42 protein-coding genes and 2 tRNA genes (1 of these 44 cut by a window edge) are annotated in these 57,671 nt (G+C 46.8%); 18 read left to right on the forward strand and 26 right to left on the reverse strand.

Annotated features, from left to right (window positions below):
* Window positions 1-7 precede the first annotated feature (7 nt).
* The 8 genes from SAPGRDRAFT_RS05160 to SAPGRDRAFT_RS05200 all read right to left on the reverse strand — a co-directional run bounded on the left by SAPGRDRAFT_RS05160 (window position 8) and on the right by SAPGRDRAFT_RS05200 (window position 12,715).
* Complete coding sequence (locus tag SAPGRDRAFT_RS05160) at window positions 8-1,501, reverse strand: phage tail sheath family protein (RefSeq protein ID WP_002657743.1); 1,494 nt, start codon at window positions 1,499-1,501, stop codon at window positions 8-10.
* A gap of 55 nt (window positions 1,502-1,556) precedes the next feature.
* The gene (locus SAPGRDRAFT_RS05165) at window positions 1,557-2,684 is read right to left on the reverse strand and encodes a hypothetical protein (protein WP_002657745.1); all 1,128 of its coding nucleotides are present in this window, start codon (window positions 2,682-2,684) and stop codon (window positions 1,557-1,559) included.
* A gap of 310 nt (window positions 2,685-2,994) precedes the next feature.
* Window positions 2,995-3,555, reverse strand: a complete 561-nt coding sequence (locus SAPGRDRAFT_RS05170) for a DUF4255 domain-containing protein (RefSeq protein ID WP_002657746.1) — start codon at window positions 3,553-3,555, stop codon at window positions 2,995-2,997.
* Window positions 3,556-3,560: 5 nt separating this feature from the next.
* Window positions 3,561-3,818: a hypothetical protein gene (locus SAPGRDRAFT_RS05175; RefSeq protein WP_002657748.1), complete on the reverse strand. Its 258-nt coding sequence runs from the start codon at window positions 3,816-3,818 to the stop codon at window positions 3,561-3,563.
* Between the two features lie 220 nt (window positions 3,819-4,038).
* The gene (locus SAPGRDRAFT_RS05180; RefSeq protein ID WP_002657749.1) at window positions 4,039-6,216 is read right to left on the reverse strand and encodes a glycosyl hydrolase family 18 protein; all 2,178 of its coding nucleotides are present in this window, start codon (window positions 6,214-6,216) and stop codon (window positions 4,039-4,041) included.
* 45 nt (window positions 6,217-6,261) lie between these two features.
* The gene (locus tag SAPGRDRAFT_RS05185; protein WP_002657750.1) at window positions 6,262-8,148 is read right to left on the reverse strand and encodes a glycoside hydrolase family 18 protein; all 1,887 of its coding nucleotides are present in this window, start codon (window positions 8,146-8,148) and stop codon (window positions 6,262-6,264) included.
* A 43-nt stretch (window positions 8,149-8,191) separates the two neighbouring features.
* Window positions 8,192-9,226, reverse strand: a complete 1,035-nt coding sequence (locus tag SAPGRDRAFT_RS05190; protein WP_002657751.1) for a hypothetical protein — start codon at window positions 9,224-9,226, stop codon at window positions 8,192-8,194.
* An 804-nt stretch (window positions 9,227-10,030) separates the two neighbouring features.
* Complete coding sequence (locus tag SAPGRDRAFT_RS05200; protein ID WP_002657755.1) at window positions 10,031-12,715, reverse strand: T9SS type A sorting domain-containing protein; 2,685 nt, start codon at window positions 12,713-12,715, stop codon at window positions 10,031-10,033.
* Between the two features lie 198 nt (window positions 12,716-12,913).
* Here SAPGRDRAFT_RS05200 and SAPGRDRAFT_RS05205 point away from each other — a divergent pair, with 198 nt between their 5' ends.
* The 3 genes from SAPGRDRAFT_RS05205 (at window position 12,914) to SAPGRDRAFT_RS05215 (ending at window position 14,778) form a co-directional block, all read left to right on the forward strand.
* Window positions 12,914-13,354 (forward strand): hypothetical protein, encoded by a 441-nt coding sequence (locus SAPGRDRAFT_RS05205; protein ID WP_002657757.1) that lies wholly within the window; start codon window positions 12,914-12,916, stop codon window positions 13,352-13,354.
* 138 nt (window positions 13,355-13,492) lie between these two features.
* Window positions 13,493-14,476, forward strand: a complete 984-nt coding sequence (locus SAPGRDRAFT_RS05210; RefSeq protein WP_002657759.1) for a sodium-dependent bicarbonate transport family permease — start codon at window positions 13,493-13,495, stop codon at window positions 14,474-14,476.
* A gap of 2 nt (window positions 14,477-14,478) precedes the next feature.
* Window positions 14,479-14,778, forward strand: coding sequence for a P-II family nitrogen regulator (locus tag SAPGRDRAFT_RS05215; RefSeq protein WP_002657761.1), 300 nt, complete (start codon window positions 14,479-14,481; stop codon window positions 14,776-14,778).
* Between the two features lie 679 nt (window positions 14,779-15,457).
* On the opposite strand, the gene ftsH is transcribed toward SAPGRDRAFT_RS05215, so the two are convergent.
* Complete coding sequence (ftsH, locus tag SAPGRDRAFT_RS05230; protein WP_002657763.1) at window positions 15,458-17,485, reverse strand: ATP-dependent zinc metalloprotease FtsH; 2,028 nt, start codon at window positions 17,483-17,485, stop codon at window positions 15,458-15,460.
* Window positions 17,486-17,605: 120 nt separating this feature from the next.
* On the reverse strand, window positions 17,606-17,998 hold the full coding sequence (gene rsfS, locus SAPGRDRAFT_RS05235) for a ribosome silencing factor (RefSeq protein WP_156001842.1): 393 nt from the start codon (window positions 17,996-17,998) through the stop codon (window positions 17,606-17,608).
* Window positions 17,999-18,090: 92 nt separating this feature from the next.
* On the opposite strand from rsfS, the gene SAPGRDRAFT_RS05240 reads away from it, so the two are divergent.
* Complete coding sequence (locus SAPGRDRAFT_RS05240; protein WP_002657766.1) at window positions 18,091-18,861, forward strand: biotin--[acetyl-CoA-carboxylase] ligase; 771 nt, start codon at window positions 18,091-18,093, stop codon at window positions 18,859-18,861.
* A gap of 107 nt (window positions 18,862-18,968) precedes the next feature.
* Here the strand turns inward: SAPGRDRAFT_RS05240 and SAPGRDRAFT_RS05245 are convergent, their stop codons facing one another.
* Entirely contained in the window at window positions 18,969-19,394 is a 426-nt protein-coding gene (locus SAPGRDRAFT_RS05245) for a hypothetical protein (protein ID WP_002657768.1), read from the reverse strand.
* A gap of 276 nt (window positions 19,395-19,670) precedes the next feature.
* Between SAPGRDRAFT_RS05245 and uvrC the strand changes: the two genes are divergently transcribed.
* Complete coding sequence (gene uvrC, locus SAPGRDRAFT_RS05250; RefSeq protein WP_002657770.1) at window positions 19,671-21,482, forward strand: excinuclease ABC subunit UvrC; 1,812 nt, start codon at window positions 19,671-19,673, stop codon at window positions 21,480-21,482.
* On the opposite strand, the gene SAPGRDRAFT_RS05255 is transcribed toward uvrC, so the two are convergent.
* Window positions 21,461-21,961, reverse strand: coding sequence for a TrmH family RNA methyltransferase (locus tag SAPGRDRAFT_RS05255; RefSeq protein WP_071530111.1), 501 nt, complete (start codon window positions 21,959-21,961; stop codon window positions 21,461-21,463). The two genes, uvrC and SAPGRDRAFT_RS05255, sit on opposite strands and share 22 nt — an antisense overlap.
* A 190-nt stretch (window positions 21,962-22,151) precedes the next feature.
* Window positions 22,152-23,066 (reverse strand): PfkB family carbohydrate kinase, encoded by a 915-nt coding sequence (locus SAPGRDRAFT_RS05260; protein WP_002657772.1) that lies wholly within the window; start codon window positions 23,064-23,066, stop codon window positions 22,152-22,154.
* A 197-nt stretch (window positions 23,067-23,263) separates the two neighbouring features.
* On the opposite strand from SAPGRDRAFT_RS05260, the gene SAPGRDRAFT_RS05265 reads away from it, so the two are divergent.
* Window positions 23,264-23,337, forward strand: a tRNA-Asn gene (locus SAPGRDRAFT_RS05265).
* Between the two features lie 25 nt (window positions 23,338-23,362).
* A tRNA-Asn gene (locus tag SAPGRDRAFT_RS05270) sits at window positions 23,363-23,436 on the forward strand.
* 34 nt (window positions 23,437-23,470) lie between these two features.
* Here the strand turns inward: SAPGRDRAFT_RS05270 and SAPGRDRAFT_RS05275 are convergent.
* From SAPGRDRAFT_RS05275 to SAPGRDRAFT_RS05300, 5 genes are all read right to left on the reverse strand, one after another.
* Complete coding sequence (locus SAPGRDRAFT_RS05275) at window positions 23,471-24,310, reverse strand: hypothetical protein (protein WP_002657774.1); 840 nt, start codon at window positions 24,308-24,310, stop codon at window positions 23,471-23,473.
* Window positions 24,311-24,607: 297 nt separating this feature from the next.
* Window positions 24,608-25,750: a cyclic dehypoxanthinyl futalosine synthase gene (mqnC, locus tag SAPGRDRAFT_RS05280; protein WP_002657776.1), complete on the reverse strand. Its 1,143-nt coding sequence runs from the start codon at window positions 25,748-25,750 to the stop codon at window positions 24,608-24,610.
* 452 nt (window positions 25,751-26,202) lie between these two features.
* Window positions 26,203-29,361: a hypothetical protein gene (locus SAPGRDRAFT_RS05290; RefSeq protein ID WP_002657778.1), complete on the reverse strand. Its 3,159-nt coding sequence runs from the start codon at window positions 29,359-29,361 to the stop codon at window positions 26,203-26,205.
* Window positions 29,362-29,443: 82 nt separating this feature from the next.
* Window positions 29,444-29,626: a hypothetical protein gene (locus tag SAPGRDRAFT_RS05295; RefSeq protein WP_002657780.1), complete on the reverse strand. Its 183-nt coding sequence runs from the start codon at window positions 29,624-29,626 to the stop codon at window positions 29,444-29,446.
* A 328-nt stretch (window positions 29,627-29,954) separates the two neighbouring features.
* Window positions 29,955-31,328, reverse strand: coding sequence for a (Fe-S)-binding protein (locus SAPGRDRAFT_RS05300; RefSeq protein ID WP_002657782.1), 1,374 nt, complete (start codon window positions 31,326-31,328; stop codon window positions 29,955-29,957).
* A 406-nt stretch (window positions 31,329-31,734) separates the two neighbouring features.
* Between SAPGRDRAFT_RS05300 and SAPGRDRAFT_RS05305 the strand changes: the two genes are divergently transcribed.
* Complete coding sequence (locus SAPGRDRAFT_RS05305) at window positions 31,735-33,921, forward strand: S8 family serine peptidase (RefSeq protein WP_002657784.1); 2,187 nt, start codon at window positions 31,735-31,737, stop codon at window positions 33,919-33,921.
* A gap of 75 nt (window positions 33,922-33,996) precedes the next feature.
* Here SAPGRDRAFT_RS05305 and SAPGRDRAFT_RS05310 read toward each other — a convergent pair whose 3' ends face one another.
* A complete protein-coding gene (locus tag SAPGRDRAFT_RS05310; protein WP_002657785.1) occupies window positions 33,997-35,073 on the reverse strand; it encodes an alanine racemase in 1,077 nt (358 codons plus the stop codon).
* Between the two features lie 207 nt (window positions 35,074-35,280).
* Window positions 35,281-35,724: a GNAT family N-acetyltransferase gene (locus SAPGRDRAFT_RS05315; protein ID WP_002657787.1), complete on the reverse strand. Its 444-nt coding sequence runs from the start codon at window positions 35,722-35,724 to the stop codon at window positions 35,281-35,283.
* 419 nt (window positions 35,725-36,143) lie between these two features.
* Here SAPGRDRAFT_RS05315 and SAPGRDRAFT_RS05320 point away from each other — a divergent pair, with 419 nt between their 5' ends.
* The 3 genes from SAPGRDRAFT_RS05320 to rplT all read left to right on the forward strand — a co-directional run bounded on the left by SAPGRDRAFT_RS05320 (window position 36,144) and on the right by rplT (window position 37,998).
* Window positions 36,144-37,241: a Smr/MutS family protein gene (locus SAPGRDRAFT_RS05320; protein WP_002657788.1), complete on the forward strand. Its 1,098-nt coding sequence runs from the start codon at window positions 36,144-36,146 to the stop codon at window positions 37,239-37,241.
* A gap of 105 nt (window positions 37,242-37,346) precedes the next feature.
* Entirely contained in the window at window positions 37,347-37,541 is a 195-nt protein-coding gene (gene rpmI / locus SAPGRDRAFT_RS05325) for a 50S ribosomal protein L35 (RefSeq protein ID WP_002657790.1), read from the forward strand.
* A gap of 109 nt (window positions 37,542-37,650) precedes the next feature.
* Entirely contained in the window at window positions 37,651-37,998 is a 348-nt protein-coding gene (gene rplT, locus SAPGRDRAFT_RS05330) for a 50S ribosomal protein L20 (protein WP_002657792.1), read from the forward strand.
* Window positions 37,999-38,097: 99 nt separating this feature from the next.
* On the opposite strand, the gene SAPGRDRAFT_RS05335 is transcribed toward rplT, so the two are convergent.
* Entirely contained in the window at window positions 38,098-39,030 is a 933-nt protein-coding gene (locus SAPGRDRAFT_RS05335) for a GYDIA family GHMP kinase (RefSeq protein ID WP_002657794.1), read from the reverse strand.
* A 22-nt stretch (window positions 39,031-39,052) separates the two neighbouring features.
* Window positions 39,053-39,862, reverse strand: a complete 810-nt coding sequence (locus SAPGRDRAFT_RS05340) for a hypothetical protein (RefSeq protein ID WP_002657795.1) — start codon at window positions 39,860-39,862, stop codon at window positions 39,053-39,055.
* 118 nt (window positions 39,863-39,980) lie between these two features.
* Here SAPGRDRAFT_RS05340 and SAPGRDRAFT_RS05345 point away from each other — a divergent pair, with 118 nt between their 5' ends.
* From SAPGRDRAFT_RS05345 to SAPGRDRAFT_RS05360, 4 genes are all read left to right on the forward strand, one after another.
* The gene (locus SAPGRDRAFT_RS05345; protein WP_002657797.1) at window positions 39,981-40,511 is read left to right on the forward strand and encodes a hypothetical protein; all 531 of its coding nucleotides are present in this window, start codon (window positions 39,981-39,983) and stop codon (window positions 40,509-40,511) included.
* 1 nt (window position 40,512) lies between these two features.
* A complete protein-coding gene (locus SAPGRDRAFT_RS05350; protein ID WP_253271272.1) occupies window positions 40,513-41,328 on the forward strand; it encodes a hypothetical protein in 816 nt (271 codons plus the stop codon).
* 251 nt (window positions 41,329-41,579) lie between these two features.
* On the forward strand, window positions 41,580-42,647 hold the full coding sequence (locus SAPGRDRAFT_RS05355) for a hypothetical protein (RefSeq protein ID WP_037350737.1): 1,068 nt from the start codon (window positions 41,580-41,582) through the stop codon (window positions 42,645-42,647).
* Between the two features lie 181 nt (window positions 42,648-42,828).
* Complete coding sequence (locus tag SAPGRDRAFT_RS05360; protein ID WP_002657802.1) at window positions 42,829-46,212, forward strand: AAA domain-containing protein; 3,384 nt, start codon at window positions 42,829-42,831, stop codon at window positions 46,210-46,212.
* 770 nt (window positions 46,213-46,982) lie between these two features.
* Here the strand turns inward: SAPGRDRAFT_RS05360 and SAPGRDRAFT_RS05365 are convergent.
* From SAPGRDRAFT_RS05365 to SAPGRDRAFT_RS05380, 4 genes are all read right to left on the reverse strand, one after another.
* Window positions 46,983-52,001 (reverse strand): T9SS type A sorting domain-containing protein, encoded by a 5,019-nt coding sequence (locus SAPGRDRAFT_RS05365; RefSeq protein ID WP_002657804.1) that lies wholly within the window; start codon window positions 51,999-52,001, stop codon window positions 46,983-46,985.
* 709 nt (window positions 52,002-52,710) lie between these two features.
* A complete protein-coding gene (locus tag SAPGRDRAFT_RS05370; protein ID WP_253271273.1) occupies window positions 52,711-54,651 on the reverse strand; it encodes an OmpA family protein in 1,941 nt (646 codons plus the stop codon).
* A gap of 290 nt (window positions 54,652-54,941) precedes the next feature.
* On the reverse strand, window positions 54,942-55,499 hold the full coding sequence (locus SAPGRDRAFT_RS05375; RefSeq protein WP_002657809.1) for a cob(I)yrinic acid a,c-diamide adenosyltransferase: 558 nt from the start codon (window positions 55,497-55,499) through the stop codon (window positions 54,942-54,944).
* 6 nt (window positions 55,500-55,505) lie between these two features.
* On the reverse strand, window positions 55,506-56,072 hold the full coding sequence (locus tag SAPGRDRAFT_RS05380; RefSeq protein WP_002657810.1) for a CopD family protein: 567 nt from the start codon (window positions 56,070-56,072) through the stop codon (window positions 55,506-55,508).
* A 67-nt stretch (window positions 56,073-56,139) separates the two neighbouring features.
* Here SAPGRDRAFT_RS05380 and SAPGRDRAFT_RS05385 point away from each other — a divergent pair, with 67 nt between their 5' ends.
* The 3 genes from SAPGRDRAFT_RS05385 to SAPGRDRAFT_RS05395 form a co-directional block, all read left to right on the forward strand.
* Window positions 56,140-56,553 (forward strand): secondary thiamine-phosphate synthase enzyme YjbQ, encoded by a 414-nt coding sequence (locus SAPGRDRAFT_RS05385; protein WP_002657812.1) that lies wholly within the window; start codon window positions 56,140-56,142, stop codon window positions 56,551-56,553.
* Between the two features lie 277 nt (window positions 56,554-56,830).
* Window positions 56,831-57,403: an RNA polymerase sigma factor gene (locus tag SAPGRDRAFT_RS05390; protein ID WP_002657814.1), complete on the forward strand. Its 573-nt coding sequence runs from the start codon at window positions 56,831-56,833 to the stop codon at window positions 57,401-57,403.
* Window positions 57,404-57,407: 4 nt separating this feature from the next.
* A protein-coding gene (locus SAPGRDRAFT_RS05395) for a hypothetical protein (protein WP_002657816.1) crosses the window boundary here: on the forward strand, window positions 57,408-57,671 show its 5' end (the start). The gene runs 627 nt beyond the window's last position; only the first 264 of its 891 coding nucleotides appear in the window; the start codon lies at window positions 57,408-57,410; its stop codon lies beyond the right edge, outside the window.

Raw genomic sequence — 57,671 nt, forward strand, 5'->3', positions numbered from 1 at the left:
ACAAAGCTTACTCAGCACCACCGGGCATTTTCTGCTGGAAAGTGATAACGATGAATTCAGCAGGACGAGAGATAGCTACTTTTACAGAAACCTTCATGTAACCATCTAGGATATCCTGAGGAGTCATAGTTGTACCCAAACCAACCTCAACTTGGAAAGCCTGATCTTCAGTAGCACCTACCAAAGCACCTGCTTGCCACTGGCTACGCAAGAAAGAACCAATCATTGATTTAACTGCGATCCAAGTGTTAGCGTCATTGGGACGGAATACGAAAGGCTCACAAGCGAACTTCACAGACTGCTCCAACATGATCATAGTACGACGTACGTTGATGTAGCGCCAGTCTTGGCTGTTACCGTCTAGCGTACGAGCACCCCATACCAAAGTACCTTTTCCTACGAAAGGACGGATGGCATTGATTGCTTTACCGCTCAAGGGCAAGTTCAAGTCTTCTTGCTCAGTAGCAGAAATGTTTACAGTAGGTCCAGTTACAGAAGAAACTGATACGTTAGCAGGCGCTTTGAATACACCTACAGTGCTATCTACCAAAGAGTAAAGACCAGCTACAGCTCCAGAAGGAGGCAATACGTTCAACATATCGCGCATTTGACCCAATACATCATTGTATACGGGGCTTACCGCCTTCATGATGTTGTGTACAGCAGTTACGTTAGCATCAGCGTCAGCCATCTTAGCGATTTCAGCTTTGATCAACTCACCTTTTTCAGCTTTAACGAAACCAGCAGCTACGTTGTCATCTACTTCTTTGTTAAGCAACTCAACGAAACCTTCTAGGTTAGCAACATTAGTATAGTCAAACTCATCAGCTTGAACAACAGTAGCTTTCAACCAAGGGTAGTAAGCTGCACCGAAGTCTAGGAAGTTGTTGCCATAAGCCTCACGAGCGCAAGTTACAACATCATCATCTAGCATGCTGCGAGATTCGTTACCGTTCCATACGTCTAGGATAGCGAAGCGGCTACGAGTGTCAGCACCACAATGCTTCAACATTGCTTGTTGTACTGTACCACAGTCACCTTCTTCCAAAGAGATAGCATCGGGAACTACAAGCAAAGTAGGCTCTTGCTCCTTCAACAAAGCAGTGATACCACCACCGTTCTCAGTACCCACTAGGGTCTTGGGAGAAACGTCGTCGTTGTATCCACCAACAGAAACGATGTAGCAAGTTCCACCGCCGTTAGCGTAGAACATTTGAAGGCTACGGAACAACATGTAGTTACCGGCATCAACAGAAACGGTATAGTTGTCACCTTCAGCATCAACGTTGAAAGTAGTTTTGGGAGCACCACCAAAGTAAGATAGGTACTCAACCAATGAAGTAATGCGCATTGGCGTGTTGGTCAAGTCGCGCTTACCAGCAGCGGCTCTCTCTGTGTGGCCAATGAAAGCAGGGATAGCAGTTCCTACTGCTACAACAGAATTCGAAAAGGCGCTTTTTTCTTCGATATAAACGCCTGGTGTTGCATACTGTTTTGCCATGATTTAATTTATTTTGAAAAGTTTAATTGATTTACAAATTTATTTTGTCATCTGATTACAAATATACAATTATTTCGGAAAACACAGCATTCTCAACGTTAAAATCTGTTTTTAATATTGATTTTGCTGAATGGTTAGGTAAATCTGTAATCCATTCGATTCCATTTTTGCCTCTTTTGGTCCGAAGCTTAAAGCGGCTCAGCTGTTTTTCCTTAAAAGGAATGGGCGCTGAAGTTTTGACCAAAACGGCCAGTTCGCCAGAAGGCATAAGCACCTCCTCGGCCTCTTCAAAGTCTACTGTTTCGCCAGCTCGGCCATTATCGTAGGCCTCATGTCCTTTGTGCTGCCTATCCTCATTCATTTCTACTATATAGTAGTGCCAAGGTAAAGCCCTAGCAGGGAAATGGATGTTATACTCTCTTTTAGACAACAACTTTCCCTGCTCATCAAAAAAGCGGTAAGGGCTGTCATCCTCCTTATCGATATAAATATCCACCACGCCCCAAATTCCGGCAGTTCCCTCAGGAGCCAAATAAAAAGTATACTCTTCCAAGCCGTCTAGCTGCAAAATATACTTTCCGGCTGGGGCATCAGGCATAACCACATCTACATGGGCATTTTCGCCTTCCTGCTCCAAAAAGAAATAAGACTGGCCCAACTCATCTACCACCTCGATTTCCGCATCCTCCTCTTCATCATCAAATTCGTAGCGGAAAACAGGGCCTTCAAGTGCTAAGCGATCCATTTCAGAAACCAACTCATCATTAGACAAATTGCCCTCCTCATCTTCAATCTTATCTTCGGCCCGATTTGTAAAGTGATAAATATAATCACCAAACTCATAAGGGAGGCCCGTATAGTTAAGGAAGAAAGCATCTTCTACCTTCATCCAAAAACTTAACTTTAAAGGTTTTTCCAAACTTTCTAAAGCCGGCCCTCCAGAAACTGTCTCGCCATAACCAATCAGCAAATTATTGCCCTCAAAGGCCGTTTTAAGCTGATTTTGCTTTAGGCGAAAAACCGTATCGGAAGTAGGACTAAGAACTACATCTTTACAGATCTGCTCATCAAAGTAATCGTGCAGGATCGCTATGTTTAATAGCTGATTATAGCGAGTTTGGATGTTCAGCAACATATGATGCTCCATCGGATTTCCTCGCCTGCTAAATTTACGTCTCTTCATTAAGCTCTTCTGCTTTAAGTCCCTTAAAATTAGAGAATTTAATTTTGGTCTGCAAAGTTTATTCGCAGTTTTTTTTCTTTTTTTTTAATAAAAGCTAAAATTTAGGCCCAGTTGGCATTTTTCGTAGACCTAGCTAATATCACACTGTCATTAGTTAAGCGACAAAGCCCAACTACAGCCGCCCCATTTGGCCTAGCGATGTGCAGGGGGGGCCGCAGGCCAGACCGAGCAGGCAAAGCCTGCGCAGGGCCGAGCGAACAGCGAGCCCCGAAACGTAGCGCCTGCCGAAGGCAGGAGGCCCCAAACCTTCCTAAATCTTGCGAATAGAAGGAATTTCTGGCTCGGGCTTTTTATGCTCAATCGGAATTGTTTTGAAGCGATAGAGCACCGAAGGCAAATACTTGGCCCCTACCCCATTCCAAACATTAGAAATATCGCGAAAATCTGGCGATACCATTTCGGCCACCAAACGACTGAGGCTGCCCGAAAGTGCGGGCGTATTTTGCTCATTAAAAACGCCTTGGCGGCTTTGGAAAAAAGCGATCACCGAGCTAACAAACTTAAGGCCCTCCAAATAATTTTCATTGGTAAAATAGGCCGAGAACAACATATATATATTGACTTCAACTGGGGGGGTCACCTTAGTAAAATTCCCTCGCTTATTGGGCTGATAAGTCGCCGTGCTGCTCTTATTGCGCTCGGCCTCAATGTTAATGATCGTCATCACGATCTTATCGGCCTCTTGCACCGCCATCGAGCCATCGGCATTAACCAAATGAGAAATGATGACTTTCTCTTCTAAAATATTGTGTTTAGACTGCAAAAAGCGGTTGAGCTCGCCCACCACCGCCGTGACAACTTTATCAATCATAATCCTTATTCTTCTTCCTCCTCAGCTTCTGGCTGAGTTAGTGTTTTGATAGAAAGCGCAATAAAACGCATAATATAGATGCCCAAAAAGGAGGTGAAATAACCAATCAAGTACATCCAGAACACCCAGTTGCGCTCAATTTCACTCATATTCACCACCTCTCTGGTATAACCAAAGAACCAAAGGAACACCACCGCCATAGGCAGCGAGACGATCAGGGCCACAATTAGCCAAATGAACTCTCTTGCGATTATTTTAAACATGCTCTATTTTTGTTAGCCTCGATATCGTACAAGGTTGTTTTTGATTTTTATTTTTTGGGGCTGCCCCTCCTTTCAGTCGGGTCGGGCTGTGTCGCAGCTCGCAGGTCTGCTCGGCCCTGCGCTTTTTTCGCTTCGCTCAAAAAGCTGGGTCTGGCCTTCGGCCACTGCTATCCATCCCTCAGCCTGCGGCGGCTTTGCCGCCTGCTCGCCGCAAAAGGACCTAAGGCAATCGTTTTTGTTGGCGCTTGAGGAGCATGCTCGCCACCCAAGTTAAGAGCCCGCCCAAAATGGTCCCTACTAAAAAGGTGGCCACCCAATTATTGAACAAGCCCAAATTATTGCCAATTAACAAAACAATTGTGGCAAAAAGGACCAAGTAAAAAATCCGGAAAGCGCCACTGTAAAACATCACATCTCGCACCTTCCAATCTAATAAAGAGAAGCCAAAACCTAGGGCCATAAAAAACAGCATGGCCAAAAGGGTGGAGAAGACTACGCCATTTGTTTTTTTAATTTGGTAGGCAATCGTATAATGGATTTTATTGCTCTTGGCCACCTTATAGCGTTCAATTCGCTCTAGCTTAGTATTCCAGATCTCTCTAGCGGCAAATTTTTCTTCTAAAGTTCGCCAAAGCTCGGTATAACCATGATCATAGCTGAGGGCCCAAACGGCCACACCGCCCATTTTCTTTTCTAGTGCGAGGTCCATTTTCAGGCCCAAACTCGTCGAGTTATCAAAGTAAATTTCTTTCAAGGGATTGCCTAGGGTATCTACCAAAACGCCAATCATACTATTGTGCATTTTATCGTAGCGCACCTTAAGGCGGTTGGCCCGGGCCAAATTCCGAATTTCAGAATAGGCCATATAGCCTTCAAAGCTCACGCCCTTATCGCCTTCTAGTGCCCAAACCGCACCGTGGTAAGGCAAGCCAAGGACCAAGCTAGTGCTGTGCTTGGCTCCAATTTCCTGAACATAGCGGTCAATGGTTTCCTCCAGACTTTCTTCCAGGCTATCCGATTCGGAGATAATGCCTTCTAGGCCAGAGAAAAGGTCAAATTCATGAATTTGAATGGTGTCCTGCTCTGGCTCAAACAAAAACATATTGACGGGATTGCGGGCTGCATAATATTTGGCCAGTTCTGCCCGGCAGGCGGTTGCTTTTAGGGCTCGGCGCAAATAAGGGTCATCTCTTAGATCTTGAGTTGCTCGGATAATGCCCAAAACGGTCCCCAAATCATAGGTATTATACTCTAGGTTGGTAATTCCAGCTCTGAGGATATACATATTCAAGGTATCGAGCAACTGCTTTTTATAGCTATCGGTATGTAGTAGATCAATGCTTTTAATGGCAGAAGAAGTGCGGAGCACCGAATCGAGGCTAATATTTTTTGAGTAGCTCATATAGCTACGCTTCCATTTGGCTTCTGGCTTGAGCAAGGGCGTTAGGGGCACCTTACTTACCCCTGTGGGGCGGAGGTGGAAATTATAGGCAGAGACGATAAAAACGTCTACCCAATTTTGCAAAAAGCCTAAGTCATAGACCTTTTCGGGATCGCGTAGCGGCAAGCTCATTGCGATAGTAAAATTGGGATTTTCTTCTCTTAGGGCAAAAGAAAGCTCTCGGACAAAGTCTTGAAAATCGGCTTTATACTCAATAGGGAGTTCTTCAAAGTTAATTTCTATGCCATCGCCACCTGCATAATTGAGCACCGAAATAAGGCTATCAATCAGGTTGCGTTGGACCACCTTGGCCGAAGTGAAGAAGATTTCGCTACGTTCGCCTCTATGGCAAGAAAGCGTAAGCATGGCTTTACAGCTATCTTTATGGGCTGTTTTTACAAAATCGCCATTTTTAAACTGATCAATGGCTTCAAAATCTTCATAGCCTCCGGTAAAGGGGTTAAGTTTATAGGCATAAAAAGCGGCATGAGTAAGTAGACCGAAATTATAGTTATGAAACTTATCGCCGGCCCAGGCGGGGTGCCAGCCCCAAACCACTAAATTTTGTTTACTGTTAATCTGAGTAGACTGTACATATACGGCAGGTTCTTGCTCATACATTTCATCAGCGCCCAAAGGTTTTTCGTATCGAGAGTAGCGGCCCTTAGCCATTACCTTTCGGTCAGTTTCCGTAGGCATACCCCACCAGTGGCGGGCTAGCGTTCTGAAGCGGGTTTGGCTCAGCTCCAAGACCACCTTATTTTCAATAATGGTATCTTTCTCGCGCAGCTTTTCGAGTCGTTGCAAGCGCAACTCCGAAGAGTCTTCGGCTGTAGGTCTTAGGATTTGGGTACCGTTGAGCTCACTACCATCTAGCTGTGCCAAGAGCGTAGTAGTTGCCCAGGCAGAACAGAAAAGGAGGAGGAACAGGGTCCGTATATGAGTCCAGATCAACATAAGTCTTAGGAATAAAATCGTCTGAATAAGAAATTGGGGTCTACATTAAGGGGCTTTAGCTTGCTGCTTATCCACCAGATAGATGACGCCATAAGTAAAGAAGCCGCCAATCACGAGGCCGAGCAACAAAATAGAAGCGCCACCACGGAATAGGCCATAATAAGAGCCCACCATGAGCAGTAGTGCCGAGAACCAGCCCAGGTAGATCATTCTGAAGCGGCCATTGGCAAATAGGGTTCTACGCACCTGCTTATTAAAGAGGGCCATACAAAAGCCTGCGGAGGCAAAAATGGCCCAAAAGAGCAAGACGGCTAAAAGGGTAGCTCCCCAGCTTCTGGCTGCTTTACTGGCTGCGCCTAGCTTTTCGTAAGCTTCTAGCTTGGGCATTTCTATGGTGGTAAACTCTGAAGAGAGGGTATTCCATACATTATAATAGCCCAAATCGTAGCCTAGGGGCCAAACCCCTACTCCAGCCAAGCCCATATCATTGATAAATTGATATTTGAGGCGAAGCGTACGCACATCATCATAGTAGAGTTCGGTACGTTCTATATCATCAATTTGTAGGGCGCCCCCTACTTTCTTAAAGATCGTATCTTCTTTGGCCCAAACATAAGAGTAGTAGTTAGAGTCAATTCCTACGGCTGTACTATCTCGCATCACAAAATCATTTTGGATTTTGCTATAGGGCACATAGCCTTCTAGATCAAAGCCACGGTTGCTACTTTTCCAGAGGGTTCCATAATTGGGCAGGGCCAAAATGAGTCGGTTGGTGGCATCTCGCCCAATAGAGGCAATATAATGCTCTACTGATGAGCGAATATCTTCTTCGCCAGAAGCGGCGGTAAAGTTAAGCGGTGCTCCTGGTTTCTTAATAATTTCGCCTGTTTTGGGGTCATTGTGGTAATCTATAGCCTTAATGATAAAGAAATCGACATGTTCTTTCATTTTGCCCAGATTAAACACCCCTTCAATATCTACAGCTGGAACGCTCATACAAACCGCTAGGTCTGGCGAAACTGCTCTTAGGGTAAAGGAAAGTTGGCGAACAAACTTTAGGAACTCTATCTGGGCTAAGGCGGGCACATTCTCAAAGTTAATCTCTACGCCATCGGCCTTAGAGGTATCCATCAGGTAGACAATATTATCAATGAGGTTTTGCCTTTGCTTGGCATTTTCGGGAGCCAAGAAAAAAGCATTATTATCATAGCTATGGCTCGTAATACTAAGCAGCACCTTACAATCTTTGGCATGAGCGGTGGGCACAATGCCATTATCGGGATCATCGCCCCCCAAAAAGTCATGAATAACGGTAGAGTCTAGCGCTTCTCCAGTATAGGGGTCAATATCGTAGCCATAATAGGCAATGGCCGAAAGCAGGCCATAGTCATAGGTTTTGTAGGCATTGCCATTAAAGTGTGCATGCCAGCCAAAAACGGTGACAAACTGGCTAGCTGTTCCTTTGACCAATTTAGGCACTCGAAACTCAGAGCTATCGATAGCGCTAATAGAATCTCTTTGGCGCTCAAAATCGAGTTTAGCGGCTAGGTCGGCATCGCTAGGGGTCATCCACCATTGGGTCAAGAGGTCAATAAAACGCTTTTTATTGTTGGGGTTTTCAATATCCCGCTTTGCGTTTTCGTCCTCAATCAGTTCTTCTAAGGTGGGGTCATATTCCCGTTCAAAGTCTTCTTTTTTAAAAGAGGGTAGCTGTTTATACTCATCGGATTTGGTCCGATAAGCATTTTTGACCGTTGTTTTTCGGCTTTCAAACTCATCGCGCAGGGCCCGAGTAGCTTTTTTCTCTAGGGCGTTGCCTCCGCCTTTTTTGGCAGTTTGGACGGCAATACGGCTTTGTCCCCAGCTATTGCTTGCCAAAAACAAGCAGCTAATCAGGAGTAATTTAGCCGTTATATGAATGAAAATTCGCATTTCGTTCTGCTTTTCAAATTCTCAATGGGGTGTCTAGCTAGCCTTATTCGGCTTTAAATACGGGGATTTTTTTCTGCAAAAAGATTTCTTGCACCCGTTCCCGCTTAATAATCTCCAAGATTTCGGCTCGTTTGAGCTGAAACTTGGCCACCTTAATATAGACCCGAACTCCGGTGACCGTATTGAGGTTTCTGAAGCACATTTTGAGTTGCTTATAGGTTCCGGCTTTATAGGCGGGGATCACTCCAAAAGGAGCTGGGTTGAGGCCTTGTGTTCCTACATAATTATCGTTAGCTCGAGGGTCTTTAAAGTCGTATCGGAGGTTTCGGGCCAAAGAGTTGTTGGCCATAGGGAGGGTTTCGGTGAGGCCTAGTCCGTAGGCCATTAGGGGTTCAGAAACCTCTGCGGCAATCCAGCTAAGCTTAGGGTTGGCCTTGAGGTTTTGGTATTCTTGATGGGTTTTATCGCCAATGCCGATCCAGTAGACGGCATATTGATAATCGCCATCGAGTAGGGCTTCGGTGATACAGCTATCGGCTAGTGATTGATAATCGAGGGCGGGCTGTAGGTCCAGCTGAATTTCGGTAATATCTGGATAGGGGATAGTGTCGGGATAGGCGGTGCGCATGGTATCAATAGAGGTAGTGACCATAACATCATCGAGGACCAGGGAGTCTTGAAAAGACATGGCTGGAAATTTATAGATTTGCATCCGAAAGGTCCGGCCCAGTAGTCCTCTATTTTTCATCACAAAGTTGTGCGTTCCGTCTTTAGAGGCCATAAAAGACTCTCGTTCTAGGCTACGCACTTTTTTCATGCGCATTTTAAATTGGGTACCAGGCAATTCTACAATGAGGCGGCCCAATTTGCGGGCACCAATAGTTTGCATATCGATGACTACTTGTTCGCCTTGTTTGAGGTCATAGGAGAGCACCTTTTTTTTCCAGGCACCCAATTCTACGAGTTCATCAAAGAGGACAATTCGTTCGTCGTAGGAGCTTTGGGCCTGTAGGGGGCTATATAGCAGGCATAATAATAGGGCAAACCACTGCCAATGCAGCTTTTTGGGTATTCTCATATATCCGTAGCATCTAAGGTTCTGAAGCAAGTTTGGCAATTAAAAGTATAGTGTGTTGGCCAAAATTTGCTAGTACAAGCCCAAATTAAAGCTTTTTTCAAAATTAACCTTAAAATTCTAGGGCCTTTTCTAAACAAAACCTTAAAGGTCTATCAATCGTCTACCTTTCAAAGTTTTAGGGCCAAATGTTTTCTAGATTTTCTTTTGGGGCTGCCCCAGCCTTTGGCTGGGTCGGGCTGTGTCAGGGCTCGCAGGTCTGCTCGGCCCTGCGCGGGCTTTGCCCGCTGGGTCTGCGGCTTTGCCGCCCCCTTTTCCATCCCTCAGCCGGGGCGCTGCGCGCCTTGGCAGGCGGCTTTGCCGCCTGCTATATGAATGAGCTGAGGCCCGGAGGGCCGAAGGCTATGCAGCTAGTGTTGGCCCCCAAGGCCAACGCTAGCTGCCCCCAGGCGGAGGCGGCTTTGGAGGGTCTTTTGCCTGAAATGCAATATGTTGAGGGCCAATTTTAATAAAAAGCAAGAAAAAAAGTGGCCAGCCGCCTACCGCCGGCCGGGTCCAATCAGCCCGCAGGGCTGTCTAAACAAAATGCCATTTTGCAGCGGCTCTGCCGCTGCAAGGGCCTAGCGCTGTGCAGGGGTGGCCGTTAGGCCAGACCCAAGCCGCCAAAGGCGGCTGCAGGGCCGAGCAGGCCTGCGAGCCCCGAAACATAGCGCCGCAGCAAAGCTGCGGAGGCCCCAAAAGAAAAAAGTCTAGCCCTTAAAAGAGCTAGACCATTTTCAGTGCATCAAACGCAATGGGGATAATAAATTAGTGTTGGATAACCAGCTTTTGGCTCTTGATGAGCTCCCCAGCCTTGTTGCGGAGCAAGACCACATAATGGCCATTGGTCCAAGACTGAATATTGAGCTCTAGGCTTCCTTCTGTAGGCAATCCTTGACGCTGAAACAAAGGCTTACCTTCCAAATTGAGGACCTCTACTTGTAGATCGCCCTTTGAGGCTGCAGCAAAACGCATTTGAAGCATCGTTGCGGCAGGGTTGGGGGTCACCAAAAGGTAGTTGCCCGTAGTAAAGGTAAATCCACCACGGTTGGGCAAGGGAGTAGAACCACCAGCATCACAATCCTGAATCAATTGGAAATTGCCCAAGCACTCCTGCTGACAGCCATTGGCATCAATTAGTTGGTAAGTATATTGGCCAGCAGCTAGGCCCGTAAACTGGCCGCTATTGTTGTTTTCTACGGTTTGCGTAGTCAAATTGGCCAAGCTAATTTGGAAAGGGGCCGTTCCGCCACTGAGGCCCAACTGCAAGCTTCCGTCATTATTATCGCAGCCAGGCTCTTGGCTACTTAGCACAGACAAGCTGATGGGGTCGGGCTCTACTACGGTTAGTTGTGTTTGTTCGGTACAACCATTTTGGTCCACCACCTCTACAGTATAAGTGCCTGCACAAAGCTGATCAATTTGATCTGTTGTGGCGCCATTGCTCCAGCTATAGCTGTAGCCAGCACTACCCGTAGCCACTACGGTAGCACTTCCGTCGCAATCGCCAGCACAGCTTACTGCGGTTGCAGCAGAGGTAAGGCTAAAGCCAGGCGTGCCCATCAAGACAAAAGTGGTATCATAAGAGCAACCATTGGCATCAGTAAGAGAAAGTTGGTAGGTTCCTTCGGCCAATCCAGTAAGAGGCGCATTAACGGCAACCATTTGACCATTTGCCGTTAGGGTATAAGGAGCCGTTCCGCCATCTAGATTTAGGCTAATGCTTCCGTTATTTTGGCCACAGCTAGGCGCTGTAAGCCCTGTAAAGTAAAGGTCTAGAGGTGCTGGGCTAATCACTTCTATGGGCTCCACATAAGAGCAGCCATTAGCATCTAGCACCACCACTTGATAATTGCCCGCTGCCAATTGGTCGAACTGTGGACTTGTAGAGAAGTTGCCTCCAACAGAATAGATATAAGGAGCGGTTCCGCCAGTAGCCATAATATGGATACTTCCGCCATTTCCGGCAGTTGCACAAAGTTGATTTTCTACATCAACTTGAGCATTTAGGGGTTGAACTTGGCCATCAATTTCAAAAGAGAGGCTAGAGCAATTGGGTTCACAACCGTTTACATCCTCTACCCAAATGCCATATTGGCCAGCAGTAAGATTGACAAAAACGCCAGAATTATTTTGGAAAAGCTCTCCAGTGGTCCAGTTGATCACAGAATACTGATAAGGAGCGCTACCGCCTGTAGCGTTAATAATAGCTTGGCCATCGTTGGTTGTACAGGCCAAATCTTGAGTAGCGTCTAGGCTCACATTTAGGCCAGCGCAGCTGCCACCGCCTGTAGTTCCGCCCACTACGTTAATCGAGTAGGTGTAGGTGTTTTGGCCCACCAAAGGACAGGCATCATCATGAACATTGAGGGTAAAGCTATGAAAACCTACATCAGCTGCCGTAGGCGTCCAGCAAAACAAGCCATTTTGGAAAGGGAAACCAGAAGTGGTAAAGACTGCTGCGGGAATTGCCCCATTATAGCTAATAAAGCTATGTTGTCCAGAATCGGGATCATTAGAAAAGACCTCAAAGCAAAGTTGCTGACCAACGACAATTGTGGTATCAAAAACTTGGCTACCGTTCATTCCAGTCAATGTGGGAGCCTGGTTTTGGCACTGCACCACCGTAAACTGGATATCACGAACAATTTCTCCGATTTTTTGGCCATTTCTAAACTCTTCTACTAAAACGCAGAGTACGCCCACCTGCACCATAGAAGGTACAAAGCTAAGGGCTCCAGTTGCGGGGTCAATGTTTACGCCATTTTGCGTAAGCAAAGGAGAGCTTGCAGAAATTCCCTGAGCGGCATTATAAGTTACCGGTACATTAGCGGCATCATAGCAATTGGTTAGTGAATAGCGCAAAGAATCGCCATCCATATCCACTGCTCCATGATTATAAAAAACCGACTGTCCTACACAGGCAAAAGGCGTAGGGTTATTCAAAAAGGTAGGCGAGTTATTACAATTGCTCAAGGCAGTATTCAGCTCTGTTTCAATGTACATCATATTAGAGCCAGGCGTATTGAGCGTTGTAATTGCATTATTGCGACAACAAAGGCTCCAGCTAGCGGTCCAGTCTGTACAAGTTGTGGGTAGTGTAACTACTGTTTCATAAGTATATTTTTCAATTCCATAAATACCGCCACCGCCATTACAGGCCGTACCCACAATACCCGGACAAGAGGGCGTAATTTCCACTACTCCAGCCTGCATCAAGGTGCTGCTGATTGTTCCACAATTGGGAGAACTTAGTTCTAGGGTGTAGCTATTGGCAGCATTGATACCATTACAATCTCTATAAAATTGTAGGCTAAACTTATATTGTCCATTACCTAAACAGACATAAGTCAAATCTGCACCCATAGCATGTGTGGCCTTTGCTTCTTGCGAGGAAAAGCCCAAGAGGAGAAGCATAAAGAACAGGCCTGTTCTTAGCATAGATGTTTGCATAAAAATTTGGTTTTAATGCGTTTGATGATCTGTTAAGATAACGGTTTGTTAAGATATTTAGCTGCTTTAGTGAAACATAATTCCTTGTTTAGGATAGGAGTCAGCTCATAAATTAACACTCGTTAAATTCCATAATTTCTTAGGAGATATTTTTTTTAGCCACTACATTGTGCTTCTAATCACAGTAGCCCTCCACTGATGAAAAACTTAAATAACATACAGCCCAAAAAATCTGCATTCTCCTGCCTAGGACGAATGCTTTTGCTGTTGTTATTTCTCTTTAATGCTGGACTAGGATTTGCAGCCCAGCCCATTCAGCAACAAGGCCATCAGTTGAGTTTTAATAAAAAGCTTAGTAGTGACTGGCAGCAACATTTATATGATTTCGATGGCGAGGAAAAAGACGCCAATGAAGAAGAAGTAGACAGCCAAGAAGCTGAAGAATTAAAACAGCTCTTGCTTTGGTCCAAAGACGTTCTTCCCTCCTTTTCTAGATGGTCTCCTCCCCTCCCCTCTTTCCACTGTTTTTTCATTTCCAAGCCGCACCCTTCTGCTTGCCGCTTTCGGCCCAATACCGAGGCCCAAAAGCAGCAAAAACTCTATTTGCGCTTGCACTCCCTTAAATTAGATTTGGCTTAAGTCGATCTGCTTCATAGCAGATACGCCTTTGTATTGATGTACAGCTTACTGTACATCCAATAACCTATTTCCTTTCTTTATTGCTAAAGATTGGGCAGTCCTCTCCTTGTCCAATACTTAGACTTAAGCCTCCTAATCATGAATTTTCTTTTCGATATGTCTATGGTGACAGGCAATATCCTATCGCCTCCCGTTCTTTTCTTCTTTTTGGGCCTTATTTCCGTTGCCCTCAAATCTGACCTCGAAATTCCGCAACCACTTCCCAAGCTCTTCTCGCTCTATCTCTTGATGGATATTGGCTTGCATGGTGGACATGAGCTTTATCATAGTGGTTTTTCTTGGGAGTTGGTCACGGTCCTTGGCGCCTGTTTCCTTATGGCCTCTATCATCCCTATTTATAGCTTTTTTATTCTTAGATCTCGCTTTGGATCCGCAGATGCTGCGGCTATTGCCGCCACCTTTGGTTCTATTAGTGCCGTTACCTTTATTACCGGAATTTCTTTTCTTGAAATCCAAGAGGTGCCCTATAAAGGATATATGGTAGCTGGTATGGCCCTGATGGAATCGCCCGCTATCATTATTGGGGTCTTGCTCTATAATATTTATGGCAAAAAAGAGCAGAAATCAAAGAAGAAGACTAATTGGGGACATATTCTCCGCGATGCCTTTTTTAATGGCTCTATTATGCTATTAGTCGGGGCCCTACTCATTGGTATTCTTTCTGGAGATAAGGGCTGGCACGATTTCCAACCCTTTGATAGCATCTTTAAAGGAATGCTCTGCTTCTACTTGCTCGACAATGGTATTGTGGCCGCTCGCCGCCTAAAAGCTCTGCGCGGAAACCTAGGGTTCTTGCTTTCTTTTAGTATCCTGATGCCTTTGTTTAATGCCGCTTTAGGGATTGGCATCGCCTACCTCATTGGCCTAAGCAAAGGAAATGCCCTCTTGTTCTGTCTGCTCACCGCTAGTGCTTCCTATATCGCCGTTCCAGCCGCTATGCGCTTGGCTATCCCCAAATCTAATCCCGCCTTTACGGTTCCTGTGGCCCTAGGTATTGTTTTCCCTTTCAACGTAATTGTAGGCATTCCGCTCTACTATTATCTCATCCAACAAATTCTCTAATTATGAATATCGTCAAATCTGTCAAAATAGAAGTCATTCTCGAAAGTATCCAAGTAGAGCGCTTTATTGAAATGCTAGAAGAGGCCGGTGCCCATGGCTATACGCTTTTTGGCAATATTTCGGGAAAGGGCCAAAATGGCATGCTCGATCATAACTGCCGAGCCAAAATTTTCGCTAATAGCTATCTCTTTACCATTTGTTCTGAAGAGGTGGCCCAAAATATTTTGCCCCAAATTGCCCTCTTTTTAGAGGATTGCTCGGGGAGTTGTTTCACCTCTGAGGTGAATCACCTAAAGCTGTAAAAGGGCGTTTTTATCCCTTTTCTTTTTTGTAGCTTGGGAGCAGCAGTTTACTGTTGCTCCCTTTTTTTATTCTTTTCTTTTGGGGCCTCCACAGCTTTGCTGCGGCGCTATGTTTCGGGGCTCGCAAGCCTGCTCGGCCCTTCGCAAAATTTCGCTTTGCTCATTTTGCTCGGTCTGGCCTACGGCCACCCCTACACAGCGCTAGGCCCTTGCAGCGGCAAAGCCGCTGCAAAATGGCATTTTGTTCAGACAGCCCTGCGGGCTGATTGGACCCGGCCGGCGGTAGGCGGCTGGCCACTTTCTTCTCTGCTTGAATTTAAATTTGGCCCTCAATATATTGCATTTCAGGCAAAAGGCCCTCCAAAGCCGCCTCCGCCTGGGGGCAGCTAGCGTTGGCCTTGGGGGCCAACACTAGCTGCATGGCCTTCGGCCCTTCGGGCCTCAGCTTATACATCCTGCAGGCGGCAAAGCCGCCGCAAAGGCGCGCAGCGCCTCGGATGAGGGATGGAAAAGGGGGCGGCGAAGCCGCAGACCAAGGCCGTCAGGCCGAAGGGCCGAGCAGACCTGCGAGCCCTGACACAGCCCGACCCAGCCGAAGGCTGGGGCAGCCCCAAAATAAAAAAACACCTAGCCCCTAAAAAGAGACCAGATGTTATATATCATCTAAAAAAGAGGAAAACTACTCCTTTTCTTCTGCATCCTCCTCGCCCAAATCGGGCTTAGGGTCTTGCAAAGTATCTACGCCATGGTTTTCGCTTACCGCCTCGCCGTTCTCGCCGGGCAGCTCATCAAAAATGCGTTTACCAATCAATTGCTCTACAGCATCCTTATTGAGGACCTCCTTATTGAGGAGTTCATTGGCCAACAACTCTAGCTCTTGGCGTTTTTCTCTCAGCAAGTTTTTGGCCCGTTCATATTGGGAGTCGATCAGCTTGCGGGTTTCTTGGTCAATTAGGTCTGCAGTAGCCTCAGAATAAGGCTTACTAAAGCCGCCGCCTTCCTTCATCATACCATAATAAGAGACATTGCCCACACGCTTATTCATTCCATAAACCGTAATCATAGAGTAAGCCATACGGGTCACATGATCGAGATCAGATTGAGCGCCAGTAGAAATTTTACCAAAGATGATTTCCTCTGCAGCGCGTCCCCCCATCGTCATACACATACGGTCTAGCAGTTGCTCTACGGTAGTAATGTGTTGTTCTTTGGGCAAATATTGGGCATAACCGAGGGCTGCGATACCGCGGGGAACAATAGTCACCTTAACCAAAGGCATGGCATTTTCTAAAAACCAGCCGCAAAGCGTATGTCCAGCTTCATGATAAGCAATCACTCGTTTTTCTTCTGGAGAAATCAGTTTATTCTTTTTCTCCAAACCGCCAATCACTCGATCAATAGCGTCATTAAAGTCATTCATTTCTACAAACTGCTTCCCTCGGCGGGCAGCAATTAGGGCTGCTTCATTACAGACATTGGCAATTTCGGCACCAGCAAAACCGGGAGTTTGGGTGGCCAAATTCTTGGCATCCACATCTCCAGAAATTTTGATATTTTTGAGATGAACGGCAAAAATTTGCTCTCGTCCCACCAAATCAGGCTTATCAATAGAAATTTGGCGATCGAAACGACCGGGGCGCAAAAGCGCTTGGTCCAAAATATCGGGACGGTTAGTGGCCGCCATCATAATCACGCCTTTTTCGGTGCTAAAGCCATCCATTTCTACCAACAACTGGTTAAGCGTATTCTCTCTTTCGTCATTGCCGCCCTGCATAGCGCCACGTCCACGGGCACGACCAATAGCGTCAATTTCATCAATAAAGATAATACAGGGGGCTTTTTCTCGGGCTTGGCGGAAGAGGTCACGGACCCTAGAGGCCCCTACTCCAACAAACATCTCGACAAAATCGGAGCCAGAGATACTAAAGAAAGGCACGCCAGCCTCGCCAGCAACGGCTTTGGCCAAAAGCGTTTTACCGGTACCTGGAGGGCCTACCAGAAGCACCCCCTTAGGGATTTTACCACCTAGAGCAGTATATTTTTTGGGTTTTTTCAAGAAATCCACTACTTCCATAACTTCTTCCTTGGCCTCATCTAGGCCAGCAACATCTTTAAAGCTAGCATTTACTTTACCGTCCTTATCGAACAAAGTAGCTTTAGAGCGGCCAATATTAAAGATTTGGGAGCCGGGGCCAGCACCACCGCCACCTACGCGGCGCATAATAAAGATCCAGATAATAATCAAAATGGCGAAAGGCAGAATCCAGCTCAGCAAGCCGCCGATATAATCGTAGCGGGTTTCATTTTTCTGGTTAATGCTAAAATTGGGATCATCCTGAGCAATTTTTTGCTCTAGCGCGTCTAATTTTTTGAGGAAATACTCCATATCGCCCACCGTATAGCTATAATTGGGGGCATCATTATTAAAGGAAGAGCTGGGCAGTTTGCTATACTCCTCCTTTTCCAAGGCGTCTTCAGTTAGGTAAACCTCTGCTTGACTTTTATTGACGATGATAATTTTATCAACATCTTTTTGAGCGATAATCGTCTCTAACTCATTCCAACTTAGGTCTTTGGTTTTGGGGCTCACCCAAATCAAGTTCACACTAATGAGCAAGAGAGCAAGAAGGCCATAAATCCAATAATAGTTGAACTTGGGGCCGTTGTTCTTCTCTCCCTGTGGTTGGTTATTGGGATTGTTTTGCATAATAAGATATCAGAAAATGTATAATAATGGGCCAATTGAAAAGATAGGCCCAAGCTATGAGAAAGACAAGATTGCCTTTGTGTTGGTTTTTACTAAAGCCTAATCTAGATTGAATCTAGACTAAAGAGTTGGGTACTCTTTACGGTTGGCATCACTCCAGAGACCTTCTAAGTTGTAGAATTTTCTTTTTTCCTCATTAAAAACGTGAATCACCAGCGTAAAATAATCGAGGAGGCGCCAGTGGCCGCCCTGTTTGCCTTCTGTATGATTGGGGCGTTCGCCCAGTTGTTCCCAGAGGGTTTTCTCTATATTTTTGGCAATACCGTTGATATGTGTAGAGGAGGTACCATGACAAATTAGGAAAATATTTGTGCTGGCCTCATCTACATTAGAGAGGTCTAAAGAGATAATATTTACCGCTTTGCGGTCTTGCATAGCTTCTACAGCGACGGCCAATAGGTCCTGCAATTGAGGCATTTTTTCTTCTTTTTGCGAAAGCTCTTGTTTATTCAAATCGACTTATATTAAATTGTGGCCCCATTAAAAGACCAAAGAGAGTTAAAGGCCCTAAAGTTAGGGCTAAAAATCAAAAAAGCAGCTATGTTATGCCCAAGCAATCAGATAACAGTCTTTTTATCGGAAAGGTTGCCATCCGTCATAAACGCCTAGATTCGACCAACCGCTATGCCTTTGACTTCTTGTCAAAAAGTTTACCAACGGAAGGAACTGCCATTATTGCAGACGAACAATGGGCGGGCCGCGGCCAAAAAGGCAACAACTGGCTATCTGAAGCGGGACAGAACATAGCCCTAAGCCTTATTTTGCGGCCAAAGTTCCTACTTGTTAAGGAACAATTCCTTTGGAACATGGCCATTTCCTTGGCGGTGCATGAGGTCCTGACAAATTGCCAGCTTCAACTGCCGCATTATATTAAGTGGCCCAATGATATTTATGTGGGCAACTTTAAGGTGGGGGGCATCTTGATCGAAAGCCAATTGCGGGGCAGCTACCTCGACTGGTCTGTGGTGGGCATTGGTTTGAATGTTTTTCAAAAAAGCTTCTCGCCTAAATTGCCCAACCCTAGCTCATTAGCCCTACTGACAGAAAAAAAATTGAACATGGATTCAATTCTGTCACAACTATATGCAGCCATAGAGCGTCTATACCTCAAACTACGGCAAGGCCGAGGCCAAGAACTTTGGCCCTTATATGAAAGCAAACTTTGGCGCTATAAGAAATGGAGCAAGTTTAAATGGCAGGAAAAGGAACATGAAGGCCGCATTTGGGGCGTAGCTCCCAATGGGCAACTCAAAATTATAGACCGAAAAGGACAGCTACATTTGTTCAACTTTAAGGAAGTTCAATATATACTATAATTCCTTTTTTTCGGGCATACTATTTGTTGTTAAGCATTTTACAATACTGACGATGTTGTAAGTTAGAGAATTCAAGGGACGAGCTTGGATTCTCTTTTTTTTTGGTCTTATTGTAAGATAGGCGGTTCATCTTTGCCCTCTTCCTTAATTTCTTCTATATCTGAAAAAGGAATATCTAATGGTTTATTCTTCTTTTTGGAAGGCAACAAGCGGCTGCTGCCAAAATCCCAAAGGGTTTTTAGGTATAAAAAGCCCAAAAACGGACTAAAAGCGGCTAGGCCCAATAAACTTCCGCCTATTCCCAGCCAAATATTTTTGGCATATAGGCCTTTGATATAGTTATATACTCTAAGCAGCAACTGCCGATTGATGAGCAAGACCCCAACAGATAAGGCGGCAACAATCCACCAAACAAACTGCTTGAGAAAGCCAATGACCACATAAATTAGTACCGAGACAACAATTAGGGCCAATAACAATTGTATAAAGCGAGCTAAGGGGCTGCTCTTTTCTTTTTCTTCTAAGTTCAACATAGATCCGTATCTTTGGTCTGCTCTAAATATAGACACTTTTTAAAGGAGCTGCCTTATATTGGTCCCCTTTTTAGCCAGAGAAGGCGGCGCAGCCGCCGCAGAGGAGCGCAGCGACTGGCTGAGGGATGGATAGCAGTGGCCCAAAGGGCCAGACCCAGCCGCCTTCGGCGGCGCAGGGCCGAGCAGACCTGCGAGCTGCGACACAGCCCGACCCGCCCGAAGGGCGGGGCAGCCCCAAAATAAAATGCTAAATAAGTCGCTAATTTTCAGTTTATTATGAACAAAGAGGATTATAAAAAGCTTTTGCCCAGCCTGCCGACTGATCCGGGGGTTTATCGATTTATTGGGGCCGATGAGGAGATTTTGTACATTGGAAAAGCCAAAAATCTCAAGAAGCGGATTGCCTCCTATTTTACGAGCCGCAAGGATATGCGCCTTAAGACGAAGCGGATGGTTATGTCCGCCAAAAAGCTAAATTATACGCTGGTAGAGACGGAGCAGGATGCCCTTTTGCTAGAGGCTACGCTGATTAAAAAGCATCAGCCGCGTTATAATGTGGCCCTAAAACACAGTCGGCCCTACCCTTATATTTGCATTAAAAAAGAGCGTTTTCCGAGGATTATGATTAGCCGAAAAGTGGTGCAGGATGGCTCTAAATATTATGGTCCTTATGTATCTAAAAAGCGGATGTATACGCTCTTAGAGCTAATTAAAGAGTTGTTTCAGCTGCGTAGTTGTGCCCTCAATTTATCGGAGGAAAGCATTGCGGCGGGCAAGCATAAAGTTTGTCTTGAGTACCATATTAAAAATTGCAAGGCGCCCTGTGTGGGTTTTGAGTTGGAGGCCAATTATATGGATAAAATTGAGCAGGTTCAAAATATGCTAAAAGGCCAATTGGGAGCGGTGCGCAAATACCTCAAATCGGAAATGGGCCGCTATGCCGAGGAGCTCAATTTTGAGCAGGCGCAGCGCACGAAGGTCCAGTTGGCTTTGCTTGAAAACTATCAGGGAAAATCGACGGTGGTGAATGCCAATATCCGTGATTTGGATGTTTTTACTTTGGCCCAAGATGAAAAAGGAGAGATGGCCTATATTAACTACCTTAAAGTGGTAGAAGGGGCGATTATTAACACCTTTATGCTAGAGCTCAAGCAGAATTTGGATACTGAAGGGGAGGATTTGTTGCTTTTTGGGATTCGAGAATTGCGGGAGAAATTCCAGAGTATTGCGCCTGAAATTGTTGTCCCCTTCGAGCTTCAGCTGCCTTGGTCCGAGATCCAACTGACGGTCCCAAAAATTGGCGATAAGAAAAAGCTGCTAGAGCTTTCTGAGAAAAATGCCAAGTATTTCATCCTTCAAAAGCAAAAACAAGCCTTGGCCAAGGCCAACAAAATGGGCAAGGCCGAGCAGCTGTTGGAGATCATGAAAAAAGACCTACAAATTGATGATTTGCCTATTCATATTGAGTGTTTTGACAACTCCAATTTGCAGGGAAACCAGCCTGTTTCGGCCATGGTGGTTTTTAAAAATGGGCGGCCTGCCAAAAAAGAATATCGGCATTATCATGTCAAAACGGTAGTTGGTCCAGATGATTTTGCCTCTATGGAAGAGGTCGTTTTTCGCCGATACAAGCGCCTTTTGGAAGAGAAAAAGCCCCTCCCCCAGCTAATTGTCATTGATGGGGGCAAGGGACAACTTTCTGCGGCGGTCAAAAGCCTCAAAGCCCTAGGTATTTTTGAGCGTTTGGCCATTATTGGCATTGCAAAAAGGCTAGAGGAAATCTTTTTTCCCAATGATCCCGTTCCGCTTTTGCTCTCTAAAAAATCGCCGACGCTCAGGGTTATTCAGCAAGCTCGAGACGAGGCCCACCGCTTTGCTATTAGCTTCCACAGAGATGTTCGTTCTAAGCAATTTTTGCAAAATGAGCTGCGGCAAATTCCGGGGGTTGGCGAAAAAACCCAGGAGAAATTATTGTTGGCCTTGGGCTCCGTCAAAGAGGTCAAGAAGGCCAATTTAAGCCAATTGGAGGCCATTGTTGGACCAAATTTGGCTCAAAAAATCCGTACTTACTTCGATGCCAAAAGCTGAGTACTGGCCGTCTGCATCAAAATGCCAAAACTGACAGCTACGTTCAGACAAGAGGTTTGTCCATGCCCTTGAATATAAATTTTCTGATCGATCAAGGGCGCAATTTTTTCGGGCAAGCCCGTTTTTTCATTGCCCACAATTAGCAAATCTTGGGCTTCAAACTGGACCTCATGCAGCATTTTGGCGCTAGGGTCCACCCAAGTGGCCATTTTTCGGCCTGGATAATTGGCCAGAAAATCGGCTACATCTAGAACGGGAATCACTTCAATGTGCTCAATGGCGCCAGCCGTCCAAACCCTGGCCATTTTCTCCATTTCGGCTCTGGCAAATTTGCTTTTGCCTGGCGGTAGCAACAAGTCGTTTTGGTCGTAGATATAGATTTTCTTCAAGCCATAAAACTCTGCGGTCCGAATCATCGAGGATAAGTTCGGGCGATATTGAGGCGCATGTAATAAGGCGGCAAGTTGAGGTACTGACATATTTATTTTTGTTTTTTGGGGCCTCCCGCCTTTGGCGGGCGCTACGTTTCGGGGCTCGCTGTTCGCTCGGCCCTGCGCGGGCTGCGCCCGCTTGGTCTGGCCTTCGGCCACCCCTGCACATCGCTAGGCCAAAAAAGAGAGCCCCCAGCTAGCTGCGCTGGCTGGGGGCTCTTGTGTAATAGAGCAAAGTCTAGAGCTTCACTTCCATCAAGTTTTGGAAAGCTTTCTTACGAGCGTCCAAAGCAGCCTCATCAATTTCTTTGAGGCGGTTAGGACCAAAAGCTTCTACACAGAAAGAAGCGACTACAGAACCGTAGACCAAAGCACGCTTCATGCTCTCCAAAGAGTGGTCGTCTTCTTGGGCCAAGTAGCCCATAAAGCCACCGGCAAAGCTATCACCAGCTCCAGTAGGATCAAATACTTCTTCCAAAGGCAAAGCAGGAACAAAGAAAGTAGATTCGCCATGGAACAACAAAGCGCCATGCTCCCCCTTCTTAATTACCAAATATTTTGGGCCCATCTCACGGATTACACGAGCCGCCTTTACTAGAGAGTACTCCCCAGACAACTGACGAGCTTCCTCATCATTGATAATTAGAATATCTACCTGCTTCAATACCACCTTGAGCTCCTGCATGGCAATATCCATCCAGAAGTTCATGGTATCCATAGCAACCAATTTAGGGCGCTTTTCTAGTTGCTCCAACACCTGCATTTGTACAGCAGGAGCAAAGTTCCCCAACAAAAGGTATTCAGGGTTTTTATAGCCTTCGGGCAATTTGGGGCTATAGTTCTCCAATACATTGAGCTCTGTGGCCAAAGTATCCCGAGCATTCATATTCATGTGATAGCGACCGGCCCAAAAGAAAGACTTTTCGCCTTCGCGCTTCTCCAATCCATCCAAATTAACGCCTCTGGCTTCCAAAGCAGCCAACTCCTCTGCAGGAAAATCCTCGCCAATTACAGATAGCAATTGCAAGTCTTTGTGAAAATGAGAAGCCGCCCAAGCAATATAAGTACCAGCACCACCAATGATGCGGTCTGCCTTGCCAAAAGGAGTTTCAATGGTATCAAAGGCAACAGTGCCCAATGTCAATAAGCTCATAGTAAAATTGATTTTTTTTCTGGGCACAAAAAAACAGAAAAAGGCCGAAAAAACGGCAGCCTAGCCCCCTTTTTTGTCTAGCCCAAAAGAAACTCCATTTTTTTTATGTCTTTTTTTGCAAAAAGTTTGGCAAAACCAAAAAGGGCTCCTATATTTGCATACGCAAAGAGGGAACAGCCCTCTAAAAGCAAACACACGCTTCCATAGCTCAGTTGGTTAGAGCATCTGACTGTTAATCAGAGGGTCCCTGGTTCGAGCCCAGGTGGGAGCGCTACTCATACACAACAATATATTTTGCTTCCATAGCTCAGTTGGTTAGAGCATCTGACTGTTAATCAGAGGGTCCCTGGTTCGAGCCCAGGTGGGAGCGCAAAAGCCCGACTTCATTTGAAGTTGGGCTTTTTTTATTCCTGCAAGCGCTTTAAGGCCTTAGGCCGCAAGCGCCACAGCTTGGCCCCCGATAAAATCGAGCGCTCTGTGGTTAAATACAACTGTGCATCTGGCCCAAAACAAAGGGCCTCTTGCTGCCGCAAAGGTAAACCTATGCGCTGCTCTAATGGTCCAAAACGGCCTCCCTCAAAAGAAAAGCGGTACAAATGCCGCATACTTAATAAATAAAGGCTTTGCTCTTCTTCTCGATAAGCCGCAGCCGTAACCGATTGCCATAAACCGCCTCTTTTTAGCTCTACGCTATCGCAGAGGCGGGCCGCCTGCGGCCCCGCCTCTTTGCCCAAGGCATAGAGATAATGCCAGCCATCATGCGGACGATGCCTATTTTTAGTCACTATATACAAGCTATCGCCTTGGGCAAAAAGGGCCTCGGCATCAAAGTGGCGCTGCCAAGAGGCGGCGGGAAAAGCAATTTGCTCTGGATAATAAAAGCTAATTTTTTGAGGCTGAATTTCTTTTTGGTCCAAAGCCGTTTTGGGAAAAAAATAGATGCAAAGATCTTGGCGCTGATTTAAATTATTGCCCATATCGGCCAAATAGATATATGCGCTATCAGTACAAAGTGCCTCCCAGTCTATATTGGGCGCTAAAATGTTGATGCTGCGCTGCAAACGCCCCCTTTGGTCCAACTCATAGAGCAAAGGAGAATTTCCACCATCATTATGGGTATAAAAACTGCCGCTGCGGTCTGCCCAAAGTCCAGAACTTTCCGAAATAGGCAGGCGGCCCAAAGAGCTCAAGCGACAAGCCGATAAACTTAGGCAAAGGAGCAAAATACCAATACAGCTTTTCATGGACAGCAATTTTTGCGGTGGACAGGCGGCGAAGCCGCCGCAGGCCTAGCGATGCGGAGGGGTGGCCGAAGGCCAGACCGAGCCGCTCTAAGCGGCGAAGGGCCGAGCAGACCTGCGAGCCCCATAGCGTAGCGCCTGCCGAAGGCAGGAGGCCCCAAAACAGCAGCGAGCCCCATAGCGACAACAAGCCCTTTAGGGCGCAGTTCGACGACCGCAGGGAGTAACCGCCGACGAGCGAAGCGAGGCAGGAGGCCCCAAATAAAAAGGCATCTAGCCGAAGCCAAATGCCTTTATCTCTTAATCGACAATCATGGTATTTTTATCCAATTCTTGTTGACGAATATTTTCGGGAAGTTCTAAATACTCATATTCTTGATTGCGCAATTGCGGGCGGAAACCGGCCTCACGGATGGCGTCTTGAATCCCTTGGGCTGTAAATCGGAAGGCCGCACCGGCGGCAGAAACCACATTTTCCTCAATCATGATGCTTCCAAAATCGTTGGCGCCGGCATGTAGGCAAGCCTGGGCCACCTCCTTCCCAACGGTCAGCCAAGAAGCCTGAATATTGGTCACATTGGGCAACATAATGCGGCTGAGGGCAATCATGCGGATATATTCATCGCCGCTCACATCTCGGCGTTTGATTTTCAGGCGAGACAAAATCGTGTCTTCATCCATAAACGGCCAGGGAATAAAGGCCAAAAAGCCCTTAGCCTCCTTGGGTTTTTCGTTTTGCACCTCTCGGAGCCAGACCAAATGCTCCATGCGTTCATAATTGGTTTCGATATGGCCAAACATCATGGTTCCGCTGGTGGTCAGATGCAATTGATGGGCGGCCCGCATCACGTCTAGCCACTCTTGGCCCCCGCATTTTCCGCGAGAAATACGGCGACGCACCCGATCGTTGAGAATTTCGGCACCTGCCCCAGGCAAAGAATCTAGGCCTGCTTCTTTGAGGCGGCTGAGCACCTCGGTATGAGAAAGCTGATCAATTTTGGCGATATGCGCAATTTCGGGTGGCCCCAAAGCGTGTAATTTGAGGTTAGGGTAAAGCGATTTGAGCTCCTTAAACAGATCACAATAGTAATCGATGCCCAAATCGGGATGGTGTCCGCCTTGCAAAAGCAACTGCTGGCCGCCATACTCCATCAGCTCGTCAATTTTGCGCTTGTAGGTATCAATAGAGGTAATATAAGACTCCTCATGGCCGGGGCGGCGGAAGAAATTACAGAACTTACAGTTGGCAATACAGACATTGGTGGTATTCGAGTTGCGGTCGATAATCCAAGTCACCACATCATTAGGGACATGATGTTGGCGCAGGCGGTTGCCCACATACATCAACTCGGCGGTGCTTGCCTCTTCGAGCAAAAAAACACCCTCCTCAATACTGAGCTCTTCTAGTTGCAGGGCTCTATGCAATAAATCGCTTACATTCATAGCTTTTTGTTTCCAGATTCTCTCATTTAACAGCCCTTTGGGGCTATGGTTGCCGCAAAGGTACAACTTTTTTCATCTGTTATTGAAAGTAGGAATCTTTTGGGGCTTCCCCTGCGGCCTTCGGCCTTGGGTCGGGCTCTGTCGCAGCTCGCAAGTTTGCTCGGCCCTGCAGCGCTTTCAGCGCTTTGGTCTGGCCCTTCGGGCCCCTGCTATCCATCCCTAAGCCGAGTCGCTTCGCTCCTTTTTATCGCTTGGACCAAAGCGGTAGGGGCAAAAAAAAGTGAGCAGCTACTTTCCCCAAAGTAGCTGCTCTGTAATCCCCATGATTTACCCCAAACTTAATTGAAGTTAGAGCAAGAATTTCCTTTTGCTCTATTGCAAATTTAAGGGGGCAAACAATTAGTTTTCTAGGCCATTTAGGCAAAAGAAAAAATTAGGTATTTTACTTAGGCTTAATTTTGCTCTAATTTTTGGAGTTCGGCCACTACTTCCATGGCCATATTGTCTAGTTCGGGTTGCTGTGCCTCTACGGCATTGCGTTCTTCTAGCCAAGCAAAGTATTTCTCCTCAAAAGCCTTCATCTCGTTAATATCCAAATAATAGAAATTGATATTGATATGCGCTGGGGCATTGATAGTAAAGACGGCATGCATAAGATCTTGGAAATCTTCATTTTGAAAACGAGAGGGCCAAGCGGGTAAAATGATGCTCATATCAAGGGAGTAGAAATCATGGCGAACGTCTAGGTTGGGGCGTTCCTCCAAAAAGAACTGAATATTGCTTTGCAAGGGAATAGCTCCTGATTTAAAGCTATAGACATAGGCCACAATATCGTCGATTTGTTCTTTGGCTCCTTCTTGGGTATAAAAGATTTCTGGGCAGCGGGCAATTTTGCGGTTATACTCCTGCAAAACGACCTGATAGCTTTCGCCATCCTCTAGGGTTTCAATAATGAAATTATCTTTTTTACTGGCCAACAAATCTAGTTGGTTACTGAGGTTGCGTTGCTCATCAAAAGCGCCAAATTCATAGCTTTCGAGCAAGGGACGATCTTGGTCATTCACGAGGCGGAAAGCGTGGCGGTCTTGGGCCTGTGGGCGAAGCAAAATGTGCTCTACCACATGCATTCCCTCTGTTTGGTGGTTAATGCGGGCAAAAAACTTAATCAGCTTTTCGAGCTCCACCTGAGCGGCCAAAATACTGCTGTACTCTCTAATTTTCACGCAGCCCAAATCGAGATTCCCCTTATAGTAAACACTATAGATTTCCTCCCCATCACGCTCTTCCAAAAGGGCCAGATAGTTATAGCTAAAAATACCGTTGGCCAAAAGGTCTTGTATGAGCTCGTCCATATCCTGCGCTCTAAAGATAAACTTAGAGCGGTAGTCTAGGGTTTCGGGCAGACGCTCAGGAGCGGGACCAGGATCCTCTCCCTTCTCAATTTTCTCCAAACGCTCCAATTCTACATCTAGGTCTATGTAGCCCTCGGGCAACATAGGCGACTCTAGCTGAATCAGGTCATGGAAATTATCTACCTCTTCCAAATGAGTTTCTTCATCAAAAATACGGACCAAAGATTCATTGCCTCCTTGGTTGAGGTTAAGCAACAAACACACCCGACGTTCTAGGCCAGCAACCTCCGTTTCTAAGAGCTCCAACATCTTTTTGGTAAACTTGAGGTTGGTTTCTGCTATCGCTTCGGTCAAGGTTTCGGGCAAATCTAGATCTTTGAGCATCTTTTTGGTCTGCTCCTTGGCCACATCCGCCGGATCACGGTAATTGAGGGCCATAGAAAAGGCATCTCGCTGATGCTGACGAAGCGGGTAGTTCTCCCGCAGCTGCTTATACTGCTGGCGAATCAAATCTCTTTCTGCCTCTTCTTTATATTGCTTAATGAGCGGCTCAAAGAGCTCGGCCCATTCTAGCTCTTGCTCATAAATGACATTATAGAGAGCCATGTAGTTAAATCCACGGCTACGGTTTCGACTAATGTCGACATAGTTGCGCAAAAACTCCAATTTGGCATTGACCAATTCGTGCTCTGGGCTTTTGGCCTCTCCTTCCGACATATCATAGCCCACATACTGGCTTACCTTCAACAAAAAGTCAGTGGTAAAACGCTCGCCAAAACGAGCCAGTAAATGGTCCAATAAACGGTTGCGACGCTCCACAAAAGGATCAAATTCCGCTACCGTTTCTTCTAGCTTTTTCAAACGAGCCTCATTGTCCTTGCCCTTCAAGATGTATTGCATCTCTGGCATGTTCTCTGGCAACTGAGAAAAATAACTGCGGTCCAAATCACTATCCAATGAAAAGAATTTCTTCACATTGCCCAATTGGGCCAAGTAGTTGGCCATCATCTGCTCAAAAAAGGACAAATACCCTCTGAGCTGCTTTATCATGCCCAAACGCTCCCGAGTCGGACGCACACTATTGGGCAATCCAAAAGGACTCAACCCATAGGTCACCGGAAAGGTATTCTGTACCGAATAATAACGCTTGATGTCATCCTCCTTCAATACCGAGGGATAATCCTTCTCATTATAGAGCATCTTCATCTGATAGCCCTTCTTATAACGAGCATAAAGCGAATACAACAACTGACTAGCCGTATTGAGGTCCAAATCATAGTTCAAACTCCCCCGCTGAAAACGAATCGGATAAGCATCGGTTTTCCAACGCGCATCAATAGTGTCCATATCCAAAACAGGATAGGTCTTTTCCGCAATCCGAATCACATCGCCCTCTACAGGAAACCCATCTTTCTCTACCCGAAAATAATTGATGCGGCGAACCCCCTCAATATCCGAGATGATTTCAATAATCTTAGAAATATAAACCTCCCGCTTCATCGCCTTGAGGTCCTCTTTCTTGATGATGCCATGCACCGGCACCGGCCCATCAAAAATCTCTTCAATGGCATAGCCCTCTTCCAAAAGTTCATCTATAGTATGGTACTGAATAGATGGCGTGAGATGCTCCTCCAACTTAAAGAGAATTTCAGCCAATACTTCCTCCGCCACCACATCCGAACTAATGTCCAAATCAGTATAAATAATAATCTTGTCTACATCCAAGACCTCAATAGCCTCCAAATCCTCACAAAGATTTCGATGCGCAGCAAATAAAGCATACACCTCTCGCTTAATCGCCTGCAAACGCTGCGGCTGACGAGCACTATCACTCACCTGCAACAAAATCCGATACAAGCCCTTAATGCCTTGCAAATGGTCCCGCACCGGCTCCACCCAAGCATTCTTCACCCCATTCACCCGATCAATAATCAAGCGGCGATAATCCTCAATGGTTACCGGATTCGTCGGCAAAATCTCCGAAGCATCATAAAAGGTGTTGTTCAAAGCCTGCCGACGGCCCTTCCCTCTAGCATTCAATAAATCCTGTATGCTAAAATCCGTGCGAAAGCCCAAATCGGCCAAAGCATAACAAAGTTGCTCCAATATCGTCACCCCAGGATCATGGGTGTTGTAATCGGTCCAAACTTTACCCGATAGTTCTTGCACCATCTGCAAGCCCTCTTCCTTCAAAAAGAAGAAGTCCATACTCTTGTGCGGCGGGGTTTCGCGGAAAATCTGAATTGGTTTCTGCGCCATAGGTCTTATCAATCTAAACAGGGCTCTGCCCTTGGGGTTCTGTTCCGTTCTAAAATATCTTGCGGTAGTGTGTGCTTGTCTCCTATTTGTCTAGCTGCTGGGGAGGGGGCTCTGCATGCATCTGGGCATTGGCCTGCTCATGAATCTTTCCAATCAACTCATAAACCTCATTAAATGGCCGCTGGCCCAAGGCCTGCAATATCTTATTGATTTCTTGCATGTCTAGCTGCAATAGCAGGGGTTTCTCTTCTTTTGTCTTGCCCATCAGTCTCTTTTTTTGTAAAAGCCTAGCGAATTTAAGAAAAAAAGCGCTTTGTGCCAATTTATACAAATTTGATTACAGATATACGGATTCTTTTCACCTTTTTATTTTTTTGGGGCTGCCCCGCCCTGCAGGCGGGTCGGGCTGTCTCAGGGCTCGCAAGCCTGCTCGGCCCTTCGCAAAAAAGCTGCGCTTTTTTGCTCGGTCTGGCCCTGCGGGCCACCCTTGCCCATCCCTCAGCCATTAAAAGCTGGCTGCGCCAGCCCCGCCCCAACAAAAAAAAGCCGCAGTTGAATACTCAACTGCGGCTTTTTGCGCCAATCCACTCCGCTTATTCTGCATTGTTGATCTCCATGGCCCATTTGTCCCGGTCATCCGGAGAAAAGGCCCAAGGCGCTCCATTGTTTTCTATGGTGTTAAACATACCGTTCCACTCTTCCGGAGAATCAGATTGCTCCAAAATGAGGTTGCGACGCAACTCAACAATGATATCTAAAGGGTTAATCAAAACCGGACAAGCCTCTACACAAGCATTACAAGAGGTGCAAGCCCGCAATTCTTCTGTACTGATGTAGTCAAATAGGCTTTTACCATCGTCATAGTTCTCTACCGTCAATTTAGAGGTCTCCGATTTCTGCTCCTCATTGATGAACTCGGTCTTGTTGAGGTCCAAATTATGCCCCACCTCATCAGCACGATCCCGAACATCCATCATGATTTTACGTGGCGATAGTTTCTTGCCCGTCAAGTTGGCCGGACACATAGAAGTACAACGACCACATTCCGTACAAGTATATGCACTCATGATCTGCTGACGATTAAGGTCAAAAACATCACTTACGCCAAATTTGGGAATCTCCTCCGATACAGGCGCATCAAAGGCAGCATTGGGGTCCATCATAGAAGCTACTTCTTCCTGAACCTCTTTCATGTTGGCCATCTCCCCCTTTTTGTTCAATCTGGCCCAAAAAGTATTCGGAAAGGCAAAAATGATGTGCAAATGCTTGGAATAAGGCAAATAACCTAAAAAGGCAAAGACGATCAAAATGTGGCCCCACCAACCAATGCGCTCCAAAACATGTAGGGTTTCATTGCTTGCCCCCATTTCTTCCCAAAATGGAGAAATTAACCCACTGACCAAAAAGCCATATTCATTGCGATGAATGGCCATGTCTGTACTGTTCATCAAAAAGATGCAGAAAACCAAGATGATCTCCGCAAAGAGAATGAGGTTTGCATCCAATTTGGGCCAACCGTTCATCTCGGACTTAACAAAACGGGGCAGCTTGAGCAAGTTACGTCTGGCCAAAAAGGCAAAGGTTGCCACCAAAGCCATTACCGACAAGACCTCAATGAAGCTCACCAAGAAAGTATAAAAGCCACGGAGAAAGTCGCTGCCTTCCCACCAAGCCCAAAATAAACGATGCTGGCCCGTCAAGCCATCAATGACAATCTCAATGAGCTCGATTTGCGTAACTAAGAAAGCAAGGTATACACAAAGGTGCAGACCCGCCGCCAAAGGCCGCTTAAACATTTTTTGCTGGCCCAAGGCAACCATAATGGTATTGCGCCAACGCTCTGGACTAGGCTTGGCTTCCTCATCTACTTTACCCAGCTGTATATTGCGAACCACAAAGCTGTATTTTTTGTAGGAAAAGGCCGCCGTCCCTAGCAGTACTAAGGCAAAAAGGATAGGTCCTATCATCTTAAACTATTATTTTAATTGATTAATGGTGTCAGTGATTTAGAGACTGCAGCTAAAACCAAATCTTGACTTTAGACAGTTTGCTCCAAAGACAAAATTAAATTTTTTATACTAATTTTATAATTCCCCTCTCAGAACTTTCTTCCGATTTGCTTATTTCTCTCCTCTAGCTTAACCAAAAGCGCCCTTTCTCCCCCCCTTGTGGCCCCGCCGTATTGGCCCAGCGCTGCGAAGGGGTGGCGCAAAGCGCCAGACCCAGGCGCTGAAAGCGCCGCAGGGCCGAGCAGACCTGCGAGCCCCGACAACAAGGACTTTAGTCCGCAGTTCGACGACCGAAGGGAGTAACCATAGCGGCGGCCGACCTAGGCAAAGCCTAGCCGGCCGCGGGCCCCAAAACCATCTAATTATGAAAGCGATTTATTTCCTTATTTTTCTGCTGCCTAGCGGCCTCTATGCTCAAAATACGAAGCTAAATATTGACCTTTTTCGCCTTTGGCAAGAGGGCGGAACCCAAAATGTGGAGCTGATCGTCCAGGGCGAGCCGCAAGCGATAAAAGAACTGGCCCAACAAACCGATAGCCAGTATAAATATGGCCTAAATGATTTGGCCGCCCTCTCTATTCCCTTGCAAAAACTGCCCATTTGGTGGGAACATCCCGCTATTCTGGGCCTGCAAGCCCAGCGCCTTAGCCCCCAGTATTTTTTTGAACAAGATAGCCTGATGCTGGCCAATAATAACGCCCGAGCCGCTCATGAAGGCTGGGGATTACCCCAATCTTTTAAGGGCCAAGGCGTGCTTGTCGGCATTATTGACGACGGCTACGAATGGCAGCATCCCGATTTCTGGCAGCCCAATGATAGCAGCAGCCGATTTCTCAGTATTTGGGACCAAGATTATTTTTCGCCCAACTTTTTTATGGGCCAATATGGCTATGGCAGCTACTGGAATAAAGCCCAAATTGATTCGGGCCTGATCGCTCACCCCCCAGGCGAACATGGCTCGCATGTGCTAGGTACCGCCGCCGGCAATGGCCTAGCCGCCCAAAAATATAAGGGCATTGCCCCCAAAGCCGAGCTGTTGGCCGTGGCCCTGAGCGAAGATGGACAGTTTTTGCCCCGCTTTGTGGATGCCGTCCACCATATTTTTCAAGAAGCTAAGCGATTGGGAAAAGCCTGCGCCATTAACTCTAGTGTGGGGGCCTATTATGGCTCCCATGATGGTCAAGACTTGTATACGGCTATGATTGAAGCGATGCTAGAGGAGGAAAACGGTCGGGCTTTGATTCAAGCAGGCGGCAATGCGCGGCAGGCAAAAATGCACTGGCAAAAGGCCCAAGCAGATAGCGGCTGTCTGGCCTTTTTGCCCCTCAATGGCCAACTATTTCGCAGCTCGGCCTTTATTGATAGCAGCGACTGGCCACAGCTGCATTGGCAATTTGAGCTCAAGGGGAGTCAGGGACAAAGGCTGGTTCTTAGTCGCCCTTTTTCCCCTGCCGATCTGCCGCCGCATAGCCCCCTACCTGCCCAAAGAATAGACACTATATATATAGGTCCACAAGGGGCCCTGATTTTAGTACAATATTTGGCCGAATGGCAGGGCTGCCTAGAGTGGTCCTTTCAGCTGCAGGGAAACAATTTGCAAAATCAGCAGCTTTTTTTGCATTGGAGCGGGGCGGGCAAGGTGGATATTTGGAGCCATGAGCGCAATATGGGCCTTTCGGATATTATTCTGCAGGCCAATGTTCCTCATTACATTGCGCCCGACAACCAACAAACCCTAGCCGCTTATTGGACCTGCTCGCCCAAGGTCATCACGGTGGCGGCCTACCAAAACCGAGACCAACTGCAGAATTATGCTGGCGATACGGTTTCTTTGGCCTATGCGGGCTTTCCGATCTTTGGCATTGCCGATTTTTCTAGCCTCGGCCCTAGTCGAACGGGTCTACAAAAGCCCGATTTAACAGCCCCCGGGGGGCAGGTCCTTTCGGCAGGCAGCCTGGCCGCCCTACAAAACGCCAGAGCCAACAACTCCCCTTATTTGGACCAAGGCGGTTGGCATGTTTCGGCTAAAGGGACCTCTATGGCGGCGCCTATGGTTACGGGGGCCGCTGCCCTCTATTTTCAATGCCAACCGCAGGCCAATTGGGCCGAACTCAAGGCCGCCCTGCTACAATCGGCCCGCAAAGATGCTTGGGTATATAGTGCTGGCGCTCCGCCCAATATAGATTGGGGAGCGGGTAAGTTAGATGTGCAGGCGCTTTTGCAAAACTGCCTAAAGCCTGGCTGTCTAGACAGCAACGCCCTCAACTTTATGCCCAACGCTTGGGTAGAAGACGGCTCTTGCTACTACCCTAGTTCCACAAATTATCTGGCCGAGCAAGGGCCAACGCTCTGGCCCAATCCCTTTAATGGCCAACTACAAATAGAATTGCCTCAGGCGGGCCAGCTTTGCTTTTATAATGTTTTGGGCCAAGAAATGGCTCGCTATATTTTGCCTGCTGGTCCAAAAACAATTTCTACCGAAGATTGGCCCAAGGGTAGCTACATCTGGAGATGGGAAGATGGACCAAGCGGAAAGCTCATTAAGCAGTAAACAACGCTCAAAAAGGGGCATAAAAAAGGCCGCAGTTCCTTTTTAGGAACTGCGGCCAAGGTCTTGGCCAAGGATTTAGGCGGGGGCCAAGCGTTTTTCGATATATTTAGAATTCATGATGCGGAGGATCGCCATATAATCGAGTTTAAACTCGATCAGGTCGCCAACGCCCAGTCCTTCCTCATTGCTTCCTAGGTCGATGACCACCATATCGGAGGAGGCGCCCAGCATTTTCTGTTTGGGGTCGGCCAATTGCAGATGGGCTTCATCTACATCTAGCAGGCCGAGGTCGATAATGGCGCGGACCGCTGTTTTTTGTCGAAGTTCATCTTTAAAGGTTACGGCTTCGCCCTTGAGATTAAGGCCCATCTTGCCATCGGGCACCAGGGGTTTTTCGTTCAGCTCGATAATTTGTGCATAAAGCTTAAACACATCTTGGTGCATCCGTTCGTAGGTCTGATTATTATAGACATCAGTTCCTAAATAAAGGGTTTCACCTACTCTAAAGTGGTTGATTCCTGCGGGCAGTAGATTCTGAAAAATGAGGGGGATCGTCACAGAGGAGCCGCCAGACACTAGGGGAATTTCTCGGTTAAACTTGGCCTCTACTAGTTGTTCATAGAGGCAAAGTTGGATCAATTTATCTTGGCTGGGCAAAACGCCATACATACAAGTGAGGTTGGTCCCAATGCCCACCACTTGGATATTGGGCAATTTGAAGACCTGCTCATAAAAGTCCATAAATTCCTCTCGCATCACGCCCTCTCTAAGTTCGCCCATTTCGATCATGATGATCACTTTATGCAATTTATTTTGGCGGGCGGCCTCTTCGGAGAGCAGGCGAATGCTTTCGATCTCCGTATTAAAGGAGATATCGGCATATTGGACAATTTCGGGAATAATTTCTTGGGGGGGTGGCTTAATATAGATCGTCTCCACCTCTTCCGAGATAGATTTGATCATTTTGAGGTTGCTCAGGCGGGAGTCGCAGAGTTGTTTGGCGCCCAATTTAATGAGTTCCTCTAGGTAGAGGCGGTGGCCACAAAGCATTTTGGAGACCACGGCCCATTGGATATTTTTTTCTTGAAAAAGCTCCTCTAAGCGTTGGTAATTTTCGGCTAATTTTTGACTATCTAAGGTGATAAATGCCATTACAAATGGTTTACTGAAAAAATAGGTATGTATTTATCTAGGAGGGTTTTGGGGCTGCCCCTGCGGCCTTCGGCCTGGGGTCGGGCTGTGTCGCAGCTCGCAGGTCTGCTCGGCCCTGCGGCGGCTTTGCCGCCTGGGTCTGGCCTGCGGCCACTGCTGTCCATCCCTCAGCCTGCGGCCCTTTGGGCCTGTAGGAGGCCGAGAGGTTTATTTTTTCAGTCGCATTTCGAGATAAGGATTAGTAAATCCTAATTTTTCATAAAGATGTTTGGCGGGATTATCTTTTTCTACATGCAGAGCGATATCTCCGGGGGTTTGCTCAATTGCTGCCTGCATTAGTTGTTTTCCTAGGCCTTTTCCTCTAAATTGCGCATCTACGGCAATATAGACCAGGATATTTTCGGGGATATAGCCCGTCATACCTGTGCGATTTAGCACTGTAGCGCCGGCCAATTGTCCTTGATGATAGATGCTAAAAATCTGGCCCCCAGCGGCTTGTTTTGTCTGGCCTAGGGAATAATCCATAGCGGCAAGAATTTGCTCTTTGGGGTCTCCGTATTGTTCTAGATGTTTAAATAAAAAGTTGGCTATTTCTTCTTTCTCCGTTTCAGTTGGTTGATTATCAGGAGAGTAAGATTTGATCGTTGCCATTTTGAAAATAAGTATTTGAAGATTAGAAAATTCAAAAACAATAACTGTATAGGTTATTGTTTGTTTTCTACAAAGGTACGCTTTTCTGTCTGCAAAGCCAGTGAGCTAAAATACAGGGGCAGAAAAACAGTTGCCTTTAGGGGAGTTGAACTAAATTATTGTTCAATAAACAACTAATTGTCAAACAGACAATTAAGCAAACAAGCAAAAGCTTAAAATATAATTTGGGTTAAATTTTCTTGAGTTTTGCAGGGCCGAAGGCCCGCAAAGGAGCGCAGCGACGCGGCTGAGGGATGGACAAGGGGGGCCGCAGGCCAGACCAAGGCGGCAAAGCCGCCGCAGGGCCGAGCAGACCTGCGAGCCCTGAAACAGCCCGACCCGCCTGAAAGGCGGGGCAGCCCCAACAAAAAAATAAAAAGATGAAAGCAGGAGAAATTATACGATTTATCTATTCGGGTCAGCGGGCCGAGATTTTGGAAGATTATTTAGATGGCAGCTACCGGGTGTGGTTGTTGGAGGAAGATGAGGAGAGTGTTGCCTTTGGGGATGATGTGGTGCCGGAGGCCCATTATACGGGTCCGCAGATTTCTGATATTCAGCGGGAGTTTGGCAAAAAGAGGCCAAAAAAAGCACCCAAGGGCTTATCTACGGAAGAATTATTTTATACCAAGGAAGAGATTGACCTACGAAAATCGGGGCGGCCATTGCCAAAAAAAGAGGCCCCTATTCCGGTTTATCAGGCCCCAAAAATTGAGGGCAAGGCGGCAGAAAACAAAGGGATTTACCTCGCGTTTTATCCTTATGCGCAGGGGCAGTACAGCATTTATTTGGTCAATGATACGCCTTATGGATTTAACTTTGAGTTTGAGTTGCGGATTTTGCAGGAGCGGGCGCAGGCGCTCAAGCAGCATATTGGGCCACATGATTACTTTCCGATTGCAGAATTTGCGCATGCCAACTTGAATGATTCGCCTCAGCTTATTTTGCGTTTGCCTATATTTGAGTTGGAGCACAGCTTTAAGCTCAAGTACAAGAAGTGGATCAAATTGCAGCAGCCTATACCTTTGTTGGGTTTGGAGCTAGAGGGTTATCCTTGCTTTAGTTTGGCGGAATTGGAAGCTCGCAGAGAGCAGCCCAAAACCAATTTAAAAAAGTACACCTTAGAACAGCGCAAAACGCAGATGCACAAGGAAATACACCGTCGGTATTACAACAAGCAGGATGCGCAGCGACTGGCTCATTTTGATTCTCGTTTAGATTTGCACATTGAGCTAATTTTCCCAGAAGACTACAAAGACCTACAGCCCTTTGAGTGTTTAGAATTTCAGGTAGAGGCCTTAGAAGACTACCTTAACCAGGCCTTAGAGATTGGGTTTTCGGGGCAGTTAGAGATTATACATGGGGTGGGCAAGGGTCGTTTGATGAAAGAGACTCATCGGCGTTTGGACCTTTTGAAGCGCAAAAAGATGATTCGGGGCTATCAGTGTGAGGGCGGCAACACCTTTGTAAAATTCTAGGCAATTTAGAATCAGGAAATTGGGGCAGAAAAGTTTTTGAAATTAGAAAAATAAGCTTAAGTTTGCAGTCGATTTTCAAAAATCTGTTTAAAAAAACGTATTACCATGCCTAAAGTAAAAACGCATTCAGGTGCTAAAAAACGCTTTTCGGTGACGGGTAGCGGCAAGATCAAGCGTCGTCGTAGTGGAAAGAGCCACATTTTGACAAAAATGTCAAAGAAGCGTAAGCTTCGTCTACGTCACGCAGGTCTTTGTGCTCCTGGCGATGCCAAGCGCGTGAAGAAGATGCTTAACATCTAGTATTAGCATCTCGGAACAATCAAGAGGCGCCTTAGTGGACAAGTTGTGGGTCCCTTCTCACCTGCACCCCAGGCCCTTATTTTATCTATCTATTTTAAACTATTAAGCTATGCCACGTTCGGTAAATTCTGTAGCTTCAAGAAGAAGAAAGAAGAAAATTTTGAAGCAGGCCCGCGGTTACTTTGGAGCAAGATCTAAAGTATATACCGTTGCCAAAAATGCGGTAGAAAAAGGTATGCAGTATGCATACATTGGCCGTAAATTGAAAAAGCGCAGCTATCGTGCTCTTTGGATTCAGCGTATCAACGCTGCTGTTCGTCAAGAGGGCCTCAGCTACTCTCGCTTTATGCACCTTTTGTCTCAGAGCGGTATCGAGCTCAACCGTAAAGTGTTGGCCGATCTAGCGATGAACGAGCCTGCTGCTTTTAAAGCTATCGTGAATGCGGTAAAGAAATAGGCAATATTTCTTTGAGATGAATACCTTGAGTATTCTGCAGAAAAAAAGACCTCTATGCTTGGCGTAGAGGTCTTTTTTTTGTGTTTTGAACTTGAGTGTTTAGCTCAGCACCATATCCTCATAGCGGATAAACTGCTCAAAGCCTTTTTTGGCAAAATAGGCTTTGGTTTCGGCTTCGCTACGTTGGCTACTGATGAGGACGAAATCGCCGCCCCAAGCGCCTAGGGGTTTAACGGTTCCCCAGAAATCCTCAAAGAACTGGGCCTTTGGTCCTTCTTGGCCCAAAATGGGTTGCAAAAGGGCCTGATGTTCTTCGAGCAGCTCTTCAAAATCTTCCAGATCCTTACAATATTGGGCTACATTATGCGTAATCTGGCTAATTCTGGGAATGGGCGCTTCTCTTTCTTCTGCGGGCTTCACTTTATAGTGGACCAAGGCTTCGCGGCTGCTCTGCTTCTTATTGAGGTGCACAAAATAAAGCTGATCTTTAAACTTAGGGGCAAAGGGGGCGGGATAAGCCTGCGGTTGCCCATTAAACAAACGATAAAGAATAGGGCCTTTGGCTTTGGCTGCGGCCAAATCATAGCCTGAGCCGCCAAAGCTTTCGGCTAGAAGTTGGTGGGCATCTACCTCTGCCCAATCGGCTAGCAGACTAACTAAGGTAGAAGAAGACCCTAGTCCCCAATCTCTAGGAAACTCTAGTTTTGTGGTTACTTCTAGTCCTTGGCCATCCGCTAAAAAGTTGGCATTATGTTCTTGGGCAATTTGGAGCAAGATGAGCAGACGCTCGGCCTCTTCGGCCTCGCCTTCAAACTTAATCAGTTCCAAATTGGGCAGGCTAACCCAAATCTCTAGCCAGCAATGGCCATTTTCTTCTAGGCTGCGCCAGTGCAATTGTCCGGCTTTCTCGCCTTTTTCAACCTGCATACTTTGGCCCTTTTGTGTGGGCAATGCCAGAGCGGTAGCGCCCTCGGTCACAAAATACTCGGCCGTGAGCAAGAGCTTGCCTTTGGCATGTTGTGAAAAAATCATAGAGTTTAATTTATTTAGTGTACTATTTTTCTTTCTTCAATTTGGCCTTGCTATAATAGCTTTGGCCTCTACTATAATACTGCTCTTCCCAAGAGCGGATAGGATGCGGGAATTTGGTTTCAAACTGAATTTTTAGGCTGCCCTTTCCCTGCGCATAAGTCAGCTGATAACTGGCCAACTCCCCTTCTTCGCTGAGGCTTGCCTCTGCTGTTTTAGGGACCAAAAGGCTGTGGTACAATTGCGACAACAAGCTAGAAGGCAAAAACTCAAAGCGGCCCAAAGGCAGCTTTTCTGGAGAAATTCGAATGAGCGCAAACAACTCATCTTGCAAAAGCACTTTAGGCAAATCTCGTTGCTGATCGCCCTCCTTACTAGCATAAGAAAACTGCTGCTGCCGATAATTATAGGCCCTGAGGTTAATCTGATCAAAACGATGTCCCTCCCAGTTTTGTAAGCTATTGCTCACTTTATAACAAAAAGGCTCCGCCACCAAATCAATAGGGCGAAAAACGGACTGCATCAAACGATATTCCCCCTCCTTAAAACTCCGCAATTGATTGAGCTCCAAAACGGGTATAGCCCCTTCATCCTCGGCCTGTACTTCATGTTGTTTGGAGCGAGAAAAATACTCTGCCTTGAAAATAAGCTGGGCTTGGCCCTCATATTTTTGCCCATCCAGCTCCTGGACCAAATCATAATGATTGACCTCCCGCTTGCCCGTTAACCAATAGGCTTTAAATTCTTTAGACGGCTGCCAATTAGGCCCAGCCAAAAAGGCAAAACCCAAGCAACTAGATAGTAAGAAAACGGCTAAAACGGAAAACTGTCTCATATTTTGTGCTTGAAAAAGGATGAGCGAGCAAAAAAAGCAGAATATCTCTTATCTTCCCTTTAGTATGAAGTAGATTAGGGTGTTAAGACTCTCTAAATATAGCAAAAAATCAAAACTTATGGCGAATTTCTCTTGGCTTCTTCTCTTGGGCTTTCTGACTTTTTCTCTATCCTATGCCAGTGCTCAAGAACTCATTAGCGACCCGGTCAGCTATGATGTTTTAGTTTTTGAACATTTCGAAAAAGGCAAAACTTACTTTATCCGAAAAGGCGGACGCATTAAGTACCGCCTCTACAACAACCCCAAAACCACCTATAAAGGAGAGCTCCAAAAGGTCAATCGAGAAAGCATGATTGTAGATGGCCGAGAAATCCCCTTTAAAGACTGTAGCCTCATTGCAGGCCGAGTACGCAGCCCCAAAGAGTTTCAAGGCGCTATTCTCCTAGGTATGGGCGCTGGAATCATCCCCCTATCCGCTGCCCTTTTGGGCGTCAATACTATTGCCGGACCTATTGTTATTGTGGGCGGCATAGTCGTGCTTAGCGTAGGAATCATCCGGTCTATGTCGGCCCGAAAGTTTAAAATGAGCAAGGGCTGGGCTGCTTATGGTGGCCAACTACAATTTGACAGAAGCTATCAAAAACAATAAAATGCTAAAATCCTGGACCTATAAAGAGCAAGGCCTCGATGCCAAAGTAGAACTCTTTTACGATCATGTTCTCTGGACCAAAACGACCGAACAACTTTATTTTTCGCTAGAAGAGGCCCTTTGCCGACCGCTTCCCATTGGGCCAAACTGGATTGATGCCGAGCTGATCGACTACCTTCAACAACTACTAAGCGAAAAGGAACTATCAGAAACAGGCCAACTTATTTTTGCCTTCTATAAGGGCTTGCAAAGCCATAAACTAATAGAACAAAGCTTCTTTTGGCCCAAGGTAGAGGAAAAACAACTACAGGCCCATTTTTCGGCCCAAGGGCTACTGCTCCTAGAAGAAACCCCCTACCAAATTCTGCCCCTGCAAGCACAAAGACTCTGGCATTTTTATCTGCATGGAAGCAATATTCCCGGCCTGCCCTTTAAGGAAAGAAGACTTTGGAGCGACCAAATTAAACAACAGCTCCGCTGGCCCCAACTGGCCGCCCCTTTTGCCTTGCTCGACTATAGCCGCCTGCCCAAAAAACGCTACGAGGCCCAAGACGAAAATAATGAGCTCCATTTCCTTTGGCTAGAAGATGATTTTGCCCGAATTGGACAAGGACGAGGCAGCCAAAGCCGTAGCCAAAAACGAAGCTACGAACAGTTGCTCCGAGAAGGCACAAATGGCCTGCCCAACTGCCTAGCCGCCTATTGGCCCATGCTCTACAAACTGCTCCAAAGGATGTATATTCGAGGCCAAATGCCTAGCTATAAAGAATCAACTCCCTATGAAGGTCCCGCCCCCGGACAAGCCCCTCCTGCCTGATTTTTTCTAGGCGTTTTTTTGGGGCTGCCCCTTCGCTTCGCTGCGGGTCGGGCCATTTCGCAGCTCGCAGGTCTGCTCGGCCCTTCGGCGCTTGCAGCGCCTCGGTCTGCCGCCTGCGGCGGCCCTGCTACAGCCCCTCAGCCGATAGGCTGGGGCTCCGCCCCAGCCCCATAAGGTATATGGCTGCGCCATATCGCTATAAAATAATTTGTAGCCCCCAATTGCCCCCCCAATCAAATTTATTTGCCAACATGAAATGGTTCCAACGTATCCGAAAAGCCTTTGAGGCCCTCCTTGAAGAAGATATCGAAAATGATTATGCAGATGATGGCCACCCTTTCCGAATCTTAAGCCAAGAACGCTCCTTTCTGCCCAATTCGGCAAAAGGAGACTTTAGACTCTACCGCCTCCACCAAAGCTTTTGCGCCTGCTGGTACGAACTACTGCTCGTCCGCTCCGATGATGGCAACCTCCGCTATGAATTGCCCGGCTGGGGCCGTGCCGTAGCCATTAGCCCCGATAAAAGCAAACTCCTAGCCGCCCGAAATAAACAATTGGCCATCTTTAATGCCGCTACAGGCCAAATGATTGGCCAAGAAAAAACCCTAGACGCCTTTATTGATTTTCTGCTCTGGCTCCCCAATGAACAAATTGCCGCCACCGATGGAGAAAAAATCTACCTGCTCGACCAAGAGCTAGAACTTAAGGCCATTATTCATGACCCCATAGAAAAAGGAGGATTTATTGCCGGTATGCAACTGGGCCAACATCCCCATGAAATTATTATCCTTGATTTTAATCAGCAAAAATTAAGATGCATAGACCTGCGCTCAGGCGCCCTAATTAAAGAAACCGAGGCCCAATATGCCGAACAACTGTTTCGGCAAAATAACCGCCTCTGGACCGCCGTGGTCAATGGGACCCAACTCCAAGAAATTCGCTTTTATGGCTTAGAAAAATTAGAAGAAAAATATGCCCTGCCCTTTAGAGGCAAAAAAGGCATCCGCTTCGCCAACCAGCCCCCTTCCGATATTAGTTATCATCATTGGACCTCTTTGCCGGCCCTCTCTCCAGAAGAACAATTTCTACTAGTTAATGATAATGCAGGCCTGCTCTGGCTGCTCGATGCCCATACCGGAGACCACCGCCGGACCTTCTCGCCAAAATTATTGCCCTATGTCTATGCCTGCCTCTGGCTCAATGAAGAAGAATTTGTGGCCCTTTTAGAAGACGGATTTCTGGCCAAGATGAATATCCGATCTAAATCCCTTATGTTTAAACAACAAGATTTTGACCCGCAGCAAAATCGCTTCTTCTAAAGGCGCGAAGCGCCTGGCCTAGCGATGCGGCGGGGTGGCCCGAAGGGCCAGACCAAGCAGGCTTTGCCTGCGAAGGGCCGAGCAGACCTGCGAGCCCCAAAGCGTAGCGCAGCAAGGCGAAGCCGCAGCTGAGGCCCCAAAACAGACAGACAAAAAAACCTAACCCAACAATTATATTTTTATGCAAAAAAAAGCAACAGAAGCGCAGTTCTTCTTTTCTCAACTGCTCAAGCTACAGCAAGTAGACCAACCTTTGGGGGCCAAATATCAGGCATTAGATGCCCTTTTGGTCCAGTTATTTTTACAATTGACCGAAAAAGAGCGCCTACATTTTAGTGATCGCTCGGCTCGAATTGCCTTTTTGTCTCATAAAGAAGACCTCAGCCGATCGGTCCAATGGCGCATTTACCAAATTATTAAGCGGGCCAAATGGATCCGCAGAAAAGAGCTAGAGCCTACGACTGGCCAATACGCCTCGGCCCTAAAAACCGTGACCTTTGCCATTGCGGCCCTTTGTCATGTTCCTTTACCCGAAGAATTGCGGGCCTTTTTGCCCAGCGATGAGGAAGAAGAGCAAGAAGATCGCAACCCCTTCCCCATCAAAGAAGGCATTATTGAGCAGCTAAAAGTGGTGGTTTTGCAAATTGATGCCGAGCAAGAACTCATCATCTGCCAACCTTATGGAGAGGGCTATACCGACCAGCTCAGGCTGCGTTATAATGTGCCCGAAATCAATGCGCAGTTTAACAGTACTATTGAGCTGATGCAAGATCATTTCCCTGCTGGGGCCATTTTGCAATTGCTGCATGTCTTGGTAGAAGAATCGGGAATTTTGCTGCCCAAGCGCATCATCTTAGAGCCCGACTACTTAGTAGATGTGACCAGCATTGCCGAATGTTTTCAGCCACAGGGCGCCTCGCCCTATCTCTTCCTACTCAAAAAGTTTTCGGTCTATGAAAATAGCTTGCCGCTGATGCTAGGAAATATTGCCAACCGCTTTTTGGACCTCTTGAGCAAGAACCCCAAGCTGGGCTTTCAGGAAGAATTTAAGAAGCTGTTTAGCCTCAATCCATTGGGCTTTGCCGACTTTAAGGACACCGATATTCGCAAGACCTATCATGAGGCCAAAAACCACTTTATCAACCTCCAGCATATTATCCTCAATGAGTTTCCCAAACAGGGGATCGAGCGAGAGCGGATTTTGCTAGAGCCCTCTTTTTACTCTGCCCTTTATGGGATTCAGGGACGTTTGGACCTCTGGCAGCCGCCAGCAGAAGGCGACGATAAGGCCTTGATTGTGGAATTGAAGAGTGGCAAAACCTTTATGCCCAATAAGTACAACCTCAATCATAATCACTATGTGCAGACCTTGCTCTATGGCTTGCTGACCAAATCGGTTTATCCTAGCTATAAGAGTTTGGCCCATATTCTTTACTCTAAATTGCAAGAAAAACCGCTGCGTCTAGCCCCTAGCACGCAGTTTAAGGAAGATGAAGCCTTGGCCCTTCGCAACCAGATGGTGATGATGGAGCGACAGCTGGCCCAATTGGACCAAAGCTCCCTGGAGGAATATGGCCTTTTGCATCAGTTGGGGCCAGCTATTCTGCCCAAAGCTAGCGGCTATACCGCTAGAGGACTGGAAGAATTTGAAGCCTGCTTTTCTAATTTGAGCGAGCTAGAACGCCGCTACTTTATTGCCTTTTGTAGCTTTATTGCCAAAGAACAAATTTTGGCTAAAACAGGGGTAGAAGGAAATGATCGCGCCAATGGACAAGCGGGGCTCTGGCTTAGCGAAAGAGCCGATAAAGACGAACATTTTGAGCTTTTGGCCGGCCTAGAACTACTAGAAAACAATAGCGAGCAAGAACCGCCTATTCTCCGCTTTAAGCGAACGGAAAATACCAACCCCCTGGCCAATTTCAGACAGGGCGATATTGCTATTTTATACCCCGAAATGGGCCAGGATGACAATGTCTTGAAGCATCAGATTTTTAAGGGCTCTATTTCTCAAATCAATGCCGAAGAGCTTTGCTTCAAGCTCTACTCTCCCCAATGTAGCGGAAGCGTTTTTGAGGCGGCCAAAAGCTGGAGCTTAGAACACGATATGCTCGATAAGGGCTTTACGGTCCAGTATCAATCGCTCTTCAAATTCATGAATTTCCATCCGGCCAAGCGACAGCTTTTATTGGGCCAAAGGGCCCCGCAAAAAAGCAGCGCTCCCCAAAATCGGAGCTTTATGCAGCCCTATTTGGGCGAAGACCAAAAGAGGATCCTCAACAAGGCCTTGGATGCCCAAGACTACTTTTTGTTGGTGGGCCCTCCAGGTACAGGCAAAACCAAGTTTATGCTGGCCCAAATGGTCGAATATCTGCACCGAAATAGCCAAGAAAACATCTTGCTTTTGGCCTATACCAACCGAGCTGTAGATGAAATTTGCGAAGCGATTGAGGAAGTGGGTATTGATGATTATCTGCGCATGGGCAGCCGCTATTCTTGCGATCCTCGCTTTGAACATCGGATGTTTTCGGTGCAAACAGAAGCCCTAGCTAGCCGCAAAGATCTGCGAGCGACCATCGAGAAACATCGGGTATTTGTCTCTACGGTTTCTAGCATGCTCAACCGCCCGCTTTTGCTCAAGCTCAAGCAATTTAACACGGTCATTATTGATGAGGCATCACAGATTTTGGAGCCCATGTTGCTCGGTTTGCTTCCGCATTTTCAGCGCTTTGTGCTGATTGGCGACCATAAGCAGTTGCCAGCGGTGGTGTTGCAGGACAAAGAGCAGTCGGCGGTTAAAGATGAGTTACTCCAAAGCATTGGTTTGCGCAATCGCCGCAACTCCCTCTTTGAGCGCTTGTTTGAGCAGGCCCAAAAAGAAGGCTGGACCCATTGCTACGATCAATTGCAGCATCAGGGGCGGATGCATGCCGAAATTGCCCGCTTTCCCAGCCAATTTTTCTACGATAACAAGTTGTTGGAACTGCCCAAAGACAACCCAATTGGAGACTGGCAGCAGCAGCCCCTCCCCTTCCGTCCGATGCCCCAGGCCTCTGCTTTGGAGCAGCTTTTGGCCCAGCATCGCCTGCTCTTTATTCCCAGTCAATCGGATTATCAGGGGAACAGCAAAACCAATGAGGAAGAAGCCATTCGGGTGGGCGAATTGGTCCATGCTTTCAGAAACTTATACGAGCAGCAGGGCGGCGGTTTTGCTCCTGAGGACCTTGGCATCATCACGCCTTTTCGGGCGCAGATTGCCCAGATTCGCCATGTTTTGGCCCAATATAATATGGGCTATGAGCAGTGCAGCATTGATACGGTGGAGCGTTATCAGGGTGGGGCGCGCAAAATCATTCTCTTATCTTTGGCCATCAATATGAGTCATCAATTGCCGGCCATTGTCTCGCTTTCCGATGATGAGCAGGTAGACCGCAAGCTCAATGTGGCCCTTACTCGGGCTCGGCAGCAGTTGGTGGTTTTGGGCAATCCCAAGCTATTGGCCAATGATCCTCGTTATGCGGCCCTAATGGCATGGATTAAGGAGCGGGGCGGCTACTTTACCCCTTAGTTTTCTCCTTTTTGATCTTGATTTATCCCGCTAGTCATCATGACTAGGGGGATATTTTTTTGGGGCCTGCCGCCTTTGGCGGCCGGGCCCTTACAGGGCTCGCAGTTCTGCTCGGCCCTGCGTCGCCTTCGGCTCCTTGGTCTGGCCTGCGGCCACCCTTACAGGCCCCTAGGCCGTTTGGCCTTCGGCCATAGGGCGGCTTAGCTATGCTATTCGGTCTTTGTAGAACAATCGAGACTGTTTAAAGTTTTCTGTTTCTCCTTTTTGCTGCCTAGAAACAAGCCCCTAGACTCGCTTTTTTAGACAGCCCTCTAAAGAGGGCCTTTGGAGAAGGTTCTTCTCTGCGATAACAACTGAACAAGGCCCAGTATATCAACAGTTGAGGCTAAGTAGTTTACTTCCAGACCGAACTAGTTTACCCCCAGACCGAACTAGTTTACCCCCAGACAGAACTTTTGCCTTTTTTCATTTTGTTGCGTTATTTTTATTTTTAACAAAGCTCTAACAATTAGGCATAAAAAAAGGCGCAAAACCTAGGTTTTACGCCTTTTTCGGTGGCCGAAGCGGGAGGTCTAGCTTAGAACTAGCTGTTGATCGGCCTAGCGATGCGGAAGGGGGCGGCGAAGCCGCAGACCAAGGCCGTCAGGCCGCAGGGCCGAGCAGCCTTGCGAGCCCTGCAGCGTAGCGCCTGCCGCAGGCAGGAGGCCCCAAAACAAAAAAGGCCAGCCCCAGAGGAGCTGACCTTCGTCAGTAGTTAGTTAGCTAAGTCATTAAGGCTTAACGACTTCAAAGTTCAGTTGGCTTTGCACGGCCTCGATATGAACATTGAGGTAATAAGTACCTGCGGGTAGGTTTTGGATAGCATCTAGGGTAATGAGGTCGCCGGGGCGGACTGTTTGGCTGCTGCTAAAGACCTGGCGGCCAAGCACATCTAGGAGTTTGAAATTCACTTTACTGCTAGTTTTGAGCTGGCTAAAGCGGATATTCACAAAATCGCTAGCGGGATTCGGGAAGACTGAAATATCGACACTTTCGGCTTCTGTATTATTTACTGCGCGGACTTCAGAGTACTCAAAGTCTCCGTTGAAATCGACTTGTCGTAGGCGGTAGTAAGTAGTATTCTCGTAGCTATTGTTATCGGTATAGCTATAGTAATTGGTTGTAGTGCTATTACCTTGACCTTGGACAAAATCGATTTGGCTAAAGTCGGTTTCATAGTCAAACATGCGTTCTACCTCAAAGCCTTGGTTATCTCTTTCTGTTTCGCTGGCCCAAGAGAGGAGCACTGTAGAAGAAGACTGGCGTTCGGCATTGAAGAAGAGCCATTCGATGGGGAAATCGACATAAGTATTGGCATCGCGCCAGTCATTATCGTCGAGTCCGTCATTGTTGGGAGTTGGAGCGGTAGTACCGAGAGCGCTACCATTCACATTATCGTCGAAGATATCGGCGAGGCCATCATTATCGGCATCGATCCAGAAAGGAGAGTTAGGATCGAGGAAAGGAGGTGTTTGGTTATTGGTATAGCCATTTCCGTTGAGGTTATCTAGCCAATCGGGTAGGCCATCTCCATCGCTATCGGGATTGGGATAGTGAGCGGGATTACCGCCGTTGGCGACATAGGCTGCGGCCATTTGGATAATTTCGTCGGCGGCATTGCCATCGCCGGCGGTGGCGGTACCGAAGCCATTATCGAAGCCTTCGGCCCAGTCATAGCCGCTATCATTATCAGCATCGAGATCTAGATAATCTGCGGGAGCGCTGCCGTCATTATTATCCTCATTGGGCGTAGCGCCGATATTTGCGCCTGTAGTTTGGTTAGCGGCATCTAGGCCTTCGTAGATATCGAGTACTCCGTTACCGTTAGCATCGGTGCCAGAAGGCGTCATGCCGAAGGTGGGGCAAGTAGAGCAAACGGCTTCTAGATAATCTGGAATACCGTCATTATCGGCATCGATATCATAGAGGTCGGCAATACCGTCGGCATCTGTATCCAAGAGATTGATAGTTCCATTTTGGAGGTCAGACCAGCCGTCGCCATTAGCGTCGGTAATGGGACCATCTTCAATTTGGCCATCGAGGGTACCGTTGCTGGGAGAATCGGTATTAGCGGCTCCGGTTACTGCGCCTGCTGCGGCTTCGACTACATCTGTAATTCCGTCATTATCGCTATCGAGATCGAGGAAATTGGGAGTAGCGTCGGCATCTGCGTTAGCATTTGGATAGCTATCGGGAGTGCCATCATTGTTATTGTCGGCGCCAGTCAAGATGAGTACGGCAGCGCTATTATCGGCGGTACCATCATTATTGGGGTCACCGTCTAGGGCATCGGCAAAGCCATCGCCATCGGCATCGGTAAATGTATCTACGCGGCCATTGCCATCGGCATCGGTTCCAGCAGCTTCCAAGATATCTTGGATTCCATCGTTATCGCTATCGAGGTCATAGATATTGAGGAGGCCATCGGCATCGAAATCGCCATTGGGGTAAGTATCGGCTTGGCCGTCGTTGTTACTATCGGTTCCGGTAAGGATAAGAGCTTGAGCGCTATTCTCGGCGGTACCGTCATTTCCGACATCGCCATCGAGGATATCATGCAGGCCGTCGTTATCGGTATCGACAAAGTCGTCGGCAAAACCGTCTCCGTTGGTATCGGTTCCGCCAGCTTCTACCACATCGGCGATACCATCATTATCGCTATCGAGGTCATAGATATTGAGGAGACCGTCGTTATCTGCGTCGCCATTGGGATAATTATCGGGGGCACCGTCATTATTGACATCATTGCCTGTAAGGATAAGAGCTTGAGCGCTATTCTCGGTGGTACCGTCGTTTCCGACATCGCCATCGAGGACATCATGCAGGCCGTCATTATCGGTATCGCTGAAATTATCGGCTAGGCCATCTCCGTTCGTATCGGTTCCGCCGGCTTCTACCAGATCGGTAATACCGTCATTATCGCTATCGAGGTCTAGTTGGTTGGGGATACCGTCACCATCGACATCATTGTTAGGATAGCTATCAGCTAGGCCATCATTATTATTATCGGCGCCAGTAAGTTGGAGCGCATTAGCGGTATTTTCGGCGGTACCATCGTTTCCGACATCGCCATCAACAGCATCATGAAAACCATCGCCATCGGTATCGACAAAGTTATCGATTCGGCCATCGCCATCGGCATCAGTTCCGCCGGCTTCTACGGCATCAGGAATACCGTCATTATCGCTATCGAGGTCATAGATATCTAAGATACCGTCAGCGTCAGAATCACCATTAAGATAACTATCGGCTAGGCCATCATTATTATTATCGGCGCCAGTAAGTTGGAGCGCATTAGCGGTATTTTCTGCTGTGCCATCATTTCCTACATCCCCATCGACGACATCATGAAAGCCATCGCCATCGGTATCTGTAAAAGCATCTATTTGGCCATTACCGTCAGTATCTTCACCTCCAATTTCTACTAAATCAGGAATACCATCATTATCAGAATCTAGATCTAAGCTATTCGGAATACCATCATTATCAGAATCTAAACCAGTAATTAAATTCCCGGCAGTACCGGTACCAATATAACTAACCTCCATATTAGAGATACAAGAGGCCACTCCAGAGCAAAGAGATGGGTCTACATCTGTAGTTGTATTCATAATTATAACAACAACACCGTCGTCATTAGCGGTATTCCAAGAAGCAGTAGGAATACTAATAGGATTCATATCCATAGCAGGACTACCACAATTTGCATAAGCAGTATTGCTAGAATTTTGACGATTAAAAGGGCCTAAGATAGTTCCATCCTCTAACTCTAGCGTAAAACTAGCGGCATCTGTGCCATAAGCACCCGACAAAGAAAAGGACAAAGAGGGAGCTACTGCTACATCTAAAGTATTGACACTAAAACTAAGTGTATGGCTAGGCCCAACAGTATTCCGGCATTCATCTGAATAAGTTGCAGTAGATGCTCCACCAATCTCATCATCATAGATATCAACTAAACCATCGCCATCTATATCTAGATCAGAGTCAACTTGGCCATCACCATCAGTATCAACTCCGCCAGCCTCTACAATATCTGGAATACCATCATTATCGGCATCTAAGTCTACATGATCGGGAGAACCATCACCATCGGCATCAAAATTAGCACAAACACTATTAGAGATACCAGAGCAATAAGGAAAATCTACATCAGAATAATTTGGGACACCATCGCCATCTAAGTCTCCAGAAGGATCTGGCAGACCATCTGCACAGTCCCAACCATTTACTCCCGCAAAAACATCTGCGCAGAAATTGGGATCAGCATAATCTGGTGTACCATCGCCATCATGATCTCCATTATAGATTTCTACAATATCCAGAACGCCATCATTGTCATCATCAATATCACAGGCACTCAAAAGGTTATCTTCATCAATTTCTGTAGTATAGTTGGGGTTCTGAATAGGTACATATAAAGAAACAGATCCACCAGCAGTTCCATCAACTGATCCATTTCTAGCACCATTAGTATGTTCACCTCCAGCACCACCATCAGAAATAAAAGTAAGATTGGTAGGTATAGAAGCCAGAGAGTATAACAAGGCTCCGCCACCGCCGCCACCACCTGGTCCATGCTCATTCGTGGTATTCAAATTTTGACCATCTCCTCCAGATACATTTACACTTAACAAGCCTTCATAAACTTGTGTTTTAAGAACAACGCTACCTCCAGCGCCTCCTCCGCCACCACCATCTGGGGCACCCACAGGATTTACAGCCACAGGAGTGGTCCCTCGAACATTGATAGTGTAGCCGTTTCCAACAATCGTATCCGCAAAAACAATTACAATTCCACCACCATCAGCAGCAGAAGAAGGGTTATTTGTAGATACCCAACCAGGTCCACCAGCACCACCCAAGAACACTTTATCTTGAGCAAGATAGCTGTTTAAAGCAGCTCCACCTATACCTCCAGCAGGATCAACTTTATTGCACCAACGATTACCTCCATTTCCACCTTCACCATAGTTACTTCCGCCTCCTCCTCCAGAGTCACCAGAAGCACCAGAACCACCACCATTGGCCCGCTTTCCACGTCCATGGTTGGTAGCTGGATCATCTACAACAATACCACTCCCTTTTTCCCATGCTTCAATAGCTGTATTTGGTAGCGTATATTGAAGAGTTGGATCAATGGTACAGTTGTCTGGGCTTCCATTAACCGTCATTTGAATACCTTGATACCCCTTTCCTAAAAGATCAATATCCGCATTCAATACCAATTTATCCGTCACCAAGGCCAAAACCCCACCAACACCATTCGTCTCACTCCAATCTTGAGCCGTCAAAGTAGAGTTGACCTCCACTACATTGTTTCCATAATCTGGAATCCGCACAACTTGCACCACTCCAGTTACATCATAATTCCGAATCAATGAATATTTAGGCGTCAATACATTTCCGGTAATACTCCCAATTTCAAAAAATTCATAGTTACCCGCCTCGTTAATATTCAAAATATCTCCTGAAGCAGATGTATTCGTCACATCTATATCCGCTCCCTTCATCTGAATAATCAAGGCCTTATCCCCAGCTGCAAAAGCCGAAGGGTCTTGCACCGTAATAGTATGCGCACAGGCCTGATCACAGGGATCGCATACGGGTAAATTTAACGATGTTACTGCCGTATAGTCATTGATAATCCCCCCAATGCTCACCTGAGCAATGGCAGAGCCCCCATACAACAAACAGAAAGCAAGGACAAAAACTGCCCTCCTTAAGTAGTTTGTAATTTTCACGTTCATCTAAATGCTGTTAAAATGTGTTTGATAAAATGCTTATGTAATTTATTTTTGGGGCTGCCCCGCCCTGCGGGCGGGTCGGGCTGTGTCGCAGCTCGCTACTCGCTCGGCCCTGCAGCAGCAAAGCTGCTTGGGTCTGCCGCCTTCGGCGGCCCTGCTTTCCATCCCTCAGCCAGTCGCTTCGCTCCTTAAAGAATAACTCCTAGCTTTTTACTCCATCCAATCTGTATGCGCCCTAAAAAGAGCACAAATATATACTTCTTTATTAGCTCTAGTCAATATAAAAATTAAACTCATTGCGTAATAAAATTATTTTGACGGCAAAAAAAAACCAATATCTCCAAATAAAAAATCAAACAACCTCTATTTTACAGTTTTTTATACTACCTTAAGCTAGAACCTAAATTTATTTCAGTAATAAATTCAACTCATACAAGAGATCACTTTGCTCTGAAAAGTCACTTTTTTTAGCTCTTATTTTTATATATTTTTTTCTTAAAGCTTAATTCTTGTCAAGGATAAGTCGCTATACCGTTTATTGCCCATATTTCTACGGTAAAATTACTAGACACTTTGCCTCTTTTATTGCCCTCTCTGCCCTTACGACTATTTTGTACCTACGGACTTCAAAACAGAAATAAAAACCTGATAATCAAAAAAAAAGGGTGGACAGCTATTTAAATAGCTTGCCCCAAGCGGCTTCTTTTGGTCCCTAACGATTAAGGATAATGATTTCTACCTTTCGCTTTTGGTGTTTGGCCATATTGCTTTCTATTACGCCTCGGCCATCGGTAGTAATTTGGGCGCTTGTAATGCCCAGTTCTTTCATAAACTTGGTGACATAACCCGCCCGCTTCTGCGAAAGGGATAAATTGAACTCCTTATCCCCCACATCATCGGCAAAGCCTGTTACCTGAATTTTTAGATTTTCAGGATCTTCAAATTGCTCTAGTAGTTTTTGTATTTGCTCCTTTTGCAGCTCGCTCAAATCATATTTTCCCGTCTCAAAGTAGACCGATAGGTTTTTGCGCAAACGAGGCTTTGGCGGCTCGGCCATTACGGGCTCTTCTTCAGGGAGTTTTCCGTTGGGGCTTAGTTGTACATCTATTCGCTTGATCGCTTCTCCAGCCGCTCGCTCAAAATAGTCGGCCCCAATAAAGTTATCATAGCCCTCTTTAGAAATAATATAGGAGTAAGAAGCTCCACTAGGCAAACAAAGAAAAAACCGGCCCGCCTTATCTGTTTCAAAGATGCCAATATTTTCGCCTTCATTTCTCAGGCGAACTCTGGCTCCTGCCAAAGGTTCGGAGCTGGCTTCATCATAGAGGTAGCCATCCAAAAATACATGTTCTACGGCAGGGGCCATAGCGGCGGGGATATGGCAGCTATAAAGGTCCAAACCGCCTTTTCCTTCAGGTCGATCAGAAGAAAAGTAGGCATACTCGCCATCAGGAGAGACCACAATGCCCGCTTCTCGGAAGGGAGAGTTGACGCCCTCGCCCATATTTACTGGTCTAGACCATTCTCCATTTTCTAATAATAAGGTCCGAAAAGCATCGGCTTCGCCCAATCCCGGATGTCCATCAGACACAAAGTAAAGGGTTTGGCCATCTGGAGCAATAAAAGGGGCTTCTTCATCTCCTTCCGTATTGATTTTTGGTCCAAGATTTTCGGGAACGCCCCAGCGGCCATTGGCCATTAGGTCAGAAACCCAGATATCGCTACCGCCAAATCCTCCTTCTCTAGTAGAGACAAAGTACATTTTATAGCCATCGCAACTAATAGAGGGTTGAGAGTCCCAGGCTTCGCTATTGAGGCCTACTGCTGGCCCCACGCTATCTACAATTTCATTTTCGCTATCATATTCGGCCACATAAATATCGCAGCCACCCTGCACATTTTCCCAGGCACAGGCGGCAAAGAAAATCCGTCGACCACAAACCGTAAACTTGGCCATACCTTCATTATAAGGCGTATTGATGGCTGGTCCAATAGATTTTGGCGATTTCCATTCGCCTTTATCGTTTTTGCGCAGCATCAGAATATCTTCATCTCCCGAGCGGTTAGAGGTATAGAGGAGCATATCGCCATTGGCCCTCAAGGTGGGCAAAAACTCATCAAATTTGGAGTTGGCCATGCCGGGCAAAAGCTCGGCCTTGCCCGTAGAGCCGGTATATTCCATTTCTATAGCATATTCGCAGCTCTTAATATTTCGGTCCAAATACGCATCGTAATTTCGGGCGGCACCTTCTTCCTTGATGCTATAGTTTTTGGGGTCTGCATATTTATAGAGCTCAAAGTACTCTAAGGCTTTGATATAGTTATAGGCTTTCATCTGTAGTTCGGCGGCCTCAAAATAGGCGGCTCTAGACAAGAGTGGATTTTGCTTAAAGAGCCGTTCATAGGCCATTCTGGCCGTTTCATAATCGCCTGTTTCTTTGGCCACCACCCCTAGCAAGCGCTGAGCCGCAGCAAAGTTGGGCTTTTGCTTAACCGCCTGTTTTAGACTAGCTGTTGCTGCCTCATATTTGGCATTATTAAAATAGTATTCGGCATCTTCCATATGTTCTTTGGCCGATTTGCGCAGGGGCTGGCCCCTAAGACTGAGGCTACAGAAGAGCAGCAAAAAAAGGAGGTGTATAGCTTTCATCATGATTATTGTTTGCCTTAGTTTGTTTGGCGGTCAGGGCGGGCCGAAGGCCCGCCGGCCTAGCGATGTGCAGCAGTGCGGCGCAGCCGCAGACCAAGGCCGTCAGGCCGCAGGGCCGAGCGAGTAGCGAGCTGCGAAACGACAACAAGGTCTTTAGACCGCAGTTCGACGACCGAAGGGAGTAACCGCCGACGACCGAAGGGAGGCGGAGGCCCCAAATCTCCTACAGCATTTTATAATAAACGCTTCTGCCATAAAAAAAAGGGCCAAAAGGCCCTAAAGTTCTCTTAAAATCAGCCTCTTGGCTTCCAAAGTACTTCTTCTGCCTGATGGCAATGGGCGGCAAAGCGGCCAAAAATAAAGAGATAATCGGATAGGCGATTGAGGTATTGCAAGACCACCGCAGGCAGGGCTTGTTCTTCATTTAGGGCCACGGCTAGGCGCTCGGCACGGCGGCAAACCGTGCGGGCAATATTGGCCCGAGACACCTGAGGGTGGCCGCCTGGCAAAACAAAATTTTTGAGTGGGGCCAAATGTTCATCCATGGCATCCATCCAGTTTTCGAGCTGCAAGACATCCTCGGGCAAAACATCGGGTTGCTTGACCTTATCGGCCTTTTCGGGGCTGGTGGCCATGATGGTCCCTAGGCTAAACAAACGCTCCTGAATCTTCAAAAGCTGCTGCCGCTGTTCTTCCTGCTCGCAAAAATCTCTTAATAGGCCTAAGTTCGCATTTAGCTCATCTAGGCTGCCATAGGCCTCAATTCTCAAATGGTATTTGGGTAGGCGCCCCCCGCCCCAAAGTGCGGTAGTTCCCTTATCTCCAGTTTTGGTATAAATCTTAAACGACATAATTTACTATACTTCTCCCTTTTGCTCTCGATAGCGCTTATAGGCCTTAATGCCCATCATCAGGCTTATTCCAAAGGCAATCAAACTCAAAAAGGCAATCAAAAAATCAGTTCTACTTTTATAAACGGCCAACAAAACAATGGCCAAGAGCAAGAGGGTGGCAATCTCATTGTACATCCGAAATTTGGCCGAACTCATCACAAATTCATTGCGGGCCAAACGCTGCATAATGCCCTTACTATAATAATGATACCCAACCAAAAGCACAATAAACCCCAGCTTCCAGTGCATCCAAATATTGGCCACAAACCAATCCCAACCATAATAAAAGAGCATCATACTGCCCCCCAAAAAGGTAATAAACATGGCTGGCGTCATAATAATATGATACAATCGGCGCTGCATAATGGCGTATTGCTCTGTCAAAATTCCCCGCTCCGCCTCGGGCCGCTCCAAAGCCTCGGTATGATAAATAAATAGACGAGGCAGGTAAAATAGGGCCGCAAACCAGCTAATGAGCCCAATAAAGTGAATAACTTTACCCAAGTTATAAAGCCATGGCGTATCAAACATATTGCTTAGTTATTTTTTTTTCAAGGGCGAAGATAAGGATTATTAACGCTCAAAATTGTGATTTTCTATGTCTATTCAACATCATTCTATTGCTCTTCAGGCCAAAAACCGAGGATTCCACCTCATTACCACAGAGGTTTTGCAGCAATTGCCCAAACTTCCCCAAAATGGCCTTTTTCAACTCTTTATTCAACATACTTCGGCTGGCCTGACGATCAACGAGAATGCCGACCCCGATGTCCGTATGGATTTTGAAACGATTTTCAACCGCCTGGTCCCCGAAAACCAACAAGGCCTCTTGCATACCCTAGAAGGCCCCGACGATATGCCCGCCCACATTAAAACCGCTTTCACAGGCACAAGTTTAAGTATTCCCATTATTCAAGGCCAACTCGCCCTAGGAACTTGGCAGGGGCTCTATCTTTGCGAGTTTAGAAACTATGGTGGCCGCCGAAAACTGATCGCTACAATTATAGATTAGGATTTGGGGCCTCCGCCTCGCTGCGCTCGTCGGCGCTACGCTTTGGGGCTCGCAGGTCTGCTCGGCCCTTCGCCAGCAAGCTGGCTCGGTCTGGCCTAACGGCCACCCCACCGCATCGCTAGGCCAGGCTGGCCTTCGGCCAGCCTTCTAGATCCAAACAGATTTGGCCCTTTCTACAGACTTTTGTAATTTTTTAGGCCCTTTGGGCTAACCATCATCCCCTTTGGGGTATTATTCATTGAGCTCACAAGCTTGCCCCCCCAGAAACCTCTTTTTTATGGATATTTCAATTGCGGCCCTTCGGGCTGGAGACCAAAGCGCCTACAAAGCCCTCTATGAACAGGCCTATTGGTATTGTGCTAGTTATTTGCTCCAACAGGGCGCCCAAGAAACCGATGCCAAAGCTACTTTTAATCGGGCCCTAGAGATTTTTTGGACCAAAATGCAAACGCCCGATTTCGAGCTCAGTTGCCAACCCAAAACTTATCTCTATGCCGTTTGCCGAAACCTCTGGCTCAAACAGCTCCGCAAACGAAAGAAAAACCCCATCCTCCAAGATGAGGAACGCCTGCTGCAAGAGCCCCTCCCCCATTTGGTCCAAGAAGAGGTCTATTTTTTAGAGGAAGAAGAGGCCGACCCCCTACTTATGACCGCCATGAAAGCCCTAAGTAGCATGAAGAATACCGATTGCCAAAAAGTGCTGGAGCTCTACTATTTTGAGAAGAAGTCGCATCGAGAAATTGAGCAAATTATGGGCTTTGCCGATAATTACTCTAAGGTCAAGAAAAATAGCTGTATCAAACAGCTCAAAAAACAATTGCTGCGCCTACTGGGCCAGCCCAAAGCTTAAACTTATGGATTTTCATAGCCCCGAATGGCTGGATGCTTTCCAGCAAAACCAACTCTCTGCCGAAGAGCGAGCCGCTACCCTTGCCTTGGCCCAAAAAGATGCCGCCTATGCCGCCGAGCTGCAGGCGCATGGCATCGCTATCCAAGCTATTCAGGATTTTAGCCGCCAAAGCGCTGTAGAAAAAATGGCCCAAGAACTAGATGAGGAAGGCCTTTTTGAACGCCCCATAGAACAAGCCCTACAGACTCAAGCCGCCCAAAAACAAATT

Source organism: Saprospira grandis DSM 2844, assembly GCF_000275825.1.
Lineage (GTDB): Bacteria > Bacteroidota > Bacteroidia > Chitinophagales > Saprospiraceae > Saprospira > Saprospira grandis_A.

What these genes read in the sequence shown, in the direction of transcription:
- SAPGRDRAFT_RS05160 (WP_002657743.1), bottom strand. Translation starts at nt 1,501, where the DNA reads ATGGCAAAACAGTATGCAACACCAGGCGTTTATATCGAAGAAAAAAGC.
- SAPGRDRAFT_RS05165 (WP_002657745.1), bottom strand. Translation starts at nt 2,684, where the DNA reads ATGAAGAGACGTAAATTTAGCAGGCGAGGAAATCCGATGGAGCATCAT.
- SAPGRDRAFT_RS05170 (WP_002657746.1), bottom strand. Translation starts at nt 3,555, where the DNA reads ATGATTGATAAAGTTGTCACGGCGGTGGTGGGCGAGCTCAACCGCTTT.
- SAPGRDRAFT_RS05175 (WP_002657748.1), bottom strand. Translation starts at nt 3,818, where the DNA reads ATGTTTAAAATAATCGCAAGAGAGTTCATTTGGCTAATTGTGGCCCTG.
- SAPGRDRAFT_RS05180 (WP_002657749.1), bottom strand. Translation starts at nt 6,216, where the DNA reads ATGTTGATCTGGACTCATATACGGACCCTGTTCCTCCTCCTTTTCTGT.
- SAPGRDRAFT_RS05185 (WP_002657750.1), bottom strand. Translation starts at nt 8,148, where the DNA reads ATGCGAATTTTCATTCATATAACGGCTAAATTACTCCTGATTAGCTGC.
- SAPGRDRAFT_RS05190 (WP_002657751.1), bottom strand. Translation starts at nt 9,226, where the DNA reads ATGAGAATACCCAAAAAGCTGCATTGGCAGTGGTTTGCCCTATTATTA.
- SAPGRDRAFT_RS05200 (WP_002657755.1), bottom strand. Translation starts at nt 12,715, where the DNA reads ATGCAAACATCTATGCTAAGAACAGGCCTGTTCTTTATGCTTCTCCTC.
- SAPGRDRAFT_RS05205 (WP_002657757.1), top strand. Translation starts at nt 12,914, where the DNA reads ATGAAAAACTTAAATAACATACAGCCCAAAAAATCTGCATTCTCCTGC.
- SAPGRDRAFT_RS05210 (WP_002657759.1), top strand. Translation starts at nt 13,493, where the DNA reads ATGAATTTTCTTTTCGATATGTCTATGGTGACAGGCAATATCCTATCG.
- SAPGRDRAFT_RS05215 (WP_002657761.1), top strand. Translation starts at nt 14,479, where the DNA reads ATGAATATCGTCAAATCTGTCAAAATAGAAGTCATTCTCGAAAGTATC.
- ftsH (WP_002657763.1), bottom strand. Translation starts at nt 17,485, where the DNA reads ATGCAAAACAATCCCAATAACCAACCACAGGGAGAGAAGAACAACGGC.
- SAPGRDRAFT_RS05240 (WP_002657766.1), top strand. Translation starts at nt 18,091, where the DNA reads ATGCCCAAGCAATCAGATAACAGTCTTTTTATCGGAAAGGTTGCCATC.
- SAPGRDRAFT_RS05245 (WP_002657768.1), bottom strand. Translation starts at nt 19,394, where the DNA reads ATGTTGAACTTAGAAGAAAAAGAAAAGAGCAGCCCCTTAGCTCGCTTT.
- uvrC (WP_002657770.1), top strand. Translation starts at nt 19,671, where the DNA reads ATGAACAAAGAGGATTATAAAAAGCTTTTGCCCAGCCTGCCGACTGAT.
- SAPGRDRAFT_RS05255 (WP_071530111.1), bottom strand. Translation starts at nt 21,961, where the DNA reads ATGTCAGTACCTCAACTTGCCGCCTTATTACATGCGCCTCAATATCGC.
- SAPGRDRAFT_RS05260 (WP_002657772.1), bottom strand. Translation starts at nt 23,066, where the DNA reads ATGAGCTTATTGACATTGGGCACTGTTGCCTTTGATACCATTGAAACT.
- SAPGRDRAFT_RS05275 (WP_002657774.1), bottom strand. Translation starts at nt 24,310, where the DNA reads ATGAAAAGCTGTATTGGTATTTTGCTCCTTTGCCTAAGTTTATCGGCT.
- mqnC (WP_002657776.1), bottom strand. Translation starts at nt 25,750, where the DNA reads ATGAATGTAAGCGATTTATTGCATAGAGCCCTGCAACTAGAAGAGCTC.
- SAPGRDRAFT_RS05290 (WP_002657778.1), bottom strand. Translation starts at nt 29,361, where the DNA reads ATGGCGCAGAAACCAATTCAGATTTTCCGCGAAACCCCGCCGCACAAG.
- SAPGRDRAFT_RS05295 (WP_002657780.1), bottom strand. Translation starts at nt 29,626, where the DNA reads ATGGGCAAGACAAAAGAAGAGAAACCCCTGCTATTGCAGCTAGACATG.
- SAPGRDRAFT_RS05300 (WP_002657782.1), bottom strand. Translation starts at nt 31,328, where the DNA reads ATGATAGGACCTATCCTTTTTGCCTTAGTACTGCTAGGGACGGCGGCC.
- SAPGRDRAFT_RS05305 (WP_002657784.1), top strand. Translation starts at nt 31,735, where the DNA reads ATGAAAGCGATTTATTTCCTTATTTTTCTGCTGCCTAGCGGCCTCTAT.
- SAPGRDRAFT_RS05310 (WP_002657785.1), bottom strand. Translation starts at nt 35,073, where the DNA reads ATGGCATTTATCACCTTAGATAGTCAAAAATTAGCCGAAAATTACCAA.
- SAPGRDRAFT_RS05315 (WP_002657787.1), bottom strand. Translation starts at nt 35,724, where the DNA reads ATGGCAACGATCAAATCTTACTCTCCTGATAATCAACCAACTGAAACG.
- SAPGRDRAFT_RS05320 (WP_002657788.1), top strand. Translation starts at nt 36,144, where the DNA reads ATGAAAGCAGGAGAAATTATACGATTTATCTATTCGGGTCAGCGGGCC.
- rpmI (WP_002657790.1), top strand. Translation starts at nt 37,347, where the DNA reads ATGCCTAAAGTAAAAACGCATTCAGGTGCTAAAAAACGCTTTTCGGTG.
- rplT (WP_002657792.1), top strand. Translation starts at nt 37,651, where the DNA reads ATGCCACGTTCGGTAAATTCTGTAGCTTCAAGAAGAAGAAAGAAGAAA.
- SAPGRDRAFT_RS05335 (WP_002657794.1), bottom strand. Translation starts at nt 39,030, where the DNA reads ATGATTTTTTCACAACATGCCAAAGGCAAGCTCTTGCTCACGGCCGAG.
- SAPGRDRAFT_RS05340 (WP_002657795.1), bottom strand. Translation starts at nt 39,862, where the DNA reads ATGAGACAGTTTTCCGTTTTAGCCGTTTTCTTACTATCTAGTTGCTTG.
- SAPGRDRAFT_RS05345 (WP_002657797.1), top strand. Translation starts at nt 39,981, where the DNA reads ATGGCGAATTTCTCTTGGCTTCTTCTCTTGGGCTTTCTGACTTTTTCT.
- SAPGRDRAFT_RS05350 (WP_253271272.1), top strand. Translation starts at nt 40,513, where the DNA reads ATGCTAAAATCCTGGACCTATAAAGAGCAAGGCCTCGATGCCAAAGTA.
- SAPGRDRAFT_RS05355 (WP_037350737.1), top strand. Translation starts at nt 41,580, where the DNA reads ATGAAATGGTTCCAACGTATCCGAAAAGCCTTTGAGGCCCTCCTTGAA.
- SAPGRDRAFT_RS05360 (WP_002657802.1), top strand. Translation starts at nt 42,829, where the DNA reads ATGCAAAAAAAAGCAACAGAAGCGCAGTTCTTCTTTTCTCAACTGCTC.
- SAPGRDRAFT_RS05365 (WP_002657804.1), bottom strand. Translation starts at nt 52,001, where the DNA reads ATGAACGTGAAAATTACAAACTACTTAAGGAGGGCAGTTTTTGTCCTT.
- SAPGRDRAFT_RS05370 (WP_253271273.1), bottom strand. Translation starts at nt 54,651, where the DNA reads ATGATGAAAGCTATACACCTCCTTTTTTTGCTGCTCTTCTGTAGCCTC.
- SAPGRDRAFT_RS05375 (WP_002657809.1), bottom strand. Translation starts at nt 55,499, where the DNA reads ATGTCGTTTAAGATTTATACCAAAACTGGAGATAAGGGAACTACCGCA.
- SAPGRDRAFT_RS05380 (WP_002657810.1), bottom strand. Translation starts at nt 56,072, where the DNA reads ATGTTTGATACGCCATGGCTTTATAACTTGGGTAAAGTTATTCACTTT.
- SAPGRDRAFT_RS05385 (WP_002657812.1), top strand. Translation starts at nt 56,140, where the DNA reads ATGTCTATTCAACATCATTCTATTGCTCTTCAGGCCAAAAACCGAGGA.
- SAPGRDRAFT_RS05390 (WP_002657814.1), top strand. Translation starts at nt 56,831, where the DNA reads ATGGATATTTCAATTGCGGCCCTTCGGGCTGGAGACCAAAGCGCCTAC.